This window comes from Micromonospora sp. ATLC16 (genome assembly GCF_057196645.1).
Window position 1 is genome coordinate 1 of record NZ_JBXUOW010000032.1, and the last position, 55,477, is coordinate 55,477.

Annotated in this window: 53 protein-coding genes, 2 tRNA genes and 2 pseudogenes (1 of these 57 cut by a window edge); 37 read left to right on the forward strand and 20 right to left on the reverse strand. The window is 71.9% G+C overall.

Features of this window, described 5'->3' with window-relative positions:
* The 7 genes from AC2CHE_RS15405 to nudC form a co-directional block, all read left to right on the forward strand.
* A partial coding sequence (locus tag AC2CHE_RS15405) for a RecB family exonuclease (RefSeq protein ID WP_484505577.1) occupies positions 1–900 on the forward strand: 900 nt, incomplete at its 5' end.
* The gene (locus AC2CHE_RS15410; protein WP_484505578.1) at positions 897–4,253 is read left to right on the forward strand and encodes an ATP-dependent helicase; all 3,357 of its coding nucleotides are present in this window, start codon (positions 897–899) and stop codon (positions 4,251–4,253) included. The genes AC2CHE_RS15405 and AC2CHE_RS15410, both read left to right, overlap by 4 nt.
* Before the next feature lie 231 nt (positions 4,254–4,484).
* Positions 4,485–4,688 (forward strand): cold-shock protein, encoded by a 204-nt coding sequence (locus AC2CHE_RS15415; RefSeq protein ID WP_013735772.1) that lies wholly within the window; start codon positions 4,485–4,487, stop codon positions 4,686–4,688.
* 260 nt (positions 4,689–4,948) lie between these two features.
* Positions 4,949–5,128 (forward strand): hypothetical protein, encoded by a 180-nt coding sequence (locus AC2CHE_RS15420; RefSeq protein WP_484505579.1) that lies wholly within the window; start codon positions 4,949–4,951, stop codon positions 5,126–5,128.
* A 102-nt stretch (positions 5,129–5,230) separates the two neighbouring features.
* The gene (locus AC2CHE_RS15425) at positions 5,231–6,544 is read left to right on the forward strand and encodes a M16 family metallopeptidase (RefSeq protein ID WP_484505580.1); all 1,314 of its coding nucleotides are present in this window, start codon (positions 5,231–5,233) and stop codon (positions 6,542–6,544) included.
* A 120-nt stretch (positions 6,545–6,664) separates the two neighbouring features.
* Positions 6,665–7,999 carry a M16 family metallopeptidase gene (locus AC2CHE_RS15430; protein WP_484505581.1) on the forward strand — a complete coding sequence of 445 codons (1,335 nt, stop codon included), beginning with the start codon at positions 6,665–6,667 and terminating at the stop codon, positions 7,997–7,999.
* Positions 8,000–8,060: 61 nt separating this feature from the next.
* Positions 8,061–9,011: an NAD(+) diphosphatase gene (nudC, locus tag AC2CHE_RS15435; protein ID WP_484505582.1), complete on the forward strand. Its 951-nt coding sequence runs from the start codon at positions 8,061–8,063 to the stop codon at positions 9,009–9,011.
* A 468-nt stretch (positions 9,012–9,479) separates the two neighbouring features.
* Here the strand turns inward: nudC and AC2CHE_RS15440 are convergent, their stop codons facing one another.
* Both AC2CHE_RS15440 and AC2CHE_RS15445 read right to left on the reverse strand, forming a co-directional pair.
* A complete protein-coding gene (locus tag AC2CHE_RS15440; RefSeq protein ID WP_484505583.1) occupies positions 9,480–9,716 on the reverse strand; it encodes a DUF397 domain-containing protein in 237 nt (78 codons plus the stop codon).
* A 68-nt stretch (positions 9,717–9,784) separates the two neighbouring features.
* The gene (locus AC2CHE_RS15445; RefSeq protein ID WP_484505584.1) at positions 9,785–10,765 is read right to left on the reverse strand and encodes a helix-turn-helix domain-containing protein; all 981 of its coding nucleotides are present in this window, start codon (positions 10,763–10,765) and stop codon (positions 9,785–9,787) included.
* 219 nt (positions 10,766–10,984) lie between these two features.
* Here AC2CHE_RS15445 and AC2CHE_RS15450 point away from each other — a divergent pair, with 219 nt between their 5' ends.
* Positions 10,985–12,346 (forward strand): MFS transporter, encoded by a 1,362-nt coding sequence (locus tag AC2CHE_RS15450; protein WP_484505585.1) that lies wholly within the window; start codon positions 10,985–10,987, stop codon positions 12,344–12,346.
* Positions 12,347–12,443: 97 nt separating this feature from the next.
* On the opposite strand, the gene AC2CHE_RS15455 is transcribed toward AC2CHE_RS15450, so the two are convergent.
* On the reverse strand, positions 12,444–12,686 hold the full coding sequence (locus AC2CHE_RS15455; protein ID WP_281564608.1) for a mycoredoxin: 243 nt from the start codon (positions 12,684–12,686) through the stop codon (positions 12,444–12,446).
* A gap of 92 nt (positions 12,687–12,778) precedes the next feature.
* Between AC2CHE_RS15455 and AC2CHE_RS15460 the strand changes: the two genes are divergently transcribed.
* From AC2CHE_RS15460 to AC2CHE_RS15470, 3 genes are all read left to right on the forward strand, one after another.
* Positions 12,779–14,932 carry an ATP-dependent DNA helicase UvrD2 gene (locus AC2CHE_RS15460; protein WP_484505586.1) on the forward strand — a complete coding sequence of 718 codons (2,154 nt, stop codon included), beginning with the start codon at positions 12,779–12,781 and terminating at the stop codon, positions 14,930–14,932.
* Between the two features lie 138 nt (positions 14,933–15,070).
* Entirely contained in the window at positions 15,071–15,355 is a 285-nt protein-coding gene (locus AC2CHE_RS15465; protein WP_484505587.1) for a hypothetical protein, read from the forward strand.
* A 132-nt stretch (positions 15,356–15,487) separates the two neighbouring features.
* The gene (locus AC2CHE_RS15470) at positions 15,488–15,853 is read left to right on the forward strand and encodes a WhiB family transcriptional regulator (RefSeq protein ID WP_099849908.1); all 366 of its coding nucleotides are present in this window, start codon (positions 15,488–15,490) and stop codon (positions 15,851–15,853) included.
* A 299-nt stretch (positions 15,854–16,152) separates the two neighbouring features.
* Here the strand turns inward: AC2CHE_RS15470 and AC2CHE_RS15475 are convergent, their stop codons facing one another.
* From AC2CHE_RS15475 to AC2CHE_RS15485, 3 genes are all read right to left on the reverse strand, one after another.
* Positions 16,153–17,481, reverse strand: coding sequence for an ABC1 kinase family protein (locus AC2CHE_RS15475; RefSeq protein ID WP_484505588.1), 1,329 nt, complete (start codon positions 17,479–17,481; stop codon positions 16,153–16,155).
* 68 nt (positions 17,482–17,549) lie between these two features.
* Positions 17,550–18,596, reverse strand: coding sequence for a hypothetical protein (locus AC2CHE_RS15480; protein ID WP_484505589.1), 1,047 nt, complete (start codon positions 18,594–18,596; stop codon positions 17,550–17,552).
* Positions 18,597–18,803: 207 nt separating this feature from the next.
* A complete protein-coding gene (locus AC2CHE_RS15485; RefSeq protein ID WP_012014940.1) occupies positions 18,804–18,971 on the reverse strand; it encodes a DUF5679 domain-containing protein in 168 nt (55 codons plus the stop codon).
* A gap of 532 nt (positions 18,972–19,503) precedes the next feature.
* Between AC2CHE_RS15485 and AC2CHE_RS15490 the strand changes: the two genes are divergently transcribed.
* The 3 genes and pseudogenes from AC2CHE_RS15490 to AC2CHE_RS15500 form a co-directional block, all read left to right on the forward strand.
* Positions 19,504–20,025, forward strand: coding sequence for a M48 metallopeptidase family protein (locus AC2CHE_RS15490; RefSeq protein ID WP_484505590.1), 522 nt, complete (start codon positions 19,504–19,506; stop codon positions 20,023–20,025).
* Between the two features lie 42 nt (positions 20,026–20,067).
* Positions 20,068–20,287 (forward strand): annotated as a pseudogene (locus AC2CHE_RS15495) (hypothetical protein); the annotation flags it as partial.
* 104 nt (positions 20,288–20,391) lie between these two features.
* Positions 20,392–20,751, forward strand: a pseudogene (locus AC2CHE_RS15500) (hypothetical protein); the annotation flags it as partial.
* A 43-nt stretch (positions 20,752–20,794) separates the two neighbouring features.
* Here AC2CHE_RS15500 and AC2CHE_RS15505 read toward each other — a convergent pair.
* Positions 20,795–22,093 (reverse strand): zinc-dependent metalloprotease, encoded by a 1,299-nt coding sequence (locus tag AC2CHE_RS15505; protein ID WP_484505591.1) that lies wholly within the window; start codon positions 22,091–22,093, stop codon positions 20,795–20,797.
* A gap of 115 nt (positions 22,094–22,208) precedes the next feature.
* Here AC2CHE_RS15505 and AC2CHE_RS15510 point away from each other — a divergent pair, with 115 nt between their 5' ends.
* The 6 genes from AC2CHE_RS15510 to AC2CHE_RS15535 all read left to right on the forward strand — a co-directional run bounded on the left by AC2CHE_RS15510 (position 22,209) and on the right by AC2CHE_RS15535 (position 28,142).
* The gene (locus tag AC2CHE_RS15510) at positions 22,209–23,222 is read left to right on the forward strand and encodes a YlbL family protein (protein ID WP_484505592.1); all 1,014 of its coding nucleotides are present in this window, start codon (positions 22,209–22,211) and stop codon (positions 23,220–23,222) included.
* 101 nt (positions 23,223–23,323) lie between these two features.
* A complete protein-coding gene (locus AC2CHE_RS15515) occupies positions 23,324–26,359 on the forward strand; it encodes a UPF0182 family membrane protein (RefSeq protein ID WP_484505593.1) in 3,036 nt (1,011 codons plus the stop codon).
* 183 nt (positions 26,360–26,542) lie between these two features.
* Positions 26,543–26,616: transfer RNA gene (locus tag AC2CHE_RS15520), tRNA-Met, on the forward strand.
* Positions 26,617–26,794: 178 nt separating this feature from the next.
* Positions 26,795–26,868: transfer RNA gene (locus AC2CHE_RS15525), tRNA-Met, on the forward strand.
* A 117-nt stretch (positions 26,869–26,985) separates the two neighbouring features.
* Entirely contained in the window at positions 26,986–27,225 is a 240-nt protein-coding gene (locus AC2CHE_RS15530; RefSeq protein WP_139233146.1) for a hypothetical protein, read from the forward strand.
* Positions 27,226–27,311: 86 nt separating this feature from the next.
* Complete coding sequence (locus AC2CHE_RS15535) at positions 27,312–28,142, forward strand: phosphoribosylaminoimidazolesuccinocarboxamide synthase (RefSeq protein WP_484505594.1); 831 nt, start codon at positions 27,312–27,314, stop codon at positions 28,140–28,142.
* Between the two features lie 32 nt (positions 28,143–28,174).
* Here AC2CHE_RS15535 and AC2CHE_RS15540 read toward each other — a convergent pair whose 3' ends face one another.
* Entirely contained in the window at positions 28,175–28,648 is a 474-nt protein-coding gene (locus tag AC2CHE_RS15540) for an ATP-binding protein (protein WP_484505595.1), read from the reverse strand.
* A 116-nt stretch (positions 28,649–28,764) separates the two neighbouring features.
* Between AC2CHE_RS15540 and macS the strand changes: the two genes are divergently transcribed.
* Positions 28,765–29,889, forward strand: coding sequence for a MacS family sensor histidine kinase (macS, locus tag AC2CHE_RS15545; protein ID WP_484505596.1), 1,125 nt, complete (start codon positions 28,765–28,767; stop codon positions 29,887–29,889).
* A complete protein-coding gene (locus AC2CHE_RS15550) occupies positions 29,886–30,548 on the forward strand; it encodes a response regulator (protein ID WP_484505597.1) in 663 nt (220 codons plus the stop codon). Before macS ends, AC2CHE_RS15550 begins: the two co-directional genes overlap by 4 nt.
* Positions 30,549–30,566: 18 nt before the next feature.
* Here AC2CHE_RS15550 and AC2CHE_RS15555 read toward each other — a convergent pair whose 3' ends face one another.
* Positions 30,567–31,139: a DUF5709 domain-containing protein gene (locus AC2CHE_RS15555; RefSeq protein ID WP_484505598.1), complete on the reverse strand. Its 573-nt coding sequence runs from the start codon at positions 31,137–31,139 to the stop codon at positions 30,567–30,569.
* Between the two features lie 81 nt (positions 31,140–31,220).
* On the reverse strand, positions 31,221–32,213 hold the full coding sequence (locus AC2CHE_RS15560) for an SDR family oxidoreductase (protein WP_484505599.1): 993 nt from the start codon (positions 32,211–32,213) through the stop codon (positions 31,221–31,223).
* Positions 32,214–32,348: 135 nt separating this feature from the next.
* Here AC2CHE_RS15560 and AC2CHE_RS15565 point away from each other — a divergent pair, with 135 nt between their 5' ends.
* On the forward strand, positions 32,349–33,551 hold the full coding sequence (locus AC2CHE_RS15565; protein WP_484505600.1) for a glycosyltransferase: 1,203 nt from the start codon (positions 32,349–32,351) through the stop codon (positions 33,549–33,551).
* Here AC2CHE_RS15565 and AC2CHE_RS15570 read toward each other — a convergent pair.
* The 4 genes from AC2CHE_RS15570 to aroA all read right to left on the reverse strand — a co-directional run bounded on the left by AC2CHE_RS15570 (position 33,506) and on the right by aroA (position 37,803).
* The gene (locus tag AC2CHE_RS15570) at positions 33,506–34,450 is read right to left on the reverse strand and encodes a hypothetical protein (RefSeq protein ID WP_484505629.1); all 945 of its coding nucleotides are present in this window, start codon (positions 34,448–34,450) and stop codon (positions 33,506–33,508) included. The two genes, AC2CHE_RS15565 and AC2CHE_RS15570, sit on opposite strands and share 46 nt — an antisense overlap.
* 49 nt (positions 34,451–34,499) lie before the next feature.
* Positions 34,500–35,312, reverse strand: a complete 813-nt coding sequence (gene hisN, locus AC2CHE_RS15575) for a histidinol-phosphatase (protein ID WP_484505601.1) — start codon at positions 35,310–35,312, stop codon at positions 34,500–34,502.
* 94 nt (positions 35,313–35,406) lie between these two features.
* Positions 35,407–36,480 carry a ribosome small subunit-dependent GTPase A gene (rsgA, locus tag AC2CHE_RS15580; protein WP_484505630.1) on the reverse strand — a complete coding sequence of 358 codons (1,074 nt, stop codon included), beginning with the start codon at positions 36,478–36,480 and terminating at the stop codon, positions 35,407–35,409.
* Between the two features lie 18 nt (positions 36,481–36,498).
* On the reverse strand, positions 36,499–37,803 hold the full coding sequence (gene aroA / locus AC2CHE_RS15585; protein WP_484505602.1) for a 3-phosphoshikimate 1-carboxyvinyltransferase: 1,305 nt from the start codon (positions 37,801–37,803) through the stop codon (positions 36,499–36,501).
* 102 nt (positions 37,804–37,905) lie between these two features.
* Between aroA and AC2CHE_RS15590 the strand changes: the two genes are divergently transcribed.
* From AC2CHE_RS15590 to rsrA, 5 genes are all read left to right on the forward strand, one after another.
* Positions 37,906–38,616, forward strand: coding sequence for an SOS response-associated peptidase (locus AC2CHE_RS15590; protein WP_484505603.1), 711 nt, complete (start codon positions 37,906–37,908; stop codon positions 38,614–38,616).
* A 195-nt stretch (positions 38,617–38,811) separates the two neighbouring features.
* Positions 38,812–39,204 (forward strand): WhiB family transcriptional regulator, encoded by a 393-nt coding sequence (locus AC2CHE_RS15595; protein WP_484505604.1) that lies wholly within the window; start codon positions 38,812–38,814, stop codon positions 39,202–39,204.
* 40 nt (positions 39,205–39,244) lie between these two features.
* Positions 39,245–39,856: an alpha/beta hydrolase family protein gene (locus tag AC2CHE_RS15600; protein ID WP_484505605.1), complete on the forward strand. Its 612-nt coding sequence runs from the start codon at positions 39,245–39,247 to the stop codon at positions 39,854–39,856.
* 247 nt (positions 39,857–40,103) lie between these two features.
* A complete protein-coding gene (locus tag AC2CHE_RS15605) occupies positions 40,104–40,916 on the forward strand; it encodes a sigma-70 family RNA polymerase sigma factor (protein ID WP_484505606.1) in 813 nt (270 codons plus the stop codon).
* A gap of 1 nt (position 40,917) precedes the next feature.
* The gene (rsrA, locus tag AC2CHE_RS15610) at positions 40,918–41,205 is read left to right on the forward strand and encodes a mycothiol system anti-sigma-R factor (protein ID WP_484505607.1); all 288 of its coding nucleotides are present in this window, start codon (positions 40,918–40,920) and stop codon (positions 41,203–41,205) included.
* Positions 41,206–41,286: 81 nt separating this feature from the next.
* Here the strand turns inward: rsrA and AC2CHE_RS15615 are convergent, their stop codons facing one another.
* On the reverse strand, positions 41,287–41,361 hold the full coding sequence (locus tag AC2CHE_RS15615; RefSeq protein ID WP_370461611.1) for a 50S ribosomal protein bL37: 75 nt from the start codon (positions 41,359–41,361) through the stop codon (positions 41,287–41,289).
* A 199-nt stretch (positions 41,362–41,560) separates the two neighbouring features.
* Here AC2CHE_RS15615 and AC2CHE_RS15620 point away from each other — a divergent pair, with 199 nt between their 5' ends.
* On the forward strand, positions 41,561–41,776 hold the full coding sequence (locus tag AC2CHE_RS15620; RefSeq protein ID WP_484505608.1) for a biotin/lipoyl-binding carrier protein: 216 nt from the start codon (positions 41,561–41,563) through the stop codon (positions 41,774–41,776).
* Positions 41,773–42,276, forward strand: a complete 504-nt coding sequence (locus AC2CHE_RS15625; RefSeq protein ID WP_484505609.1) for a GNAT family N-acetyltransferase — start codon at positions 41,773–41,775, stop codon at positions 42,274–42,276. Before AC2CHE_RS15620 ends, AC2CHE_RS15625 begins: the two co-directional genes overlap by 4 nt.
* Positions 42,277–42,289: 13 nt before the next feature.
* On the opposite strand, the gene AC2CHE_RS15630 is transcribed toward AC2CHE_RS15625, so the two are convergent.
* Positions 42,290–42,868, reverse strand: coding sequence for a TetR/AcrR family transcriptional regulator (locus AC2CHE_RS15630; RefSeq protein ID WP_484505610.1), 579 nt, complete (start codon positions 42,866–42,868; stop codon positions 42,290–42,292).
* A 114-nt stretch (positions 42,869–42,982) separates the two neighbouring features.
* Between AC2CHE_RS15630 and AC2CHE_RS15635 the strand changes: the two genes are divergently transcribed.
* Positions 42,983–44,569 (forward strand): MDR family MFS transporter, encoded by a 1,587-nt coding sequence (locus tag AC2CHE_RS15635; RefSeq protein ID WP_484505611.1) that lies wholly within the window; start codon positions 42,983–42,985, stop codon positions 44,567–44,569.
* Between the two features lie 14 nt (positions 44,570–44,583).
* Here the strand turns inward: AC2CHE_RS15635 and AC2CHE_RS15640 are convergent, their stop codons facing one another.
* Complete coding sequence (locus AC2CHE_RS15640) at positions 44,584–46,254, reverse strand: tetratricopeptide repeat protein (RefSeq protein ID WP_484505612.1); 1,671 nt, start codon at positions 46,252–46,254, stop codon at positions 44,584–44,586.
* A 193-nt stretch (positions 46,255–46,447) separates the two neighbouring features.
* On the opposite strand from AC2CHE_RS15640, the gene AC2CHE_RS15645 reads away from it, so the two are divergent.
* Together AC2CHE_RS15645 and AC2CHE_RS15650 are read left to right on the forward strand one after the other, a co-directional pair.
* Positions 46,448–47,479, forward strand: a complete 1,032-nt coding sequence (locus AC2CHE_RS15645; RefSeq protein ID WP_484505631.1) for an SIS domain-containing protein — start codon at positions 46,448–46,450, stop codon at positions 47,477–47,479.
* Between the two features lie 25 nt (positions 47,480–47,504).
* Positions 47,505–49,052, forward strand: a complete 1,548-nt coding sequence (locus tag AC2CHE_RS15650; protein ID WP_484505613.1) for a sensor histidine kinase — start codon at positions 47,505–47,507, stop codon at positions 49,050–49,052.
* 55 nt (positions 49,053–49,107) lie between these two features.
* On the opposite strand, the gene AC2CHE_RS15655 is transcribed toward AC2CHE_RS15650, so the two are convergent.
* Positions 49,108–50,613, reverse strand: coding sequence for a glycosyltransferase family 39 protein (locus AC2CHE_RS15655; protein ID WP_484505632.1), 1,506 nt, complete (start codon positions 50,611–50,613; stop codon positions 49,108–49,110).
* Between the two features lie 388 nt (positions 50,614–51,001).
* On the opposite strand from AC2CHE_RS15655, the gene AC2CHE_RS15660 reads away from it, so the two are divergent.
* From AC2CHE_RS15660 to AC2CHE_RS15675, 4 genes are read left to right on the forward strand one after another with little or no spacing between them, the layout of a single operon-like run.
* Entirely contained in the window at positions 51,002–52,693 is a 1,692-nt protein-coding gene (locus AC2CHE_RS15660; protein WP_484505614.1) for a nitrite/sulfite reductase, read from the forward strand.
* A complete protein-coding gene (locus AC2CHE_RS15665) occupies positions 52,690–52,851 on the forward strand; it encodes a hypothetical protein (protein WP_484505615.1) in 162 nt (53 codons plus the stop codon). The genes AC2CHE_RS15660 and AC2CHE_RS15665 overlap by 4 nt, the downstream gene beginning before the upstream one ends.
* Positions 52,848–53,612: a phosphoadenylyl-sulfate reductase gene (locus AC2CHE_RS15670; protein ID WP_484505616.1), complete on the forward strand. Its 765-nt coding sequence runs from the start codon at positions 52,848–52,850 to the stop codon at positions 53,610–53,612. The genes AC2CHE_RS15665 and AC2CHE_RS15670 overlap by 4 nt, the downstream gene beginning before the upstream one ends.
* Complete coding sequence (locus tag AC2CHE_RS15675) at positions 53,594–54,382, forward strand: sirohydrochlorin chelatase (RefSeq protein ID WP_484505617.1); 789 nt, start codon at positions 53,594–53,596, stop codon at positions 54,380–54,382. The genes AC2CHE_RS15670 and AC2CHE_RS15675 overlap by 19 nt, the downstream gene beginning before the upstream one ends.
* Positions 54,383–54,548: 166 nt before the next feature.
* Here AC2CHE_RS15675 and AC2CHE_RS15680 read toward each other — a convergent pair whose 3' ends face one another.
* Positions 54,549–54,806 carry a WhiB family transcriptional regulator gene (locus AC2CHE_RS15680; RefSeq protein ID WP_007072794.1) on the reverse strand — a complete coding sequence of 86 codons (258 nt, stop codon included), beginning with the start codon at positions 54,804–54,806 and terminating at the stop codon, positions 54,549–54,551.
* 444 nt (positions 54,807–55,250) lie between these two features.
* Positions 55,251–55,477 carry the 3' portion of a diacylglycerol/lipid kinase family protein gene (locus AC2CHE_RS15685; protein WP_484505618.1) on the reverse strand. It continues 718 nt past the right edge of the window, so only the last 227 of its 945 coding nucleotides appear in the window; its start codon lies beyond the right edge, outside the window — the gene reads right to left on this strand; it ends in the stop codon at positions 55,251–55,253.

Below are 55,477 nucleotides of genomic sequence, written 5' to 3' on the forward strand. Positions count from 1 at the left end.
GCCCGGCGGCACGCGGCAGCGGCCGAGCTGGCCCGCCTGGCCGCCGCCGGGGTGTCCGGCGCGCACCCCGACGACTGGTGGGGGCTGCGGGCGCTCTCCGACGACCGGCCGCTGGTCGACGACGGCGAGCCGGTCCGGGTGACCCCGTCCGGGATGGAGAGCGCGCTGCGGTGCAGCCTGCGCTGGCTGCTGGAACGGCATGGCGGCAGCGCACCGGCCAGCACCGCGCAGGGCGTCGGCAACCTGGTGCACGCGGCGGCGATGCTGGCCGAGGACGCCCGCGCCGACCGGGAGACACTGCTGGAGTACGTGGCCGCCCGCTTCGACGCCATCGAGCTGGCGGCGCGCTGGATGGTCGGTCCGGAGCAGGCCCGCGCCGAGGCGATGGTCGACAAGCTGCTGCGCTGGCTGGCCGCCAACCCGCGCCGGCTGCTCGCCATCGAACAGGAGTTCGCGGTACGCCTCGACGACCCGACCCGGCCGGTCGAGCTGACCGGCCGGGTCGACCGGTTGGAGATCGACGCGAACGGCCGGTTGGTGGTGGTCGACCTGAAGACCGGCAAGTCCACCGTGGTCACCGAGAGTGAGGTGGCCGAGCATCCCCAGCTGGGTGCATATCAGGCCGCGGTGGAGGCCGGTGCGTTCGCCGAGTTCGGCGACGAACCCGGTGGCGCGGCACTGGTGCAGCTCGGCACCGGCGCCAAGGATGCCCGCGAGCAGGCCCAGCCGCCGACCACCGACGGCCCGGAGGCCGGCTGGGCGACCGCGCTGGTGCGCCGTACCGCCGACACGATGGCCGCCGCCACCTTCGCGGCGGTCGCCAACTCGAAGTGCCGGGTCTGCCCGGTGCGCAGCAGCTGCCCGGTCTCCGGTCAGGGCCGGCAGGTGGTCGAGCCGTGACCCAGCCCACCCTGTTCGAGCCGGTCCCACCGGCACCCCGCGCGGCCGAAGCCGGCCCGCGGTACACACCTGTGGAACTGGCGAAGCTGCTCCGCCTGCCGGCGCCCACCCGGGAACAGGCGGCGATCATCGCCGCGCCGGTGGAGCCGCTGCTGGTGGTCGCCGGTGCGGGCTCGGGCAAGACCGAGACGATGGCCGCCCGGGTGGTGTGGTTGGTGGCCAACTCGTACGTCCGGCCGGAGCAGGTGCTCGGCCTCACCTTCACCCGCAAGGCTGCCGGTGAGCTGGCGCACCGGGTCCGCATCCGGCTCGATCAGCTGGTCCGCCGGCTGGGCCGCCGCGAACGCAACCCGCTCGACGATCCCCTCGCCGGTGAGCCGACCGTGGCCACCTACCACTCGTACGCCGGGCGGATCGTCACCGAGCACGGCCTGCGCGCCGGCTACGAGCCCTCCACCCGGCTGCTGACCGAGGCGTCCCGCTGGCAGCTGGTCGACCTGATCGTGCGCAACTACGACGGTGACATGTCCGAGGTGGACCGGATGCCGAGCACCGTCACCGACGCGGTGCTCGCGCTCGCCGGCGAGCTGGACGAGCACCTGGTCGAACCGGACGAGCTGGCCGCCTGGACCGGCCGGTTCTTCGCCGACGTGCAGTCACGCCCGGGTCGGGTCTACGCCGGGGTACGCAAGGCCCTCGCTCTCCAGCAGGCCCGGCTGAAGCTGTTGCCGCTGGTGCGCGGGTACGCCCGCCGGAAGGACGATTTCGAGGCGATGGACTTCGCCGACCAGCTCGCTCGGGCGGCCCGGGTCGCCCGGGACCATCCCGGCGTCGGTGAGATCGAGCGCAGTCGCTACCGGGTGGTGCTGCTCGACGAGTACCAGGACACCAGCCATGCCCAGGTGGTGCTGCTCAGAGCGTTGTTCGGCGGCGGTCATCCGGTGACCGCGGTGGGTGATCCCTGCCAGTCCATCTACGGCTGGCGGGGAGCCAGCGCCGGCACCCTCGACCGTTTTCCGACCGAGTTCGCCCGTACCGACGGCGGCCCGGCGCGGGTGCTCGGGCTGACCACCAGTTGGCGCAACCGGCCGGAGATCCTGGCGGTGGCGAACGCGCTGGCCGCGCCGCGGCGCGCGGCCGGGGCCCGGGTGCCCGAGCTGCACGCCGCGCTCGGTGTCGACGAGCCGATCCCGCATCGCAGCCCGCGCGGCGCCGCCGCCGGCACGGTGCACTGCGCGCTGCTGCCGACCTACGCCGACGAGGCCGACTGGATCGCCGACAGCCTGCTGGCCGCCTGGCGCGGGGCGGCCGGCACACCGGGTGTGTTGCCCGAGCACATCCCCGTGACGCGACGCCCGACCACGGCGGTGCTGGTCCGGCTGCGCAGCCAGATCCCGGCGATCGCCGCCGCGCTGCGCGAGCGCGGCCTGCCGGTCGAGGTGGTCGGACTCGGCGGCCTGCTGGACACCCCCGAGGTACGCGACGTGGTCTGCACCCTGCGGGTGCTGGCCGACCCGACCGACGGGGCGGCGTTGCTGCGCCTGCTGACCGGTGCGCGGTGGCGGATCGGGCCACGGGACCTGGTGGCGCTGCATCGCCGGGCCAGCGCCATCGCGTCGGCCCGCCGTCGACTCGCCGACGACGACGCTCCGGAGGTCAGCCCCGATCGCCTCGACGAGGCGACCCTGGTGGAAGCGCTTGCCGACCTGGGTCCGGCGCAGGCGTACTCGGCCGAGGGGTATGCGCGGCTGCGCGTGTACGCCCGGGAACTGGGCCTGCTCCGCTACCGGCTGGACCAGTCCCTGCCGGAACTGATCGCGGACGTGGAGCGGACCACCGGGCTGGACGTGGAGGTGGCGGTGCGGGCCGGCCGCGACGGTGCCGGTGACGCCGGCCTGGCCCGTGGCCACCTGGATGCGTTGGGTGACGTGGCCGCCCGGTTCAGCGGGGAGTCACCGGCCGCCACGCTCGCCGGCTTCCTGGCCTATCTCGCCGCCGCCGAGGACGAGGAGCGCGGTCTCGCGCCGGGCGAGGTCGAGGTGGTCGAGGGGGCGGTGCAGATCCTCACCGCACACGCCGCCAAGGGGCTGGAGTGGGACGTGGTGGCGGTGGCCGGGCTGAGCCGTGGCGGGTGGCCGGGGCCGGTCCGCAACTCGGACCACTGGCTGGGCGGTCTGGGCATGCTGCCGTTCCCGCTGCGTGGTGACGCCGACGGGCTGCCCGAGTTGGCCCTGGCCGAGGCGGACGACCAGCGCGGCGTGGCCCGGGCGGTGGAGGACTTCACCGATGCCTGGCGGGCCCACGACGAGCGGGAGGAACGACGGCTGGCGTACGTGGCGGTGACCCGGCCTCGGCGGCTGCTGCTCTGCTCCGGGCACTGGTGGGGTGAGGGCACCAAGCGACCGCGCGGCCCGTCGGCGCTGCTCCGCGAGGTGCACGATGCCTGCCTGGACGGCGGTGCCGGTCATCTGGTCGACGAGTGGGCTCCGGAGCCGGCGCCGGACGCGGTGAACCCGACCACCGAGGTGGTCCTGCGGGCCGAGTGGCCGGCCGATCCGCTCGGCCCTCGCCGTCCGGTGCTGGCCGAGGCGGCGGCGCTGGTGCGCCGTCTCCTGACCGACGGTGACGGCGGGGACGGGCCGGACGCCGCGATCGGTGAGGATCCGGAGGTGGCCCGGTGGCGACGGGAGGCTGAGCTGCTGCTGGCCGAGCGGGCGGAGGTGAGCCGCCTCTCCGGCCCGATCGAGGTGTCGCTGCCCGAGCACCTGTCGGTGACGCAACTTGTCGCGTTGCGCCGGGATCCGGCCGGGCTGGCCCGGGCACTGCGTCGCCCGATGCCGACCGAGCCCAACCCGTACGCTCGCCGGGGCACCGCGTTCCACGCCTGGCTGGAGCAGCGGTTCGGCGCGGACCGGTTGCTCGACACCGACGAGCTGCCGGGGGCGGCGGACGCGGACGCGGCCCCGGACGAGGAACTGGCCGAGCTTCAGCGGCGCTTCCTGACGAGCGAGTGGGCCGACCGCACCCCGATCGAGGTGGAGGTGCCGTTCGCCACGGTCATCGGCGGTGTGGTGGTTCGTGGCCGGATGGATGCCGTGTTCCGTCGTCCGGGCGACCGTTTCGACGTGGTCGACTGGAAGACCGGCGCGCGACCGGACGGCACCGCCGCCGAGGTGGCTGCGGTGCAACTGGCGGTCTACCGGCTGGCCTGGGCGGAGCTGGCCGGTGTGCCGGTCGACCGGGTCGGTGCGGCGTTCCACTACGTGCGGGACGGGGTGACCGTCCGTCCGACGGACCTGCTGGACGTCGACGGACTGACCGTCTTGATCAGCTCGGTTCCCGAGTCGACATGAAGCACTGGCGTGCTGCCGGATCCGTGGTAGGGTTCCCCCGTTGCAGTTTCGGTTACCAGCTCTGTTTGCGCCTGGCGGAATGTGGCCCCAGGCGCTCTTTGTTATGTCCGGACTTCTCCGGGCGGGGCGACCAGCAGCGACAGGCGTTCCGGGCAGGTTCGCTCGGGACATTCCTCTTTCAACTCCGCAACAGGTGCGGAGTTGACGTTCCGTCAAGGAGACGAAACAAGCATGGCTATTGGCACCGTCAAGTGGTTCAACGCTGACAAGGGCTTCGGCTTCATCACCCCGGACGGCGGCGGCGCGGACGTCTTCGCCCACTTCTCGGCGATCCAGTCCTCCGGCTACCGCAGCCTCGACGAGAACCAGCGGGTGGAGTTCGAGGTCGTGCAGGGCCAGAAGGGCCCGCAGGCGGAGAACATCCGTCCGCTCTGACCTTTCGGTCACCCGGTGTCGGCCGGGTCGCCGCCGTGCACTGCGCACGGCGGCGGCCCGGCCGTCCGTGTTCCTGCCCGGGTCGACATCCCCGGCCGGTTCCGGTTCGCGCCTTCCGGCTCGCACCGAGCAGGGCCGCTGAGTCGGCAATCAGCCGATCGACCGTCGGATGGGCGACTGTCTTCCTGATCCGGCTCGACAACCCTGACTGCGGGGAGGAGCCGGGGGCTCCTGATCGGGTACGGGGGAGGAGGACCGTGGTGGGCTCGGCGACGCGTGAGCTGCTCCTGGTGATCGCGGTGGCGGCCGTCGGGCTGCTGCTGGCCACGGCCGTGACGTTCGCACCCTGGCCGGTCACGCCGGGCGGGTTCGCTCCGTCCGGCCTGGTGGAGCTGCGCGGGCCGGCACCGACTGAGCACACCGGCAGCGCGTCCGGCTGACGGCACGCGGCGCTTCGGTCGGGTCTGGGCGTGGACCCGACGGCGGTGCGCTTCCTTGCACGCCGGCACCGGCGGGCGCGCCGAGACGTTAGGGTCGGATCCGTGTCGACCCGCAGAGCGAGAATCCCAGCGACGAGGTATCCGGTCGAACGGTTCACCCTCGACAACGGCCTACGGGTCGTCCTGACCCCCGATCGCAGCGCCCCGGTCATCGGGGTGGCGGTCGTCTACGACGTCGGCATCCGTTCCGAGCCAGAGGGGCGGACGGGCTTCGCCCACCTCTTCGAGCACCTGATGTTCCAGGGCTCGGAGAATCTGGAGAAGCTGGCCCACTTCCGGCATGTGCAGGGCGCCGGTGGCACCTTCAACGGCTCCACCCATCTGGACTACACCGACTACTTCGAGACCCTGCCGAGCAACGCTCTGGAACGGGCGCTGTTCCTGGAGGCCGACCGGATGCGCGGCCCTCGGTTGACCGAGGAGAACCTGCGCAACCAGGTCGACGTGGTCAAGGAGGAGATCCGGGTCAACGTGCTCAACCGGCCGTACGGTGGGTTTCCCTGGTTGACCCTGCCGCCGGTGCTGTTCGACACCTTCCCCAACGCCCATGACGGGTACGGCTCCTTCGATGATCTGGAGTCGGCCACCGTCGCCGACGCCGCGGACTTCTTCCGGCACTACTACGCCAGCGGCAACGCGGTGCTCGCGGTCAGCGGGGACATCGACACCGCCGAGGCCGTCACGCTGATCGAGCGGCACTTCGGTGACGTACCGGCCCGTCCGGCGCCCGACCGGCCGGACTTCGCCGAGCCGGACCTGACCGTCGAGCGGCGCACCGAGTACACCGACAAGTTGGCTCCGCTGCCGGCGGTGGCGTCGGCATGGCGGGTACCGGACCCGATCGGCGACTTCGCCGCCTACCTGCCGTACGTGGTGCTGGCCGAGGTGCTCACCGACGGTGACGCGTCGCGGTTGGTGGAGCGGTTGGTGCGCCGGGACCGCTCGGTGACCAGCGTCGGTGGCTACCTGGGTTTCATGGGCGACCCATTCGACGTACGCGATCCGACCGCGTTGCTGCTCCAGGTGCACCTGCCGCCCGGCGGTGACGTGGACAAGGTGCTGCGGACCCTGGACGAGGAACTGGACCGGCTCGCCCACGACGGGCTCGGCGGCGGCGAACTGGCCCGTACCCAGGCGCGGATGGCCACCCACCTGCTGCGGGAGACCGATGCGGTGCTCGGCCGGGCGCTGGGCATGGCGGTGCTGGAGCAGCAGCGCGGTGAGCCGGGGCTGCTCGGTGAGCTGCCCAGCCTGATCGGTGAGGTCACCGACGAGCAGGTCCGGGCTGCCGCGGCCACCCTGCGCCCGGAGCGCCGCGCCTCCATCGAGGTCCTCCCCGGAGGTGAATCCCGGTGAGTGCGAGGAGTGAGCCGGTGTTGCGAGCCCCGCAGTCACGAACGGAAGGTGGGTCCCGGTGAGTGCGAGGAGTGAGCCGGTGTTGCGAGCCCCGCAGTCACGAACGGAAGGTGAACCCCGGTGAGTGCGACCGTACCGCGACGACAGTTGCCGCCGCTGGGACCGACCCGCCGGCTCAAGCTGCCCCGGCAGGCCGAGCGCACGCTCGGCAACGGGCTCACCGTCATCGTGGTGCGCCGGCCGGCGGTGCCGTTGGTGGAACTGCGACTCTGGATGCCCTTCGGACGGGCCCACCTGGCCCGGGGCCACCTGCTCACGCAGACCCTGCTCGCCGGCACCGAGACGATGAACAGCGTGCAGATCGCTGCCGAGTTGCAGAAGATCGGCGGCGGGCTCTCGGCCGGGCTCGACCCGGACCGGCTGATGATCTTCGGCACCGGTCTGGCCACCGGGCTGGACCGGATGCTGGAGATTCTCGCCGAGGTCGTCACCGGTGCGAACTACCCGGCCGGGTGGGTGGGCGTCGAGCGGGGTCGGCTCGTCGACGGCATCAAGGTAGCTCGGAGCCAACCAGCGCACCTGGCCCGTACGGCACTGCTCCGGCGGATCTTCGACGGTCACCCGTACGCCCTGCAGACACCGAACCCGGAGCAGGTCGCCGCGGTCCGCCCGGCGGCGTTGCGGTCGCTGCACGCCCAGCGGGTGCATCCGGCTGGTGCGGTCCTCGTGCTGGTCGGCGATCTGCGCCCGGAGCGGGCGTTGGACGCGGCCGAGAAGGCCCTCGGTGGCTGGAACGGTGCCGGGCACCCGACCGACGTGCCGCCCGCCCCGCCGCTGGAACCGGGTCCGCTGCTGCTCGTCGACCGACCCGGGTCGGTGCAGTCGTCGATGCGGGTGGCGTTGCCGGCGGTGCCGCGTACCCATCCCGACCACGCCGCCTTGCAGTTGGCGAACTTGATCTTCGGCGGTTACTTCTCGTCGCGGTGGGTGGAGAACATCCGGGAGGACAAGGGCTACACCTATGGTCCGCACTCGTTGATCGAGCACGCGGTGGCCGGCTCGGTGCTGGTGGCCGCCGCCGAGGTGGCCACCGAGGTGACGGCGCCGGCGTTGCTGGAGACGAGCTACGAGCTGGGCCGGCTCGCCACCGTGCCGCCCGCCCCGGAGGAGCTGGAACAGGCCCGGCAGTACGCCCTCGGCACGCTCCAGCTCGGCATCTCCACTCAGGCCGGGCTGGCTTCGCTGGTCAGCGCGTACGCCGGCAACGGGCTGCGGTTGGACTTCCTGGCCGAACACGCGGCCCGGCTGACGAAGGTGGGCATCGACGACGTCATCGAGGCGGCGGCTCGCTATCTCGCGCCCTCCCGAGCTGTCACGGTCGTGCTCGGCGACGCCGAGCGGATCGCCGCGCCGCTGGCCACGCTGGCGCAGGTCGAGACCGTTCCTGTCCCGTGACGAGCGTGCGTCGTGGTGTCGCGGCGCCACACGCCGGCCGGCGTCCCGGTGGAGCGTCGCGGTGAGGGGCTGCGGGAACAGCAGCCCGCCGCTGGCCCGGTCCACGCTGAATCGTGCGGCGCACCGGCGTACCGATCCGCAGTGGCTGGCGCAGGCGTGGGCCGGGGCGCGGGTGCTGGTCCTGGACGTCGAGGCGGGTGGGCGGGCCCTGGTGCGTACCGACACCGCCGAGCCGGAACTGGTGTTGGTGGCCGCCGGCGACCTGCCGCCGGCCCTCGCCGCCGGCGCGATGTTCCTCGGCGTCGAGCCGGACGGGACGCCGGTCTTCTGTGTGCACGGCACCCTGCCGACGGTGCCGGAGACCCGACCGGCGCAGCTGCGGAACATGGGACACCTGCTCAGCGACCGAGATGCCGGACTGTTCACCACCGCGCTGGCGTTGACCAACTGGCACCTGCGGCATCTATACCACCCGGTGACCGGTGAGCCCACCCGGGCGGACGAGGCCGGCTGGATCCGGGTGGACCCGACCGGCGAGCGGGTGTGGCCGCGTACCGACCCGGCGATGATCGTGCTCGTGCACGACGATATCGACGGTGGCGAGGGCCGGTGCCTGCTCGGCAACAACGCCACCTGGCCCAGTACGAAGCACGGGCGACGGTTCTCCTGCCTGGCCGGCTACCTGGAGCCGGGGGAGTCGGCCGAGGCGGCGGTGCTGCGCGAGGTCCGCGAGGAGGTCGGCGTCGAGGTCTCCGACATCAGGTACGCGGGCAGCCAGGCTTGGCCGTTCCCCGGCTCGCTGATGCTCGGCTTCCTGGCCACCGCCGACCCGGGGCACCCGCTGCGGCTGGATCCGGCTGAGATCGCCGAGGCCCGCTGGTTCTCCCGGCAGGAGATCGAGGCGACGCTCGCCGGCCGGCCGGTCGAGGTGGGCGGTGTCCGTCTGCTGCTGCCACCCCCCTCGTCGATCGCGCTGTTTCTGGTGCACCGCTGGCTCGACGGGCACTGCTGAGGGGCGATCCGGAGTGCGGCCCCGGTCCGTGACCGTCGTTGCCGCGGCGGTCACGGACCGGAGACAGGGGCCGTCGTGGTCGGCTGGGTGAGGAACTCGGCGGGGGAGCCGGTCGACCACGACGGACGGGTGGTGGTTCAGGTGCCGGGCCAGGCGGGGGCGGCTCGTTGGTGGCCTACGTCGTTCAGCGGCAGTACCTTGACTCGCTGCTTGCCGGAGCGTACGGAGCCCACGGTGGCGATCGCGCGGGCCAGCAGCAGCGCGGCGTCGCGGTCGTCGGCGTGGACGACCGTGGAAGTTCCACGTCACTGTTCCGTCATCGTACGCCCGACGCCTGTCCCGGCAAGTGAAACGCGCCTGTCGGTCCGCAGACCCGACCGATCATCCGATCCCTGCTCAGCGTCGATGCGGGACAGACGACAACGGGGCCGCCGGCTGAGCAAGCCGGCGGCCCCGCGGGCGTCCGCGCTAGCGGTTGTCGAACTGACCGTCCCTGGCACCGGAGATGAAACCCTGCCATCCCGTCCGGCCGAACAGCAGCACCGGGCCACCCCGGTCCTTGCTGTCGCGCAGCGCCACCGCGGCCGGGCCGTTGGACAGCGGTGCGACCTCCACACAGTTGGAGGTCTGGCTGCGCGTACTGGTGCGCCAGGGTGCGTCCGCGAGCTGGGCGAGGACGGACGGCGTGTTGCGGAACTCGTTCATCGTTGCGCTCCTGAGGTGAACCGATGGACCGAGTGGCACCGCACCTCCCGACGGCGGGCCGGTGCTGGTCACCGTTCCTTCAGGCGCCCGGAGGGGCTGCGGCGTTGAGCCGGCGCCGTTGCCGGACCACCCGCCACAGTGGGCGGGATCACCGCGCCGGACAGCCGTCCCGACGAATCCATCAGCCAGGAGAGGGTGTCCGTTGCGGAGAGTGCCGCCGTGCATAGCCACTCGAACACCACTTTATAGCGATTTAGAGTGATTACCTCGGTCGACATGACGTCGGTGAAGCCACCTTCGATGGCGAGCGTCTCCGGATCGAGGGGGTCGGCGAACCGATAGACCGAGAACGCGGTCGGCGGGAGGTACCACTGACCGATCGGCGTGTCCCGGGGCAGCACGTGCAGCTTGACGTTCGGCAGCATGGCCAGCTCGCAGAGCTGCGCCAACTGCTCGCGGAGCACCTCCGGTGGTCCGGCCCGGCGACCGAGCGCGGACTCTTCCAGCACCGCGGTGTAGCGGGGTGGGTCGGTCTCCCGGGTGAGTGCCGACTGGCGCGCCAATCGGGCTCTGATCTCCGTCTCGATCTCGTCCTCGGCCTCCGGGGCGCCGGCCGCCTGGTCTACCTGCCAGGCCGAGGAGATCCGCATCCGCGCGTACCCGGTGGTCTGCAACAAACCCGGTACCAGCACCGGGTTGTACTCGGAGATCTCAGCGCAACCCGCCTCCAGCTCGGCGAAGCCGCGCTGCTGTTGCGTCATCGCCGGATATCGCTTCAACCAACCACGCATGTCGCCGGCTTCGTGGGTGAAGCTGAGCAGCTCCAGCCGGACGGTGTCGTCGACGTGGTAAAGGTCGAGCAGATCCTGGACATCGGCCGGATCGGGGCGGCTGCGACCGTTCTCCAGGCGGGACAGTTTGGAGGCGGAAGCCCAGCCGACGCGTTCGATGACCTGGTCGCCGGTGAGCCCGGCAGCCTCGCGCAAGCGGCGCAGTTCGCCGCCGAGCCGGCGGCGGCGCAGGATCGGGCTGGGTGCGGCAGGAGGCACAGTGTCCTCTTTTCCGTCGACCGCCGCAGACGCGACGGTAACTGTATGAAATTCGCCCCCCACGGCCAGTATGGACGTCGCGCCCTCCGTCGGAGGTGCCGGCGGAGGGCGTGTCACCAGAAATACGCAGACCCGACAGCGACTTTGGTCGGCGCGATCCGCGCGTCGCCGGCCCCGCCGAAGCCGCCCGCCGTCCCGAGTCGCGCCACCGGAGGATCAATGCGCACCGTCCTGAATCGCCCGGACTTCCGTCTGCTCTTCGGTGGGCTGTCGGCCAGCATGGCCGCCGAGTCGATCCTGCTGCTGGCGCTCGCTGTGTGGGTGAAGGACCTCACCGGATCGGACGGCCTCGCCGGCGCCACGATCTTCGTCATCCTCGCGCCACGCGTGCTGGCGCCGCTGGTCGGCTGGTTCGTCGACCGGTGTCCGCGGCGTTCCCTCTTCGTGGTCACCAACCTCGCGACGGCGCTGCTGCTCACCCCGCTCTTCGCGGTCCGTGACGCGGGCGACATGTGGATCATTTACGCGGTGGCCGCGCTGTACGGGCTGTCGAACCTGACCGTCGGCGCGGTGCTCAGCCGGCTGGTGCGGGAACTGCTGCCGCCGGACCTGCTCGGCGAGGCCAACGGGGCGTTGCAGACGGCACGGCAGGGACTGCGGTTGATCGGCCCGCTCGCCGGTGCCGGCCTCTACGTGGCGTTCGGCGGCTGGCTGCTGGCCCTGGTGGGAATGGTCGGATTCCTGATCGCCGCCGTGGTGGTCGGCGCGCCGCGGCCGGCCGCTGCGACCGGTACGTCGCTTGCGCCGCCCGTTCCGCCCACGTCAGGCAGCTCGCCGACGCCGCACGAGTCGTCCGGCGTGTCGGCCGGTGGCTCCGGGGACCGAACGCGCTGGCTGCGGGAGTTGGTCGCCGGGCTCCGCCACCTCGCGGCCGAGCCGGCATTGCGGCGGGCGCTGCTCGGCTACGGTCTCGGTTCGCTGGTGATGGGCTTCACCGAGTCGTTGATCTTCGCGTACGTCGACCGGGGGCTCGGGCGGGAACCGGCGTTCGTCGGCGTGCTCTTCACCGTGCAGGGCATCGGTGGCCTGGTGGGTGGGCTGCTCTCCGCCGCCGTGCTGCGGCGGGTCGGTGAGCTGGGTGCCCTGGCTCTCGGAGTGGCGCTCTTCGGACCTGCCGCGCTGATGTTGGCGTACCCAAATCTGTGGCTCGGCCTCGCCGCGGTGCTGGTGGCGGGCCTGTCGCTGCCGCTGACCCTGGTCGGGCTGCACACCCTGATCCAGCGACGGACCCCACCGGAGCTGCTCGGCCGGGTGGCCGCCGCCGCCGAGGCGGCGGTCAGGTGCCCGCAGGCGCTCTCGATCGGCATGGGTGCGCTGGTCGTCGCCCTGCTCGACTACCGGCTGGTCTTCGCGTCGGTCGGCCTGGCGACCCTGCTCGCCGGCAACTACCTCTGGCGTGGCCGCCGGCTGAGTCCACCACCCGGGCCGCCGGTGCGGCTCCCGGTTCCCGCCCAACGCCGGGCACCCGAGGCCGAGGTCGGTGCCCTCGCCCGAACCCCCGACCCCGTCCAACCCAGTTGACCGTGAAGTTTGTCGCCCAGGTAGGCGCCTACCTGGGCGACAACTTCATGATCGGCGCGGAAGAGGCGAGGGGAGCGCGGGAAGTGTGCCGGTGCGATCAGGCGGCGATGCTCGCCAGGTGCTGCTTGACCTGGTTGATCGACGGGTTGGTCAGCGCGCTGCCGTCGGCGAAGCGCAGCGTGGGCACCGTCTGGTTGCCGCCGTTGACCTGCATCACGAACGTCGCGGCCGCCGGATCCCGCTCGATGTCGACCACCTGGTAGGCGATCCCCTCCCGGTCCAGCTGCGACTTCAGCCGGTGACAGTAGCCGCACCAGGGAGTGGAATACATCGTCAGCATGGTGAGATCCTCCAACGTCGCGCCCGATGGCTTGCCGATCAAGCACAGGCTATCCGCTGCAACGTCCGGGGAAGCTGCGACAATTCCCCGCTGTGGTGGTTAACTCCGCGTCCGAACGCGTGCTCGCCGGGCTCGATCCGGAGCAACGCGCGGCGGTGACCGCCCCGGCCGGCCCGGTCTGCGTGCTCGCCGGTGCCGGTACCGGCAAGACCCGGGCCGTCACGTCCCGGATCGCGTACCGGGCGCTGACCGGTGAGATCTCGGCCCGGCATGTGCTCGCGGTCACCTTCACCGCCCGGGCCGCCGCGGAGTTGCGTCAGCGGCTCGTCGTGGCCGGCGTGGCCAGCGTGCAGGCACGCACCTTCCACGCGGCGGCGCTGCGGCAGGTGCGTTACTTCGCACCACGGCTGCTCGACGGTCGGGCGATGCCCGAGCTGCTGGACAGCAAGGTCCGGTTGGTCACTCTCGCCGCGGCGCGAGCCGGCCTACGGGCCGACCGGACCGCGGCCCGCGACCTCGCCGGTGAGATCGAATGGGCCAAGTCCTCCCTCGTCGAGCCGGGTGAGTACGTGGTGGCCGCCGCCAAGGCGCTGCGGGAGACCTCGCACGAGCCGGCGAAGGTGGCGGAGGTGTTCGCCGCGTACGAGCGGCTCAAGCGGACCGGCGGAGTGATCGACTTCGAGGACGTGCTGCGTGCCGCGGTCTGGGGGATCGAGGAGCATCCGGACGTCGCCGAGCAGGTCCGTAACCAGTACCGGCACTTCGTCGTCGACGAGTACCAGGACGTCAACCCGTTGCAGCAGCGGCTGCTGGACGCCTGGCTCGGCGGACGGGACGACCTGACCGTGGTCGGCGACGCCTCCCAGACCATCTACTCGTTCACCGGGGCCACCTCGGCGTACCTGGTCGACTTCCCGCGTCGGCATCGGGCGGCGACCGTGGTCCGACTGGTCCGCGACTACCGGTCGACGCCGCAGGTGGTCGGGCTCGCCAACGCGGTCATCTCGCAGGCGCGGGGCACCGAGGCGCGGCTGCGCCTGGAACTGGTCGGGCAGCAGCCGGCCGGCCCGGAGCCGGAGCGGCGGATCTTCACCGACGAGCCGGCCGAGGCCGCCGCGGTCGCCGCCCGCTGTCGGGCGCTGATCGACGCCGGTACCCCGGCCCGCGAGATCGCCGTGCTGTTCCGCACCAACGCGCAGTCCGAGGCGTACGAGAAGGCGCTCGCCGAGGCCGGCGTGCCCTACCAGGTCCAGGGGGCGGAGCGGTTCTTCGAACGCGCCGAGGTGCGCCAGGCGATGGTCGCGCTGCGCGCGGCGACCCGGTCGCTGCCGGGTGAGACCCCGCTGCGGGCAGCGGTGGTCGAGGCGCTGGCCGGCGTCGGATGGGCACCCGATGCTCCCCCGGCGGGGGGTGTCGCCCGGGAGCGGTGGGAGGCACTGGCCGCGCTGGTGCAGCTCGCCGAGGAGTACGCGGCCACCCCGGAGATCCTGCCGCTGGGTGTGGCCGCCACGGTGGAGCGTCCGGTCACCCTGACCGACTTCACCGAGGAACTGGCCCGGCGGGCGGCCCAGCAGCACGTACCGACCGTGGACGGCGTGACGCTGGCCTCCCTGCACTCCGCCAAGGGGCTGGAGTGGGACGCGGTCTTCCTGGTCGGCCTGGCGGAGGGCACCCTGCCCACCACGTACGCGCGTACCACCGAGCAGGTCGAGGAGGAACGCCGGCTGCTCTACGTCGGTATCACCCGGGCCCGCCAGTGGCTCTGGCTGTCGTACGCCTCGACGCGTTCACCGGGCGGCCGGCCCCGGCGACCGAGTCGATTTCTGCCGCAACTCGCGCCCGCCGGCGCGACGGAGCGGGTTGACGCGGGACGGCCGGGGCGGGCCCCGCAGCGGCGGCCCGCCACCCGGATCGTGTCCTGCCGGATCTGCGGCACGACCCTGCTCGCCGGGCCGGACCGCAAGCTGGGCCGGTGCGCCACCTGTCCGTCCGACATCGACGACGAGTTGCACGAGCGGCTGCGCGAGTGGCGGTCTCGGGTGGCCGGCACGCAGAAGGTGCCCGCGTACGTGGTGTTCACCGACGCGACGCTGGTGGCACTGGCCGAGCGGCGGCCGGGCCGGGCCGAGGAGCTGGTCGCGATCGCCGGGATCGGACCGCGCAAACTGGGCCTGTACGGGGAGGCGGTGCTGGCGTTGGTGGGGGGCGCGACCGTCGATGAAATCTGCCCGCAGAAAACTTTCTGAATCCGACCGTTAATTCGTTTGCCCTCGCCCCACCAGCCGGCATAGCCTCAGGGCACACCTCGGAAGGGGCCCTGTTCGGGCTGCTCACGGGGTCTGTTTCCGGGTCGACCACGAGTGAACGTCAAGGAGGTGGCACCGATGGAGAGCTACATCTACCAGCGTCCGACGGCGCTGCCCGTTGCCGTCGCTCCGCTGTCGGCTGCCCTGACGGCCGCCGCTCCGCTGGCGGAAGTCCGGGCCACCGCCGTCGCTGCGCGACCGTGGGCTCCGCAGGTGCACCGGGCCGAGATTCAGGCCGAGCTGATCAACGCACCGGTCACGAACGGGCTCCAGGGGAGCAGTGGCTTCACGGGCAAGGGCGTCGATGGCGTCAACAAGCGGATGGACCTCCGCGGTGTTCCACCTCGAGGTAGACCGGTCTGACCACAGACCACCGGCTCACCTCGAGGCCGCGGAACCCGCACACCGGGATCCGCGGCCTCAGTTTTTTTGCACCGCCGAAGTACGTCGCAACAGCGATCTACGAGATCGCAGTGAGAGAGAGGTGACCGGGCGATGAGTCTGGCGTTGGCCCCACTCGACGTGAGCGTCGAGGTGGAGGCGAACCTGCCCTGCCGGAAGTTCGACCCCGACCTGTGGTTCTCCGACTCGCCTACCGAGCTGGAACTGGCCAAGTCGCTCTGCGGGGACTGCCCGCTGCGCGTCGAGTGCCTGGCCGGCGCGGTCGAGCGGGCCGAGCCGTGGGGCGTCTGGGGTGGCGAGATCTTCGAGCGTGGCGCGGTCGTTCCGCGCAAGCGGCCCCGTGGTCGCCCGCGCAAGGAGGACCTTGCCCGTGACGCCGAGTTGCGGGTCGAGGCCGAGGCGCGGCTGGCGGCCAATGGTCTCGCCGCGTCGCGCAGCGCTGTCCGGCTGGCGGCCTGACATGTTCCCGATTCAGACCGACCCCGCCGGTGTCGCGCCGGCCGAGAGAAAGCTGACCACCGTGTTGCACCTTCCGAACGGAGCCGAGATGCACCTACTCCACGAAGCGTTGTCGAGGGCTCGAATGCTCCGGCCTCAGGCCGGTCGCACCACCACGAGCACTGAGGCAACCCGATCCGCCCGTACGATCGCCATGATCGGCCGCGCCCGGTCAGCTCGCGAACTGGGCGTTCTCTAGGACGAACACGCAGACGGCGGGCGGGGACCTTTCGGCCCCGCCCGCCGCGTCGCGTCCGGGCTCAACCGATCGGGGCGAATCCCGGTAGCCAGCGCTCCAGGATGCCCCGGTAGGGGGCCTTGGCCTCCAGCTGGCAGAGCACCCCGATCGACCCGAGCGTCACCCGGTGGATGAGCAGGTAGGACGGCGGCAGGTTGAGCTGTCGGCTGAACTGGTACGCCGGGGAGCGGGGGCTGGCCAGCTGGGCCGCTTCGGCACGCAGCCAGGCCCGGGTGAATCGGAACTCGTCGGCGGCGATCGGCTCCAGCATCGGACGCAGGAACTCCAACAGGGCGTGCGCGTCGATCGGCTCCGCGCCACTCACGAAGCCCTCGGCCCGCAGCCCGGCCTCCACCCCGTCGGCATCGCCGCGCAGGGCCAGCCCGGCGATGCGGCCGATCGGTTCCGGCGTACCCTCCGGCATCCGGGCCACCGCCCCGAAGTCGATCACGCCGAGCCGACCGTCGGGCAGCAGCCGGAAGTTTCCCGGATGTGGATCGGCATGCAACAGCCCGGCCCGAGCCGGCGCGGAGAGATGAAGGGTGGCCATCAGGCGGCCCGCCTCGTCGCGCTGCTCCTCGCTGCCGGACCGGATGATGTCGGCCAGCGGCCTGCCTTCGACCCACTCGGTCACCAGGACGCGGGACGAGGCGAAGCAGACCTCCGGTACGTAGATCTCCGGGTCGTCGGCGTACCCGGCGGCGAAGGCCCGCTGCGACTCCGCCTCCAACTCGTAGTCCAGTTCCTCGGTGATCCTCTCCCGCAGCTCGGCCAGGAGAGGCTTGATGTCCAGCCCCGGCTGGATGGCCCGGAACATGCCCCCGAGCCGGGAGAGCTGCTTCAGGTCGGCGAGCAGGGCATCTCCGGCGCCGGGATACTGGATCTTCACGGCGACGTCGCGGCCGGAACCGTCCGGTAGCCGCCAGACGGCCCGGTGCACCTGCCCGATGCTTGCCGCGGCGGCCGGGGAATCGTCGAAACTCACGAACCGGTCCCGCCAGGCTGGCCCCAGCTGCTCGGCCAGCACCTTGTGCACGCTGGCGGCGGGCAGCGGCGGCGCGGCCTCCTGGAGTTTCGTCAGCGCCTGCCGGTAGGGCGCGGCGACCTCCTCCGGGAGGGCGGCCTCGAACACCGACAGCGCTTGACCGAACTTCATCGCCCCGCCCTTGAGCTGGCCGAGGACGCTGAACAACTGCTCGGCCGTGCGTTGCTGGATCTCTGCGGAGATCACGTCGGAGGCGAGCCCGGTGACGCGCTTTCCCATGCCGAGGACGGTCCGTCCGGCGAAGCCGAGCGGCAGAGCGGCGAGCTTGGCGGTCCGGGACACGGCCCGGCGCGGGATGTCGGTCACTTGGTCATTGTTACCGACTCGGCAGGCCCGCTGCTGCCGTGCAGGCGCACCCGCTGCCGGCGCATCGGTCAGCCGCCGCATCGGCAGCGCGGGTGCGGCGGCCAGTAGCGCCGCCGGAGGCTGCCGGACGCCAACACCTCGACCGATCCGCCGAGGGTCTCGGGGGCGCCGCCGTCGAGGTGGCTCAACGCCTCACCGACGGCGAATCCGGTCGCCGCCAGCAGCAGACTCACGGCGCAGGCCGGGGTGGGCGGGGCGCTGGCGAGCTGGGCCGCGAGCGTCGGCCAGCCGGGGTCCCGGTCGGCCCGGTGCAGGTCAAGACAGCGCAGGCAGGGGCCGACCGGCGGGCGGACCATTGGTCCGACCGTCGGCATTCCCTCCCGGATGTCCACCAGCAGGTGCGGTTGTCGCCGTTGGGCGTGACCGGCGGCCAGCAGCGCTGCCGGCCGGTCACAGCCGAGTTGCACGACCAGGTCGGGGCGGGGCCGACGCAGCGGGCCGGTGCCGGTGCCCGGGGCGGCCCGCTGTACCGCGGCCCGGGCTGCGGCATCGAGCGGCCTGCCGATCTCCGCGGCGGCGATACCGGTGCCGACGAGATCTAGCGGACGAACCACCCCGGGCAATTCGGGGTGGACGTGGCCGACGCCCGCCTGGGCCAGTGCGACCGCGATGGCGGGGCCGAGTGGACCGCTGCCGGTGACCGTCACCCGGGCGGTCTGGCGGCGTCGGAGCACCTGGGCGGGGGTGCCCGGCAACCGGGCGGCGGCCAGCGCCAGCGCGCCGGCCTCGGCGGCGAGGCGGGTCCGTCGCGTTCCGGTGAGGTCCCGGGGTAGGAGGGTGTGCGCCGGCACCACCAGACCGGCGGTGCGCAGGGCATCGAGCAGAGCGCGGGCGTGTTCCGGGCGGACTTCCGTCCCGGCCAGCACCTGCCGTTCGCTGCGGGTACCGTCGAGCAGGTCGAGCAGCCGGGCCGCTCGGGGGTCGGCCACCTCGACCAGGACCGCCCGCTCCCGGCCGAGGCCGAGCTGAAGGGTGTGCCGGTCGCGCCAGAGACGGGTGAGCCCCGGTAGCAGGCGGGGACGGGGAGAAGGCGGCTGATCGGCGGTTCGCGTCATGAGCACGAATAGTGACCGCGTCCACGCTTTCCGTCGATCGTTGTCCACAGGTGGCCGGCTCCAGATCCAGGGCTGTCCACAGGCTTTGGCGAGTTATCCACAGCTCGCGGGTACTACTGTCGGTGGTCCGACAGTGACCCTGCACATGGGCGGGGGGGGGGGGGGGGGGGGGCCCCCCCCCCCCCCCCCGAATCCGGTACGCGTAGGTCAGACCTTCGCCTTGCCCAGGATGCGGTTCACTGTTGTGCCACATACCGGACACTTGCCCTTGGCCATGTTCATGCCGGTCTTCGAGACCTCGACACGGCCCTCGAAGTCCCGCTTCTCCTTGCACTTGACGCAGTAACCGTTGTAGGTCTGGGCCTGGTCGGCCACGGTGTGCCCTCCTCGTGTCGTCCACCGGTCGATAGCGACCCGGTGGGTCTCCCGGTGGCGGTCGCTCAGGGCGTCCGGCGCCGGTCCTGTCCGGCGGCCACCTACGTGACCGCCGGTTGGCGGACCCTACCCAGGTGTGGGCGGTTCCATGTCAGCTGCGCATTGCCCCTGTGAGCAAGGCGACGTCGAGAGTGTGCACGCCGAATTGCGTCAGATCGGTCAGTTTGCCGGGGACACGCCGACCAGCATCCCGCAATTGCGCTGGTGAGGGGGTCGAGCGGGGGCGTGGAACCCGGTTTGAACTGCGCAGCGATGATCACTTAGCGTGTTGCTGGCCAAGTGTGACACCTCGGCGGCCACCACGAAGGGTGACCGTGACGGCTGTCCCTGGTCTGGCAAGAAATTTTTCGGGACTCCTGGCGACCAATCCCCATTTTCCGGACGCGTGTCGGGGGGTTGACTCTTGCGGACCCCTGGTCACAACGCATTAGCTTGCCAACGTGACAGCAAACCGAGGCTGCGCGGTCCACTGATGGCTGGGCCGCGGAAGCCGGTCGTCGAGGTACGGCGCAGCCAGCGTCGGCGACGTACGGTGTCCGCCTACCGCGACGGGGAGCGGGTCGTGGTCCTCATTCCCGACCAGTTCTCCCGGGCCGAGGAGAGCGAGTGGGTCGACCGGATGCTCGCCCGGCTGGCGGCCCGTGAGGGGCGCCTGGTCCGCTCCGACGCCGAACTGCTCGCCCGCGCCAGCCGGCTGATCAAGCTCTACCTCACCGAGTACGGCAACCAGGCCCTGCCGGCCAGCGTCCGGTGGGTGAGCAACCAGAACGGGCGGTGGGGCTCCTGCACCCCGGCGGACCGTTCGGTCCGGCTGTCCCACCGGATCCAGGAGATGCCGGACTGGGTGATCGACTACGTGCTGCTGCACGAGCTGGTCCACCTCATCGTGTCCAGTCACAACGCGCAGTTCTGGGCTCTCGTCGGCAGGTACCCGAGGACCGAACGGGCGCGCGGCTACCTGGAGGGCGTGGCGGCCGTCGCCGGTGCCCCTTGACAGACCGTCGGGGCTTCGGCGCCGCAGCGGTAGGGTCGGTGAATGGCCCGACGAGTGGTGGTGGCGCTGCTCGCGCCGATCGCCTGGACGCCACCCGGTGTCGACCCGGTGGACTGGCGCAGCGCGCTCGCTGAGGACGTGGTGGACTTGCTCGCCATGCTCAACGAGGTGGACACCGCGGTGGCGGTCACCCGAGCCGACCGCTGGTTGGCCGACGCGGTGATCTGGCCCGGCACGACCGTGTACGAGGTGCCCGAGCCGAGCCCGAACGCGGTGTTCGCGGCCCTGACCGATGCGCACGGCTCGGCCGGGCCGGACCCGCAGTCCGATGCCGGGCCGGTGGACGGGACGCCGTCGACGGTCGACCGCTACGAGCAGGTGGCGGTCGTCGCGGGCGACGCGCCCGACCTGCCCGGACTCACCGTCGGCAAGCTGCTGCGTCCGCTGACCAGTCGACCGGTCGCGGTCGCACCGGCCGAGGGCGGCCTGCCCGGGTTGCTCGGGGTGGCGGCCAGCCTCCCCGTACCGTCCTGGTTGCCGCCGCTGGACCTGGACGCCACGGTGCCCGCGGCCGTGCGGGCGGCGGCACCCCGTCCCGGCGACCTGGCAGTTACCCCCTCCTGGCACCGGCTGCGCGGCCCGGCGGATCTGGCCCGGCTCGATCCGGCGCTCGACGGGTGGGAGCACACCCGGACCCTGCTGTCCGGTGCCGGCCGGAGCCGCTGACACCGCCGTCTCGGTGCGACCGCCACCGGCCGGGTCCAGCAGGTCAGGTACGGCCCTCGCCGCCCTCGGTGTCGTCGCGGCGTTCCGCCTCGCCCGGGGCCTTCTCCTCCGGGCCACCCGGTGCAGAGAAGTCGAAGTTCTCCAACTCGGTCATCAGGTCGACGTCGGCCATGGCGAAGGCCACCGGGTCGGCGAAGTCGTCGTCGGAGGGAAGCAGGTCGGGGTGCCCCCACAGCGCGTCCCGGCCGGCGATCCCCCGGTGCTCGGTGAGCGCCGCCCAGAGCGCCGCGGCCTCGCGCAGCCGACGGGGCCGCAACTCCAACCCGACCAGGGCCGCGAAGGTCTGCTCGGCCGGCCCGCCGGCCGCCCGGCGGCGACGGAACGCCTCGCCCAGCGCCACCAGGTTCGGCAGCCGGCCGTCGGCCGCGCCGTCGACGACGTGGCAGACCCAGCCCTCCACCAGGGCGAGGGCGGTTTCCAGCCGAGCCAGCGACGCCTTCTGCGTCGGGCTGTCCTCCGGCGTGAAGATTCCCTCCAGGGCGATCGCCTGCATCGACTCCGGGTCGGTCGGGTCGACCCGTCCCATCGCCTCCTCGATCGCCTCCCGATTCACCCGGATGCCGGCGGCGTACGTCTCGACGGCGTTGAGGACGTGCCCCCGCAGCCACGGAACGTGCTCGAAGAGCCGCTGATGCGCCGCCTCGCGCAGGGCCACGTAGAGGCGGACCTCGTCCTCGGGCAGCTCCAGCCCCTCGCCGTACGCCTTGATGTTGGCGGGGACGAGCGCGGCCGTGCCGGCCGGCCCGAGCGGTAGGCCGATGTCGCCGGCGGAGAGCACCTCCGCGGCGAGCGACCCGAGGGCCTGACCGAGCTGGCCGCCGAAGAGCGCGCCACCGAGGGTGGCGACCATCGACTGCATGGGGCCGAGCTGGGCCCGGGCCTCCGGCGGGACCAGGTCGCCCATCGCGCCGACCATTCGGCTGGCCACCGGGTCACACAGCTTGCGCCAGACGTCGAGGGTTTTGAAGATCCACTCGTTGCGGTTCCAGGACACCGTGGTACGGATGCCCGAGGGCAGCGCGGAGGCCGGCTCCAGCCAGAGGTCGGCGATGCGCAGCGCCTCCTCCACCGTGTGACGCTCGTAGGGCGAGACCGCCGGGTCGCCCGCCGCGGCGAGCTGACTGGCCGCCACCTGACGGGCCAGGTCCCAGTTGACCGGCCCGCTGCCCGACGCGGAGAGCAGGTGCTGCAACTGCGACATGAACTGCTGCATCTGCGCAGGGTCGTTGGGGTCGGGCGGCTGCCCACCCGGTAGCGCGAAACCGAACGGAATATCAGGCACGACGTCTACGGTACGCGCGCTCCGCCCCGAGCCGCCGCTACCACGGTTGCGCTCAGGGCGAAGTCGTTGGTCGTGCCGGCCGGGCGCCGCGACCGGGATCGGTACGCTCTGCCGCATGAGACGTCGCGGCCTGACCGTCCTGCTCGGTGCCCTGCTCACCGCACTGCTCAGCATCGGGGTGCTCGGCGCGCCCATCCCGTACGTGGTGCTCGGTCCCGGCCCGACCGTCGACACGCTGGGCCAGGCGGACGGCAAGGAGGTCATCCAGGTCACCGGCCGGGACGCCTCCAGTTCCGCCGGCCAACTGCGGCTGACCACGGTGGGGGTGCAGCCCGGCGTCAAGCTCCGCTCGGCCATCCAGGGCTGGCTCTCCGACGAGCAGGCCGTGGTGCCGCGGGAACTGGTCTACCCGCCGGGGGAGACCCAGGAGGAGGTGGAACAGCGCAACGCCGAGGACTTCCAGGTCTCGCAGACCAGCGCGGAGACCGCCGCGCTGCGGGAACTCGGCTACGAGGTGCAGGTCGTGGTCAAGACGGTCGCCGCCGACGGGCCGTCGGCCACGGTGCTGCGCCCCGGCGACGTGGTGACGTCGGTCGACGGTGAACCGGTACCGTTCGCCTCCCGGCTGACCGAACTCATCCGGGCCCGGCCGGCGGGCAGCGCGCTGCGGATCGGGTACACCCGGGACGGCGCCGCGCGGACCGACACCATCACCAGCCAGGAGCACGACGGTCGGCCCCGGATCGGGATCGAGATCGAGCAGCAGCAGCCGCACCCGTTCACCCTCTCCTTCGACCTGAAGGACATCGGTGGCCCGAGCGCGGGGCTGATGTTCGCCCTGGGCATCATCGACAAGCTGACCCCGGACGACCTGACCGGCGGCCGGATCATCGCCGGCACCGGCACCATCGACGACGCCGGGCAGGTCGGCCCGATCGGTGGGATCCCGCAGAAGTTGGTCGGCGCGAAGGAGGCCGGCGCGACCACGTTCCTGGTACCGGCGGCCAACTGCGCCGAGGCAGTCAGTAACCGGCAGCCGGACCTACCGTTGGTCAAGGTGGGCTCGCTCGACGAGGCGTTGGACGCGCTGGAGAAGCTGCGTTCCGGGAGCGAGCCGACGTACTGCTGAGCCGCGCGGCATGACCTTGCGCTCACGCTTTCAGGAACACCCCGTACTCTGGGTGCCTGGTCGGAGCCGATCATAACGAGCGTGCGGAGCCAACAGTGGTCATGCGTAGCAGCAGCCCTCTGCCGAGGATGAGCCGACGAGGACGCGTCACGATCGGGGTCCTGATCGGGGTGTTCGTGCTGTTCACCCTGCTTGGCTGGGGAGTGCAGGCCTGGACGGACTGGCTCTGGTTCTCCGAGGTCGACTACACCGAGGTCTTCCGGGGCGTGCTGGTCACCCGGCTGCTGCTCTTCCTGGCCGCGGGTCTGGCGATGGCGGCGATCGTCGGCGGCAACCTCTGGCTCGCGCAACGGCTGCGCCCACGGATGCGACCCCACTCACCGGAACAGGCCACCCTGGAGCGGTACCGGATGCTGCTCGGCCCCCGTCTGGGCCTGTGGATCACGGCGGTCGCCGCCATCGTCGGCCTGTTCGCCGGCCTGTCGGCGCAGAGCCGCTGGAACCAGTGGCTGCTCTTCCTGCATGGCGGCAACTTCGGCGTGGACGATCCGGAGTTCGGCGTCGATGTCGGCTTCTACGTCTTCCAGTTGCCGTTCTGGCGGTTCCTGCTGGGGCTCGGCTTCACCGCGGTGGTCCTGGCGCTGCTCGGCGCGCTGGCCGTGCACTACCTGTTCGGCGGGCTCCGCCTGCAGGGCGTCGGCGACCGGATGAGCAACGCCGCCCGGGCCCACCTGAGCACGCTGGTCGCGGTCTTCGTCCTGCTCAAGGCCGTCGCGTACGTGCTGGACCGGCGGGCGATGCTGTTGGAGTACAACGACGGCGTGAACGTCTACGGCGCCGGCTACGCCGACATCAACGCCCTGCTGCCGGCCAAGGAGATCCTCGCCTACATCTCCGTGGTGGTGGCGATCGCGATCATCGTCTTCTCCAACGCCTGGATGCGTAACCTGGTCTGGCCGGGCATCTCGTTGGCCCTGCTCGGCGTCTCCGCGGTGGCGATCGGCGGCATCTACCCGTGGGCGGTGCAGACCTTCGAGGTCAAGCCCAGCGCCCGGGACAAGGAAGCGCCATACATCCAGCGCAGCATCGACGCCACCCGCGCGTCGTTCGGGCTGGACATCACCCAGAGTTCGGCGTACTCGGCCAACAACCTGAACCCGCCGGAGAGCCTGGCCACCGACACGTCGGTGGTGCCGAACGTCCGACTGCTCGATCCGCAGCTGGTCAGCGAGACCTACACCCAGCTCCAGCAGGTCCGTGGCTTCTACGACTTCGGTCCCAAGCTCGACATCGACCGGTACACGCTCAACGGCGCGACCCAGGACTACGTGGTCGGCGTACGTGAGATCAACTACGGCGAGCTGACCGCGCAGCAGAGCAACTGGATCAACCGGCACACCGTCTACACCCACGGGTACGGGGTGGTGGCCGCGCCCGCGAACCGGGTGGTCTGCGGTGGGCAGCCGTTCTTCGTCTCTGGTTCGCTCGGCGAGCGGTCGCAGGAGTCGTGTGCGTCGCCGACCGACCTGATCCCGGCGAGCCAGCCGCGGATCTACTTCGGCGAGCGGATGGCCACCGGTGACTACGCCATCGTCGGCAAGCCGAGCGCGGACGCCAACCCGGCCGAGTTCGACCGCCCGGCGGGTGAGAGCAGTGACGACGGTGAGGGACCGGAGTCGTACTACACCTACACCGGTTCCGGCGGCGTCGAGATCGGCTCGTTCACCCGTCGCCTGCTCTACGCGATCAAGGAGCAGGAGGCGAACTTCCTGCTCTCCGAGGCGGTCAACGACAACTCCAAGCTGCTCTACGTGCGTAACCCTCGGGACCGGGTGGAAAAGGTCGCGCCGTTCCTCACCCTGGACGGTGACCCGTACCCCGCCCTGGTCGACGGCCGGGTGCAGTGGATCGTCGACGGTTACACCACCGCCGCGACCTACCCGTACGCGGAGCGGGTCAACCTCCAGCAGGAAACCACCGACGAGCTGACCGGCCGGGGCACCATCCAGCTGGCCCGGGAGAACGTCAACTACATCCGCAACTCGGTGAAGGCGACCGTCGACGCGTACGACGGCACCGTCGTTCTCTACGAGTTCGACGAGAACGACCCGGTGCTCAAGGCGTGGAACAAGGCGTTCGGCGGTGACCTGATCAAACCACGCGCCGAGATCCCACCGGCGCTGGCCGACCACTTCCGGTACCCCGCCGACCTGTTCAAGGTGCAGCGCAACCTGCTGACCCGGTTTCACGTCACCAACCCCGGCGACTTCTACTCCGGGCAGGACTTCTGGCAGGTGCCGAACGTGCCGGACGCGCCGGACAGCGGGCAGAAGCAGCCGCCGTACTACCTCTACACGCAGTTCCCCGGCCAGGAGGCGCCGCGCTTCCAGCTGACCAGCGCGGTCACCCCCAACGGTCGGCAGAACCTGGCCGCGCTGATCTCCGGGTCGTACCAGGATGGCAGGCCCACGTTGCAGGTGCTGGAGCTGCCGGACCAGACGGCGATCTCCGGGCCGGTGCAGGTGCACCAGCGGATGACAAACACCAACGCCACCATCCTACAGGACCTGAACCTGCTCTCCTCGAACCAGGCCCAGGTGCAGTACGGCAACCTGCTCTCGCTGCCCTTCGGCAACGGGATGCTCTACGTCGAGCCGGTCTACGTCAAGAGCAACCAGCAGGACGCGTATCCGCTGCTGCAGAAGGTGCTGATGTCGTACGGCGACGGGGGCTCCTACGTCGTGCTGGCGGACAACGTCGCCGACGGCATCAAGCAGCTGGTCGAGCAGGGCAAGCAGGCAGCGGCCGGTAACCCGCCGCCGGCCGGGGGCGAGGAGCCACCGCCGGAGGGTGAGGAGCCGCCGCCGTCGCCGACGGCCACTCCCTCGCCCACGGCCACTCCGTCGCCGGGCGACGCCCCGCCGCTCACCGGCGACCTCGGCGCGGCCGCCGAGCGGGTACGGACCGCGATCACCGAGGTGCGCGCCGCCCAGGCATCCGGCGACTTCGAGCGGTACGGCCGGGCGCTGGCCGCGCTGGACGAGGCGCTCACCGCGTTCCAGCAGGCGCAGCAGGCGGCGGGCAGCAACGACGCGAGTCCTCCGGCACCTTCCGGCAGTCCCTCACCGACCGGCTGACCGAACCAACGCGTGAAGCCCGCGGCCCGGCGTTCCTCGTCACTGCCGCGGGCTTCACCGTGTCTGAGCGGCGACTGAGCCGAGCGCTCACCGGAAATCGGCGGTGCGGGCGGAGGTCGAACCGGGCGTTGCGTGGGTCGTTTTGCGGGCAGCGGGGGTGGTGCGCTACGGTGGATCTACCGACGCGGGGTGGAGCAGCTCGGTAGCTCGCTGGGCTCATAACCCAGAGGTCGCAGGTTCAAATCCTGTCCCCGCTACTGCGAGAAGAGGTCCCGGATTCGTCCGGGGCCTCTTCTTCATCCGGAGATGATCCCCGTCCGGGCGGCCGTGCCGCGCTGGTCCGGGCCAGCCAGCGGGGCGAATTGCCGGCCCTCGGCGTTACGGGTGGGGCTGGTGTCGGGTCGGGTTACGGATGAGGTAGGCTGATCCTACCGACGCGGGGTGGAGCAGCTCGGTAGCTCGCTGGGCTCATAACCCAGAGGTCGCAGGTTCAAATCCTGTCCCCGCTACTGCGAGAAGTGGCCCCGGATTCGTCCGGGGCCACTGTCGTTGTCCGGTGCCGTCCCGGCGTCGACACGAGCTTCGTTCGGCCGACCGAGGTTGCGCGTCTCGGCGAGGATGGGCGCATGTCTTCCTTCGGTAGGTGGTGGGGGCGGCTCGGCACGCTCCTGGGTACGGTCGTGCTGACGGTTTTCGTCCCGGTCGCGGCGTGGGCGTCGACCGGCACCGGCGAACTGGTGGTGGAGGCGGCTCGACGGCGCGGGCGCGGTTTCGGCGTCTTCGGTTTCCTGAGCCTGCTCTGCTGCCTGGCGGTGGTGGCAGTAATCGTCCTGCTGGTGATCCGGATGACCCGTCGTCGGCGCTGACCAGGCGCACCGGTGCCGTGTGCGTCTGGCGGCCGGGTCGTGGACCGCCAGCGGCGGTACGCCCGGCGCGTGGTCTACTTGTCCGCGTGGAACTTCTGCACTCGGGCAAGGTGAGGGACGTCTACGCCGAGGGCGATGACCTGATCCTGGTGGCCTCCGACCGCATCTCCGTCTACGACGTGGTGCTGCCGACCCCGATTCCGGACAAGGGCAAGCTGCTCACCGCGTTGTCGCTGTGGTGGTTCGAGCAGCTGGCCGGCCTGGTCCCCAACCACGTCATCTCGGCCACCGACGTGCCAGCGGAGTTCGCCGGTCGGGCGATTCGCTGCCGCCGGCTCGAGATGGTTCCGGTCGAGTGCGTCGCTCGTGGCTTCCTCACCGGCGGCGGCCTGAAGGAGTACGAGAACACCGGGAAGGTCTCCGGCGTCGAACTGCCGCGCGGGTTGGTCGAGGCGTCCATCCTGCCGGAGCCGATCTTCACCCCGTCCACCAAGGCGCCGGTGGGTGAGCACGACGAGCCGATGACCTTCGCCGAGGTGGTCGACAAGGTCGGCGCGGAGACCGCCGACCGGCTGCGGCAGCTGACCATCGACGTGTACTGCCGGGGCGCCGAACTGGCGGCCGACCGGGGCATCCTGGTCGCCGACACCAAGATCGAGCTTGGTTGGGCAGCGGACGGCACCCTGGTGCTCGGCGACGAGCTGCTCACCCCGGACTCGTCCCGATTCTGGCCGGCGGAGTCGTACCAGCCGGGGCGCGCCCAGTTCTCCTACGACAAGCAGTACGCACGGGACTGGGCGGCGCGCAGCGGCTGGGACAAGCGGGGCCCGGCACCGGAGTTGCCCGCCGACGTGGTCGACGCCACCCGGGCCCGTTACGTGGACGTCTACGAGAAGCTGACCGGCGAGCGCTGGTAACTCCTGCCGAAGACCGGCGGGCGCGGCAGTCGCTACTCGCCGCTGCGGTGGCGGCCGAGATGCTGGTCGGCGGGGACGGTCGTGGTGATGATGCGTACCGTGGTGCCGGCCGGCCCGGTCTCGACATCCATCGCGTCGGTCAGCTCGCGGGCCAGCCAGAGGCCCCACCCGCCGGCCGTCTCCGGCGCGGGTCGGCTGCGGTTGTCGAGGCTCTGTGTGCTGATGCCGGGACCATGGTCGGCGACCTCGCACAACACCAGGCCGGACTCTTTCCACAGCCGCAGCCAACCCTGCCCGCCGCCGTGCCGCACCGCGTTGGTGATCAGTTCGTTGACGGCGAGCACGAAGTCGTCCAGCCGGTCGTCGCGTAGCCCTGCGGTGTGTGCGCACGAGGCGACCGAGTGTCGGAGTTCGGTCACCTGGGCCTGGTCGAAGGCGTCGGCGATCAAAAGGGCGTGTTCGATGGGCACCACCGTACGCGGTGGGGAAGATCCTGAGTTCGTCATGGCCCCGTCCCGACAGAGATCGCAGAGTTTTTCGCGGCTTTTACCACCGTACGTCAGTGTTGTTCGAGGTGCATCGTTCGCAGACGGCCCCGAGGACCTGTGACATCGTGGCGCACGTGCCTGCTGCCGGTGGTTTCGAGGTGCCGCTCTGGCGGGCCGTCGCGGTATTCCGGGTGGCCTCCCTGGCGTACGTCTGCGTGGTGTTGATCCGCGACTCTGACCGCTACGCCCACCCCCTCGCCGCGACGGCGCTGGTGCTGTTCATGGTGCTCTGGACCGCCGTCACCGCGATCGGGTACGCGGACCCGGCGCGGCGTGGCTGGCCACTGCTCCTGGCCGATCTGGCGGTGGTGGTGGCGATCCTGCTGGCCACCCCGTGGGCGATGGGCCGGCCGGCGCTCGACGCGGGGCTGCCGACCCTCCCCGTGGCCTGGCTGAGCGGCCCGGTGCTGGCCTGGGCCGTCTCCGGCGGGCGGCGGCGCGGCGCGGTCGCGGCACTCGTGCTCGGCGCGGCCGATCTGGCGACCCGGGGCATCGTCACCCCGAGCGCGTTCAACGGAGCGATCCTGATGCTGCTCGCCGGCGTGGTGGTGGGGCACGTCGCGCGGCTGACGGTGACCGCCGGGGAGCGGCTGCACCGGGCGGTCGAGTTGGAGGCCGCCACCCGGGAGCGGGAACGGCTGGCCCGGGACATCCACGACTCGGTGCTCCAGGTGCTCGCCCTGGTGCAGCGGCGGGGCGCCAGCCTCGACGGGGAGGCGGGCGAGTTGGCCCGGCTGGCCGGCGAGCAGGAGGTGGCGTTGCGGTCGCTGATCTCCGGTGCCGGACCGGTGCCGGCCGGTGCCGCCGACGCACCGGTGGACCTGCGTACCCTGCTCGGCCGGCACGCCTCGGCCACCGTGTCGTTGTCCGCACCGGCGGGCCCGGTGCCGCTGCCCCCGGCGGTGGCCCGCGAACTGACGGCGGCCGTCGCCGCGGCGCTGGACAACGCGGCCCGGCACGGCGGCGGTCGAGCCTGGGTGCTGGTCGAGGACGAGGAGTCGGTGGTGACCGTGTCGATTCGGGACGAGGGGCCGGGTTTTCCGCCCGAGCGGCTGAACGATGCGGCGGCCCAGGGACGGCTGGGTATCGCCCAGGCCATCCGGGGCCGGCTGGCCGACCTGGGCGGCACCGCCCGGATCAGCTCGACACCGGGTGCCGGCACCGAGGTGGAACTGACCGTGCCGAGGAGGCAGCCATGAGCGGCGCACGCGTGATGGTCGTCGACGATCACCCGATGTGGCGGGAAGGGGTGGCCCGCGACCTGGCCGAGGCGGGACACCAGGTGGTGGCCAGCTGCGGCGAGGGTCGCCAGGCGATCCGGGTGGTCGCCGCGGCCCGTCCCGACGTGGTGGTGCTCGACCTGCAACTACCGGACATCTCCGGCGTCGAGGTGATCCAGGGACTGCGGACGGCACACCCGGGAGTGCGGGTACTCATGCTCTCGGCCAGCGGCGAGCAGCAGGGCGTGCTCGACGCGGTGAAGGCCGGCGCCACCGGCTACCTGCTCAAATCCGCCGGGCTGGCGGAGTTTCTGGAGGCGGTGCGGCGCACCGCGGCGGGCGATCCGGTGTTCACACCCGGGCTGGCCGGACTGGTCCTCGGCGAGTACCGCCGACTGGCCACGAGCGGAGATCACGCGGCGGCCGGTGCCCGGGACGCGGCACCCCGGCTCACCGACCGGGAGACCGAGGTGCTGCGTCTGGTGGCCAAGGGGATGTCGTACCGGCAGATCGCCGAGCGGCTCGGGCTGTCGCACCGTACGGTGCAGAACCACGTGCAGAACACGCTCGGCAAGCTCCAGTTGCACAATCGGGTGGAGCTGACCCGGTACGCGATCGAGCGCGGCCTGGACGACTGAGCGGCGGCGCCGTTCGGATCAGACCGAGTGCGGCGGCCGGGTCTCGTGCACGGCCAGTTCCTCGGCGCTCGCACCGCCGCCGGCGGCCCCCGCGTCGTACGCGATCGAATCGGTCTCCTGGTCGGTGTGCGCCCCTTCGTCCGGCTCGACCAGCCGGCCGACGGTGGCGTCCGCGCTGGTCCCCAACCGGTCGTGGTCATAGAGCGAGACCGGGGACTTCGGGTCGGAGGTGGGGCCGGGATCGATCACGTCGGCGTCGAGCTGAGCCTGCGCCGCCTGCTCCCGGCTGTCCGCCTCGGCCGCGATGTCCGGGTCGACCGGTCCGGCCAGCGGATCGTTGACCGGCAGCTCGAACCGTTCCCGGCTCAGCTTGTAGTCCAACGACTCGCCGTCGAGCTGCTCCTCGGCGGTGGTGCCGAACTCGTCGACCGCCACCGGCGTCCGGTCACCGGGCAGCTGAGCGGGTGCCGGGCCGTCCGCTTCCCGTCCGGTCAGCACGTCGTCCCCGGCCGTCGAATCGTCGTCGGCGGTGTCGGGCAGACCGTCGGCTTCGGGATCGGACACGGGGGTCGGGTACTCGTCGTCGCGCATGACCCACCACTACCCGCTGCCCTCCCGCCGTAACCGGTCCCGGCGGGGCGGTTGGTCGGCCGGCGCGTGTCCCGGCGGCGTTCAGCGGTTGCTCCGGCGGGCCAACGCGGCGACCGTGCCGACGGCGGTACCGGCGGCGGCCAGCCCGAACGCGGCGGAGATCCGGACCAGTTGGCGACGTCGGCCGTGCCAGCCGCCGTCCGTGGCCGCCGCGGCATCGGCCTGGAAGACGTTCCCGCTGGTGTCGGCCGTTGGCGGCGGCCCGAACTGGGTGTACCGGCCGTACCAGCCGAGGACCCGTTCGGCCAGAGCCGGCACCAGCCGCCACTGCATGCCGACCAGGCGAGCGGCTCCGCCGGCGTACGCCTCCCGGCGGGGCCGCTTCAGCAGCCGGACGATCGTCTTCGCGACCACCTCCGGCGGATAGACCGGCGGCGGCGGAAGAACCTGCCGGCCGCTGTGATTGGCGGCGTGCCGGAAGAACGGCGTGTCGATGGTGGCCGGCAGCACGGTGCAGATCGAGACGGACCCCCGGCCGGTGACCCGTAGCTCCTGGCGAACCGTGTCGGACAGTCCCCGGACTGCGTGTTTGGCGGTGTTGTACGGCGACTGGTACGGCATCGCCACCTCGGCCAGCAGCGAGGCGTTGTTGATCACGACACCGCCGCCGGCCGCACTGAGGTGTGGCAGCGCGGCCCGGATCCCGTTCGCCGTGCCGAGCAGGTTGACGTCCAGCACCCGGCGGAACTCGGCCACCGGGATCTCGTCGAACAACCCGATGGTGCCGACCGCGGCGTTGTTGACCCAGGCGTCGATCCGGCCGAACTCCGCCACCGCGGTCGCGGCGAGCCGTCGCATCGCGTCCGCGTCCGTCACGTCGGTGGGCACCACGAGGGTGCGACCGCCCAGCCCACGGCAGTGCCGGGCCACCTCGCGCAGGGCCGGCTCCGAGCGCGCGGCGAGCACCACGGTGCTGCCGTGCCGGGCCAGGGCGTACGCGGTCGCGGTGCCGATGCCGCTGGACGCACCGGTGATGACAATGATGGCGTCGGCCAGGTTTCGGGCGAGGGACATTCCTCGTCGGTACCCCGTGGTGTCCGGCTCATGCCGCCGAGCGTGCCCCGGATCTGCGAGGTTTCGGCTCTTCGGAGGCCGGTTAATGGGACGCTCTGACCGGAGACCACCGCCTCATCCGCACGGAGGTGACCCATGCGCGTTGGCCTTGTCTGTGCCCACGCGGCTGCGCCGCCGTCCGGCGACGGAACCGTCGTCGGCACCTACCAGCACATCGCACGGGTCGCGGCCGAACTGGCCGGGCGGGGTCACGACGTGCGGGTCTACACCCGTCGGGACGACCCCGAGGCGACGGAGACCGACGTCGTGGACGGCTACCGTGTGGAGCGGGCGCCGGTGGGCCCGGTCGCGCCGATCCCCACGGCCGAACTGGTGCCCTACGTGGCGGCGTTCGGCCAGTGGCTGGCCGACCGGTGGTCCGCCGACTGGGCTCCCGAGGTGGTGCACGGCCACTACTGGATCGGGGGCCTGGCCGCCGCGCACGCGGTGCGTAAGACCGACATTCCGATGGTGCAGACGTTCCACTCGATCGGCATGGAACAGCTGCGTCATCTCGGCACCCAGTACGACGGCCCGGTCACCCGCATCCCGCTGGAGCGGGCGCTGACCCGGGCGGTGGACATCGCAATCGCCCAGTGCAACGACGAGGTCGACGAGTTGACCCGGTTGGGCCTGCAACGCACGTCTGTCGCGATGGTTCCGACCGGGGTCGACACCGAGCGCTTCCATCCCGATGGTGAGGCCGCCCCGCGCGAGCAGCGTCCCCGGATACTTTCGGTGGGCGGGCTCGGGCGGGGCCACGGCCAGGAGGATCTGATCCGGGCGATGCGCCTGGTCGGTGACGCGGAGCTGGTGATCGCCGGTGGGCCGTCGACGGACCGACTGGCGAACCACGCCGAGGCCCGGCGGCTGCGGGAACTGGCCGACCGGGTCGGGGTTGGTGAGCAGGTGCACCTGGTCGGCGCGGTGCCGCACGAGCAGATGGCCACCTGGTACCGCTCGGCCGACGTGGTGGCCTGCACCCCGCACTACTCCTCGGCGGGGCGGGTGTCGCTGGAGGCGATGGCCTGCGGCGTCCCGGTGGTGGGCTACGCCATGGGTGGCATCGCCGACGCCGTGGTCGACGAGGTGACCGGCAAGCTGGTGCCGCCGGGTGACGTACGCACCCTCGGGATGACACTACGTCGGCTGCTCGCCGACAACGCCGGCCGCTTCGCGTACGGGCACGCCGCGGTCGACCGGGTGCGGTGCAGCTACACCTGGGAACGCACGGCCAGTGCGCTGGAACGGCTCTACGAGCGGGTGGTGGGCCGGCGCAAGCCGGTCGAGGCGGCCTGAGGAAGCGGATCAGCGATGACGCCGGCCGGGCCGGCGACGCGCGCCGTGGACGGCGTCACGAGCGGCGGTGGAACACCCACCACCGCCCGGGTGACAGCGTGCTGATGCTGCGGCTCCGCGTACCGGGTGAGCCCGACGACGGAGGCGAGGGTGACCAGGAACCCGATCCCGGCGAGCCACTCCCGGCCCGGCCAGATCTTGTCGTCGAGCAGCAGCAACCCGACGGTGGCGGCGGGCACCGCGCCGGCCGCGTCCATGGCGGCCACCGCGGCCGTGGTGGAACCGCGTTGCATCGCCAGCCCGAGCAGCAACTGGCCGACCACGGAATGGCCGACGAGCAGGTAGAGCAGCGGGTCACCGAGAAACGCGTCCCAACTCGACGCGGAGGCCAGCGGGCGGGCCGCCACCGCGGCGGCGGAGAAGGCCAGCCCGGCCAGTGAGCCGAGCGCCACCGATCCCGGCGCGCCGTGCAACCGGACCGCGAAGAAGCCCAGCACCGCGATCACCGCCAGGGCCACCAGCAGGGCGACCATGCCTGCGGTGCCGAGGGCCTTCGACGGCGCCGGCCGGGCGGCGAGCACCAGCGCGGTGATCCCGGCGAAGAGCAGCACCAGCAGCGCGACCTCGGCCACCGGCAGCCGCCACTTCAGCAGGACCACGCCGAGCAGGGCGGTGACGCCAAGCCCGGCGGCCACGCTCGCCTGCACCAGGAACAGCGGCAGGTCCCGCCGGGACAGGAAGGCCAGGACGAAACCGGCGACCTGGCAGGCCAGCCCGACCAGGTAGGTGCGGTGTCCGGCCAGGCGCAGCAGCAACCCGGGATCGAAGGTGTGATGCACAGTGGTGCGGGCGGCGGCCACCGACTGCAACAGGTTGGCGACGCCGTACGCGACGATCATCGCCGCCAGGAAACACCAACCGGAGGTAGCCACCTGGCGAGGATAGAGGTTACCGGGCGTCAATGCGCGGCGGGCCACCGAGCCGGCGAAGGACGTCGGCGTGCAGCGCCCCGTTGCTGGCCAGGGTGCTGTTGTCGCCGCCAGCCGGAGCCGGACGGCCGGCCAGATCGGTGATCGTGCCGCCCGCTTCGGTCACGATGGGTACCAGTGCGGCCACGTCCCAGAGGGACAACTCGGGCTCGATCATCACGTCCAGCGCGCCCTCGGCCAACAGCATGTAACCGTAGAAGTCGCCGTAGGCCCGGCTGCGCCAGGTGTCCCGCATCAGTTGCAGCACCGCGTCGAGGCGGCCGGTCTCCTCCCAGCCCTCCAGGGAGGAGTAGCAGAGGCTGGCGTCGGCCAACCGGTTCACTGCGGAAGCCCGGATGCGCGTTCCGTGGGCGGCGTCCGGGCCCGCGTACGCCCCGGTGCCCTGCGCCGCCCACCAGCGGCGCCCCAGGGCCGGCGCGGAGACCAGCCCGGCGACTGGGCGGCCGTCCTCCAGCAGGGCGATCAGCGTGGCCCAGATCGGTACGCCCCGGACGAAGTTCTTGGTGCCGTCGATCGGGTCCACCACCCACTGGCGGCTGCCGGCGGCGGGTGTCGCGCCGTATTCCTCGCCGAGCAGCCCGTCGTCGGGCCGGTGCTCGGCAAGCAGGGCGCGGATCTCCCGTTCCACGGCGGTGTCCGCGTCGGAGACCGGGGTCAGGTCGGGCTTCGACTCGACCCTCAGATCCAGGGCACGGAACCGGGCCGTCGACAGGGCGTCGGCGGCGTCGGCGAGCCGGTGGGCGAGGGTCAGGTCAGCGGCGTACCCGGTCATGCCGGACACGGTAGCGACGCCGGCACCGGGCCATCGCCAGGGGCCGGGCGGCGATCCGTCGGCGCGCCGCGACGGCGGCACGTCGACCGCCGGGTCACTTCGGCCGCCCGGGCGGGTCGGGCTCGGTCCGTGAGTCGGTCTCCCCGGCCCGGGAGGCCAGCAGCCGGCGGTACGAGGCCAGCCGGCGTGGGTCGGCCCGCCCTGCCGCCACCCAGCCGTCGAGTGCGCAGTCGGCCTCGTCGGCCGTGTGTGGGCAGTTCGCCGGGCAGTCGGCGGTGGCTTCCACCAGATCCGGAAAGCCGTGCAGCAGGCTCTCTGCCGAGACGTGGGCAAGCCCGAAACTGCGTACCCCCGGGGTGTCCACGATCCAGCCCGGATCAGGTTGCGCGTCGGGTGGCGCGGGCAGCCGCAACGCCACCGCGCTGGTCGAGGTGTGCCGTCCCCGGCCGATCGCACTGACCGTGCCGACCGCCCGTTCGGCCTCCGGCACCAGGCGGTTGACAAGCGTCGACTTGCCCACCCCGGAGTGACCGACGAGCACCGAGACCCGGCCGGTCAACAGGCTGCGCAGCACGTCCAGCGGGGAGTCCGGCCGGATGAGCAGGTACGGCAGTTCGAGTTCGGTGTAGTAGTCGAGCACCTTCTCCGGCCCAGCCAGGTCGGCCTTGGTCAGGCAGAGCAGCGGTTCGATGTCCGCGTCGTACGCGGCGACCAGGCACCGGTCGATGAAGCCGGTACGCGGCGGCGGGTCGGCCAGCGCGCTGACGATCACGAGCTGGTCGGCGTTGGCGACGACGACCCGTTCCAGCCGCCCCTCGGCGGTGCTGGCGTCGTCCTCGGCGGTGCGCCGCAGCACGGACCGGCGTGCTTCGATCCGCACGATGCGGGCCAGCGCGCCGGACGAACCGGAGGTGTCGCCGACCAGCCCGACCCGGTCGCCGACCACGACCGACTTACGGCCCAACTCGCGGGCGCGCATCGCGGTGACGGTGGGATCGTCCGGGCCGGCACCGGGCAGGACGCAGGTGTACCGCCCACGGTCCACCGCGATGACGAAACCGTCCTTGGCGTCGGCGTGTCGGGGTCGGGTCCGGGTACGCGGGCGGGAGGGCCTGCCGGGCCGGACCCGGACGTCGTCCTCGTCGTACTCCCGCCGCCTGGTCGCCAGGGCCGCCCCTTCTTCCGCTCAGCTCTTACCGGTCACCAGTGCCGACCATAGCGCCGGGAACTCGGGCATGGTCTTCGAGGTGCACGACACGTCGTCCAGCTCGATGCCCGGCACCACCAGCCCGGCCACCGCCGCCGCGTGCGCCATCCGATGATCGTGGTAGGTGCGGAACACTCCGCCGTGCAGCGGCCGGGGCCGGATCTCCAGGCCGTCGGCCGACTCGGTGATGTCCGCGCCGAGCCCGGTGAACTCCCGGTTCAGCGCGGCCAGCCGGTCCGTCTCGTGGCCCCGGATGTGGCTGACCCCGGTGAACACCGAGGGCGAGTCGGCGAGCATGGCCAGCGCGGTCAGCGCCGGGGTCAGTTCGCTGACGTCGGACAGGTCGGCGTGCAAACCCTGCACCGCGCCGGTGCCGCGCACCGTCAACCCCTCGGTGGTGAGCGCGACCTCCGCCCCCGTCTGCTGCAACAGCGAGCGCAGCCGCTCCACCGGCTGGGCGCTGCCCCGCGCCGGCCAGCCGCGCAGGGTCACCTCGCCGCCGGTGACCAGGGCGGCGGCGAAGAACGGCACCGCGCCGGAGAGATCCGGCTCGATCTCCCAGCTGCGACCGGTCAGTGGCCCGGGCTCGACCGCCCAGACGTCGGGGGTGCTGTCGTCGACCGCGGCGCCGGCGGCGCGCAGCATCTGCACGGTCATCCGTAGGTGCGGTGCGGAGGGCACCGGCGGCCCGACGTGCCGGACCACCAGCCCTCGATCGAAGCGTGGGGCGGCGAGCAGCAGGCCGGAGACCAGTTGGCTGGAGGCCGAGGCGTCGATCACGACCTCGCCGCCGGTCACCCGGCCGGTGCCCAGCACCACCAGTGGCAGGCTGCCTGTGGCGGGGGTGTCGACGCGTACGCCGAGCGAACGCAGCGCCTCGATCAGCGGGCCGAGCGGGCGGGTGCGGGCGTGCGGGTCACCGTCGAGGGTGACCTGCCCGTCGGCCAGCCCCGCCACCGGTGGCACGAAGCGCATGATCGTGCCGGCGAGCCCCACGTCGACCTGGGCCGGGCCGAACAACCGGTGCGGCCGAACCAGCCAGCGGTCGTCGTCGGCGATCGAGACGTGGGCACCCATCGCCCGCAGCGCGGCGGCCATCAGCTCGGTGTCCCGGGCACGTAACGGCAGGGCCAGGGTCGAGGGCCCGGCGGCCAACGCGCTCAGCACCAGAGCCCGGTTGGTCATCGACTTGGAGCCGGGCAGGCGCAGTGACGCCGACACCGGGTCACTGGCCGTCGGTGCGGTCCACGGCTGTAGCGGCCGGGTCGCGGTCACATTCCCCACGGATACATTCTGCCGTGCCGTGGCCCGGTGGCCGCTACGGTGACCGGCCACTCCCGGGGATCGGGACAGCCGCTCGGCGTACCGCGCGCTAGCGTGAGCGACATGTGCGGTAGGTACGCCACGACCAGGAGCGCCGGTGACCTGAGCGGCCTTTTCGGGGCCGTCGACGAGACCGGTGACGGGCTGGTCGCCGACCACAACGTGGCGCCGACCGATCCGGTGCCGCTGGTCCGGGTCAGCGCCGAGGGGCACCGGACGCTCTCGTTGGGTCGCTGGGGTCTGGTGCCACCGTGGTCCCGTTCGCCCGCCGGTGCGGCCCGCATGATCAACGCGCGGGTCGAGACGGTCGCCACCAGCCGGGCGTACGCTCCGGCCTTCGCCCGCCGTCGGTGCCTGGTTCCGGCCGACGGCTGGTACGAGTGGGTGCGGTTGGCCGGCGGCACGAAACAGCCGTACTACATGACCCCACGCGACGGCTCGGTGCTCGCCTTCGCCGGCATCTGGTCGCGCTGGGACGGCCCGGACGCGACGCTGCTGACCTTCAGCGTGCTGACCACCGCGGCGCTCGGCGAACTGGCCGAGGTGCACGACCGGATGCCCCTGCTGCTGCCGCCCGAGCGCTGGGCGACCTGGCTGGGCGGCGACGAGGACCGGGCCGAGCTGCTCGTACCGCCGCCGATGGACTGGCTGGCCCGGTTGGAGGTGCGGCCGGTGGGCCAGGCCGTGGGTGATGTGCGTAACGACGGTCCGGGGCTGACCGCCCGGGTGCCGCTGACCCCTCCCGCCGAGCCGACGGAGATGACGCTCTTCTGATCCGCCCGGCGCATTGTCGGGAGTGATTTGCTGCGGTTGCGGGTGAAAGGTGACGCGTACGTTCTGCCAACTTCCCGGCGAAGTCTTGTCCCGGTGTGCGCAAATGCGATAGAACACAGCGCCGGTGGTGGGTGTCGTTCGCGTTGGGTGAACGATGCCCACCGATATTGCTGGTCCCACGGGGGAGGTGGGTGGATGACACGGGCGCGTATGCCCCGTCCGCACGAGGTGGCCGCCGCGCGACGTGATCCGCGACTGTTGCGGGCGTTGCGTGAGCGGCGACAGGACGAAGCCTGGCGTACCAGAGGCACCTGTCAGAACGTCGACCCGGAAACGTTCTTTCCGGCGCCGAACGAGCCGGCCGACGCGGCGGTGGCCCTGTGCCGCAGCTGCGACGTGCAGGGCTCCTGCCTGGCGTGGGCGCTGGAGGTCGGCGACTGTCACGGGGTCTGGGGTGGCACCATCCCGCGGGAGCGGCGGGCGATGCTGGTCGCCTGGCGCGGCGAGGTGCAACCCGATCCCGAGGCCGCCGGTGAACCGGGTCCGCCGGTACGCGACCGGCTGCTCACCCTGGTGCCGTTGAGCTGATCGACGGTGCCCGGTCCGTCGCGGCGGGTTCAATGGGGCGGTGCCACACGACGTCCTCGACACCCCACGCGGCGCCGCTCGGGTCGACACCGATCAACCGTCCGGCCCGGCCCGAGCCCTGCTGGTGCTGGGGCACGGGGCCGGCGGCGACGTCGACGCCCCGGATCTGGTCGCCCTGCGCGACGCGGCGCTCACCGCCGGGCTGGTGGTGGTGCGGGTGACCCAGCCGTACCGGGTCGCCGGCCGCCGCGCGCCCGCCCCGGCCGGGCAGCTCGACGAGGCGTGGTCCGCCGTGCTGACGGTGCTGCGGCGGCGGCATCCGGGCGTACCGCTGGTGGTCGGTGGCCGCTCCAGCGGCGCGCGGGTGGCCTGCCGGACGGCGACCGCGGTGGGCGCTGCCGGGGTGGTGGCACTCGCCTTCCCGCTGCACCCGCCCGGTCGACCGGAGCGGAGTCGGGCCGGTGAGCTGGTGACCGACGTGCCGACCCTGGTGGTGAACGGGGACCGGGATCCGTTCGGTGTGCCGGAACCGGGCCCGGGGATACGGGTGGTGGTCCGGCCGGGGGAACGGCACGACCTGCGGGGCGACCCGGTCGGCACGGCCGCCCTGGCGCTGGGCTGGCTGCGCGAGCACGGCTGGGCCACACCCTGACGGCGGTCGGGCGGTGGCCGGACCACCGTGCCCCGGGTGCCGTGTCCGTCGGCCGCGCCGCTTCGTTGCACCCGATGGTGTCCCTGTGCCCGTCCGGGCGGCGACACCGGGCTCCCAGGCCCTTCCTGGTCCCAACCACGGTCGCACCGCCGGGGCGGGGACCAGGAACGCCCGGGCCGGGCCGGAATGTCCCGCCCCATGGCGCGTGTTGAACACCTCGGACAACCACTGTGCGAGGGGGTGACCGGTGCCGACCGAGATCCGGAGCCGGAAACACGACGAGCGGGAGGCACGGCAGCTCAGGCAACTGCTGGCCGGCCCGAAGTGGCCGGCGGTGGTGCCACCGGTCGAGGTGGCGACGGGCACACCCGTCGGAACCGAATCTTCCGGAAGGCTGGTGCGCGTATCCTCGGCGGGAAAGCATCCAACCCGAGGGGATGTGCGGTTGACCACGGAGAAGACGGACGAGCGCAGGACCCGGTTCGAACGGGACGCGATGCCATTCGTCGATCAGCTGTACGCGGCCGGCCTGCGGATGACGCGTAACCCGGCGGATGCCGAGGATCTGGTTCAGGAGACCTACCTGAAGGCGTACGCCGCCTTCCACCAGTTCGAGCAGGGCACGAACCTGAAGGCCTGGCTCTACCGGATCCTGACCAACACCTACATCAACTCGTACCGCAAGCGGCAGCGCCAACCGGTGCAGGCGCCCACCGACGAGATCACCGACTGGCAGCTGGCCGAGGCGGAGTCGCACACCTCCAGCGGGCTGCGGTCCGCCGAGACCGAGGCGCTGGACCGGCTGCCGGACAGCGACGTCAAGGAGGCCCTCCAGCAGTTGCCGGAGGAGTTCCGGCTGGCGGTCTACCTCACCGATGTCGAGGGCTTCTCCTACAAGGAGGTCGCCGACATCATGGGCACGCCGATCGGCACGGTGATGTCGCGGTTGCACCGTGGGCGTCGTAATCTGCGCAAGCTGCTTGAGGGGTACGCCGCGGAGCGGGGTTTCTCCGCGGCCCAGCCGGCCCGGAGTTCGACCGCCACCGGCCGGGAGGTGTGACGTGAGCTGTGGAGATCCGCACGAGACGGACTGCCGTGAGGTGCTCGCCGAGGTCCACCTCTACCTCGACCTGGAGTGCGCGGAGGAACGGCGGACGCTGATCCGGCACCATCTCGACGAGTGTGGTCCCTGCCTGCGCGAGTACGGCATCGAGCAGGAGGTCAAGGCGCTGGTGGCCCGCTGCTGCGGCAACGAGGCCGCGCCGGACGAGCTGCGCGAACGGCTGCGGGTGCGGATCACCGAGCTCGTCGTCTTCGAGACCAGCGAGTCGCGCGAACTGGCCGACTGACAAGCGCCGGTGCCCGGGTCGATTCCGACCCGGGCACCGTGATGTCCGTCGTCCGATCGCGGCGGGCAGCCGCCCGCCCGCTCAGGAGTTGGGGCGCTTGCCGTGGTTCGCGGCGCTCTTCTTACGGGCCTTCTTCTTACGGGCCTTCTTCGCCATGGTGACCTCCTCGTGATGGCCGGATCGGGCTGGGTACGACCCCGTCAGCGGGCGCTGGCGCCCTTGCCGGCGTCGGATCCCGACCCGTTGATGCTAGTGCCGGCGGTGCGGGCGGGCTGCTCCCGGGGCCGCACCGTGCCCACCGGCCGCCCGCTCATGATTGGATGCGTCACAGGAGCCGCGAGGAAGGGGCCGGGAGATGGCCGAGGAGATCCGCGCCGAGATGGTGGCGAACGTCTGGAAGGTCGTCGCGTCGGCCGGGGACACCGTGTCCGAGGGGGACACCCTGGTGATCCTGGAGTCGATGAAGATGGAGATCCCGGTGATCGCCGAGTCCGGCGGTGTCGTGCAGCGGCTCGCGGTGAACGAGGGCGACCTGGTGCAGGACGGTGACCTGATTGCGGTGATCGATTGAGTGACCTGCTGATCCGCCTGATCGAGACCGCCGATGTCGCCGCGGTCGCCCGACTCACCGTCGCCGCGTACGAGGCGGACGGGCAGCTGAAGGGCGAGAGCGGCTATGCGGACGTGCTGGCCGACGTACCTTCCCGGGCGGAGCACGGTGACGTGCTGGTGGCCGTGGAGCCGGCGACCGGTCAACTGCTCGGCTCGGTCACCTTCGTGTTGCCCGGCACCCGGTACGCCGAGATGTGCGGCCCGGGGGAGGCGGAGTTCCGGATGCTGGCGGTGGACCCGAGCGCGCAGGGGCGGGGCGCCGGCGCCGCACTGGTCGAGGCGTGTGTCGCACGGGCGATCGAGCTGGGCTGCACCGCGTTGACCATCTGCGTGCGCGAGGGCCTCGCCGAGCCGGCGCATCGGCTCTACCGCAGGCGTGGCTTCGTCCGCCGGCCCGAGCGGGACTGGAGCCCGTTTCCCGGCGTGAACCTGCTCGCCCTGCGGCTACCGCTCGGCTAGCCGGGGACGCGGCTCACGGGCGGCTGGGCGGTGCGGCGATCGCGGCGAGCAGTTCGTCGGCGACCTCCAGGGCCACCCGCTTACGCTCGGCGTCGGTGATGTCCGGCAGGCGTACGGCGAACCAGCTGCCGTGCACGGCGAACAGGGCCAGCACGGCACGGAGCTGGGCGCCGGGGGAGTCGTCGCCCTGGCAGAGCGCGGTGGCCAACCGGAACATCCGGCAGCGCAGCTCCCGGCCGGCGGAGAGACTCTTCAGCGCGGTCTGGTTCTGCTCGAAGAACCGCATCACCGACGGCTGCTCGCCACTGAACATGGCGTCGGCGTACCGCTCGATGACGGCTCTGCGGGTGGCCAGCGTGGCCGGCTGGCTCTCGGCCCACGAGATCAGGGCATCCATCCGCTCCAGTCGATCCTTCACCACGCTGGAGACGATCTCGTCCTTGCTCTTGAAGTGGTAGTAGAGCGCGGCCTTGGTCACCCCGAGTCGCTCGGCCACCTCGCGCAGGGACGTCGCCTCGTAGCCCTGCTCGGTGAAGAGCTCCAGCGCCACGGCCTTGATCCGCTCGCGGGTGCCGCCGGTGCTCTGACTCACCCGTACCTGCCAATCCGGTTGACCGTCTTTGCCTGTCCAACTTACCGTCCGGCTAGTAAGGTAACTAGCCGGACGGCAAGTAAGTGTGCCGCATCTCGGGGGGAGAGCTTACCGATGGCCCAGCAGAACCAGGCTGCCGTGCGACCCAATGTCCGGGTCGTGCTCTTTGGTCTGATGATCGCCATCATGCTGGCGATGCTCGACAACATGATCGTCAGCACCGCGCTGCCGCGCATCGTGGGCGAGTTCGGCGGGCTCAACCACTTCACCTGGGTGGTGACCGCGTACGTGCTGGGTACCACCGTCTCCACCCCGATCTGGGGCAAGCTCGGCGACCTGTACGGCCGTAAGACGGTCTTCCTCACCGCTGTGGTGATCTTCCTCGTCGGCTCCGCGCTGTGCGGCATGGCCGGCTCGGGATTCCTCGGCGGCGCCGACGACGGCATGGTCCAGTTGATTGCCTTCCGGGCCGTCCAGGGTCTGGGCGCCGGTGGCCTGATGGTGGGCGTCATGGCGATCATCGGTGATCTGGTGCCGCCCCGCGAGCGCGGCCGCTACCAGGGCATGATCGCCGGGATCATGGCGATCGCGATGGTCGCCGGCCCGCTGGTCGGCGGCTTCATCACCGATCACCTCTCCTGGCGCTGGGCGTTCTACGTCAACCTGCCACTGGGCGGTGTGGCGCTGGTGCTGCTGATCGCCACCATGCACCTGCCCAAATACCGCACCGAGCACCGCATCGACTGGCTCGGCGCCGCCCTGCTGTCGGTCGGCATCACCGGGATCGTGTTGATCACCACCTGGGGCGGCAACGAGTATGCCTGGGCCTCCCCGCAGATCTTCGGCCTCGCCGTACTGGCCGCGGCGGCGCTGGTGGTGTTCGGGTTCGTCGAGCGTCGGGTCTCCGAGCCGATCCTGCCGCTGCGGCTCTTCGCCAACCGGAACTTCGCCCTCATCTCGATGATCGGCTTCCTGCTCGGCTTCGCGATGTTCGGCGCGATCAACTTCCTGCCGCTCTACCAGCAGACCGTGCAGGGCGCGTCGGCCACCAACTCCGGCCTGCTGCTGCTGCCGTTGATGTTCGGCATGCTGCTGGTATCGCTGGTCGCCGGCCGGGCGATCACCCGGACCGGCCGGTACCGGATCTTCCCGATCATCGGCGGCGGGGTGATGACGGTCGGGCTCGCCCTGCTGAGCCTGCTCGACGTGGACACCAGCAGGTTCTTCTCGTCGCTCTACATGCTCGTGCTCGGTGCCGGCATGGGCTTCCTCATGCAGACCTCCATGCTGATCGCGCAGAACAGCGTCGGCCAGAAGGACCTGGGGGCGGCCAGCGGAGCGGCCACCTTCTTCCGGTCCATCGGTGGGTCGTTCGGCATCTCGTTGTTCGGCGCCATCTTCGCCAACCGGCTGGCCGGCTCGGCCGCCGGCGACGCGTTCAGCGGTGGCGGTGAGGCTGGCGCGGCGGTGAACATCGAACAGCTGCGGGAACTGCCGGCGCAGGCCCGCGAGGTGGTGCTCGGTGGGCTCGCCGACGCGATCTCGCACGTGTTCCTCTGGGCGGTGCTCTTCGCCGTCGTGGTACCGGTCCTGGCCTGGTTCATCCGCGAGATCCCGTTGCGTACGAGCAACGAGCCGGAGCCGGACAGCAGCGGGCAGGAGCAGGCCGAGACCGAGCTGGCTCGGTCACCGGCCGTCTGAGGCCCCAGGCACGCTCAAGGCGTGCCGCGCGGGCGAGTCCGCCACGGGGGCAGGAGACGACGCAGCAAGGCACGCAGCGCACCGCGACGCTGGCCGGCGGTCACCCCGGCCAGCGTCCGGGCGGTGGCGGTGGTCTCCGGGTCGAGGTCCGGCGTGGCCAACGCCAGGTGTGCCAGGGAGGCCGCATTGGGCAGCTGATGGTGCCGGGCCGCCGCCAGTCGCTCCGCGACCAGTTCGGCCACGTCCCGGCGGACCAACGGATCGACCCAGGCGGCGGTCACCAGGGCGAACAGGGCCGCCTCGGCGACCTCTGGCACCTCGCGCGCCAACTCCACCAACACCCGCCGCCGGGTGGAACCAGCCCACGGCTCGTCGGTGCGGTGATGCAGCAGCCCGAGGCAGGTCCAGACCTGCACGCAGCGCAACCACAGTGCCGGGTCCTGACCGGAGAGCACCCGCCCCAGCGCGGTCTGCGGGGTCTCCGGCGGATGGGCCAGCAGGCCGAGCAGGTCGGCCAGATCGAGCGTGGCCAGGCCGACAGCCGCGTCGTAGGCCGCCGGTGGATGCGGCCAGGCCGGGTGGGCGAGTTCCCGTAGCCGGCGGGCGGCCTCCGCCGACGGCGGCGGTGGCGTGGGGCGCGGCGGCGGCTGCGATCTGTCGTGCCCGGTGCCGGTTTGCCCGCTCGTCCCGCTGGCCGGGGCCACCGGGGTCAGCTGACCCAGCCAGGGGCGGCCGCGACAGCATTCGGCCAGGTCGCCGTGCTCGTGCGAGTCGTCCGGATGATCGCGGATGAAGTCCGCCAGCGCCACCAGGTGACGCACCGTACCGTCGCGTAGGAACCGCAGGCGGTGCGCGGTGTGCACCGCGCAGTCGAAGGACGGGTTGCGGGCCAGGGCACGCTCGATCCAGACCAGCGCCGCCTCCAGCCGGCCGTGGTCGGCCAGGGTGCCGGCGATGTCGGCGTATACCGCCAGGTCGTCCGGGTCGTGCTCGACGGCGCGGCGTAGCGCGGCAAGCGCCTCCCGGGTCCGGCCGGCGCTGCGCAGCGCGTACCCGAGCCACACCTCGCCGATCTTCGACGGCGCCGCGCGTACTCCCCGGCTGGCCCAGCGGACCGCGAGCGGAATCTCCTCCACCCGCCGGGCTAGCGCGGACGCCGTGCCCAGCAGCAGCGCGTGCTCCGGGTGAACGGTGATCGCGTTGCGGGCCAGCGTGAGGTACGGCGCCAGGGCGCTGCGGTTCGGCGGCGGAACGGGGTCGGGAACGGCGGCGCAGACCTGCATCAGTACCCGGGCCGCCTGCTCGGGTCCGAGACGCTCGGCCAACTCGGGCGAGGTCACCCAGGGGACGCCCGCCCAGTCCGCGTCGGGTGCGTGCGCGGTGGCGGCGACCAGCAGATCAAGGCCGTCGGCCGGGCGGCCGGCCGCGGCGAGCAGGTGTGCCCGGGCAACCACGGCGCCGACGAAGGTGTGGTGCTGCAGCGGGAACAGGTCGACCCCGCCGTCGCCGCTGGCGGCGGCCAGCCGGGCGAGGATCTCGTGGACCTCGGGCAGTGTCGGTGCCCGGGCCAGCGCCGCCGCGACGTGGTCGGCGGCGTGCGACAGCTCGCCGGAATCCAGGGCCCGTCGGGCCAGGATCAGCTCCTCCGTCGCCGGCAGCGCCCGATCGTCCGTTCCCTCGGCCACGTGGTCCTCTCGCTCGTTGGTACCGACTGCGCGGTGAGGTCGGGTCAGCGTAGGGGACGAGATCCAGTTTTGGTGATCCAATGCGTACTCCTGCTCGTTTTATTGCTTGTAATGGCACAAAGGTGCAAGACTGAGCAGCAATCGCGCGGATAATGCGCAGGGGAGGAGTTCCGTGACGCGCCCAGGTAGCGGCATGGCCGCCGACATCGACGAGCAGCCGGCCGGTTACGAGCGGTTGCTCTCCACCGAGCACGCCACCGCCATCGCCCGGGTGGCCGCAGCCGTCGCCGAGCGCCGCCCCCGGCACGTGGTTTTCACCGCACGGGGCACCTCGGACCACGCCGCGCTCTACGGCGCCTACCTCAGCGAGATCCGCCTCGGCCTGCCGGCTGGTCTGGCCTCGCCGAGCGTGGTCACCCTCTTCGGCGCCCGGCCGGACCTCTCCGACGCCCTGGTCGTCGGGGTCAGTCAGAGCGGCGGATCTCCCGACCTGACGGAGGTGCTCCGGGCCGCCCGCGACTCCGGTGCCCTCACCCTCGCTGTCACCAACGCCCCGGACTCCCCGCTGGCGACGACCGCGGAACTCTCCGTGGACATCGCGGCGGGACATGAACGGGCGGTGGCCGCCACCAAGACCTACACGGCCGAGTTGCTCGCCCTGCTGGTGCTGGTGGAGGGGATCCGGGCCGGTGACGGCGTGCTGCCCGCCGAGGAGCGCCGGGCGTTGGCCGACCTGCCCGAGCTGGCCGCCCGCACCCTCACCGACCCCGTTGCGGCTCAGCTCGCGCCGCGTTACCGCTTCGCCGCCCAGATCGTCACCACCGGCCGGGGATACGCGTACCCGACCGCCCGGGAGGCGGCGCTGAAGCTGATGGAGACGTCCTACCTGCCGGCGTTGGCGTTCTCCGGCGCCGACCTGCTGCACGGGCCGCTGGCCATGACCGATCCGGACGTGCCGGTGCTGGCGGTGGTCGGCTCGGGGCCGGGCGGGCGGTCGATGGGCGAGGTGCTGCCCCGGCTCGGTGAGCGCCGCGCCGACGTGGTGGTGGTCGGCTCCGCGGAGATCGACGGCGCCACCCGCCTCGCCGTGCCCGAGGTCGACGAGCGGTACGCCCCGCTGCTGGACATCCTGCCGTTGCAGCGGCTGGCGCTGGCGCTCGCCCTGACCCGGGGCGAGGACCCGGACGCGCCGCGCGGCTTGAAGAAGGTCACCGCGACGATGTGACGGTCGGCGTGGCACGCTGGTCGGCGTGTCAACGCTGCGCGATCTCGCCGAGGAGCACACCCGCCTGCGCCGGGTCGACATCGACCACCTGCACCGCATCGCCGGTGACTGGCAGTTGCTGTCCGACCTCTCCTTCGCCGACCTGCTGCTCTGGGTTCCGGTGGACGGCGAGGGCAGCTTCCTCTGCGTGGCCCAGGTCCGCCCGACCACCGCGCCCACCGCGTACCAGGACGACCAGGTGGGACGGATCGTCGGCGGCCCGGAGGTGGCGCACCTGGAGGTCGCCTACGGGCAGGGGCGTATCTGGCGGGAGGGCGACCCGGTCTGGTACGGCGACGTGCCCGCCCGGCACGAGGCGATCCCGGTCCGACTACGCACGGCCGACGGCGAATCCGGCGAGGTGATCGCCGTGGTGGGCCGGGACACCAACCTCTCCACCGCGCGTACCCCCAGCCAGTTGGAGTTGAACTACCTGACCACCGCCGACGACCTGGCGCAGATGATCGCCGACGGTACCTTTCCGCCGCCCCGGCATCCGGGCGAGACCACCTCGGCGCCGCGGGTCGGTGACGGGCTGGTGCGGTTGGACGCCGGTGGCAAGGTCACCTACGCCAGCCCCAACGCCCAGTCGGCGTACCGTCGCCTCGGTCACGCCTCGCTCCTGGTCGGTGAGGACCTCGCGGCGCTGCACCGGCGGCTGGCCGGTGATCCTTTGGAGGGTACGGACGCCGCGAACGGCATCCTCGCCGCGTTGCGCGGCGAGGGGCTGCCGCGGCGGGAGATCGACGCGCGGGGGGCGACCATGCTCACCCGGGCCCTGCCACTGATGCCCGCCGGTGTGCCGATCGGCGCGCTGGTGCTGGTCCGCGACATCACCGAGGTACGCCGACGTGACCGCGCGCTGATCACCAAGGACGCCACCATCCGGGAGATCCACCATCGGGTGAAGAACAACCTGCAGACGGTCGCGGCGCTGCTGCGCCTCCAGGCCCGCCGGGTGTCCATGCCGGAGGCGCGGGTCGCCCTGGAGGAGTCCGTACGCCGGGTGGCGTCGATCGCCCTGGTGCACGAGACCCTCGCCATGTCCAGCGACGAGGCGGTGGAGTTCGACGGGATCGTCGACCGGGTGGCCAACGCGGCCACCGAGGTGGCGGCGACCGAGGTGAGCGTCGCGATGCGCCGTACGGGCACCTTCGGCGTGCTGCCGGCCGAGATCGCCACCTCACTGGTGATGGTGCTCAACGAGCTGCTGCTCAACGCCGTCGAACACGGCTTCCCGCCGGCCGGTGACGATGCTCCGGTGACCGTCGGGCCGGCGAAGCCCGAGGTGGTGGTCTCGGCGCACCGGCTCCGCCGGATGCTGCATGTCACCGTCGCGGACAACGGCCGGGGCCTGCCGGCGGGGTTCGAAGCCGAGGGCGCCGCCAAGCTCGGGTTGCAGATCGTCCGGGCGCTGGTCACCGGGGAACTGCGTGGCACCATCGAGTTGCGCCCCGGCGCGGCCGGCGGCACCGAGGCGTTTCTGGCCCTTCCGCTGGCGCGCAGCGCCCCCGAGGGCCGGTCCGGAGGGTGACCTCTTGCCCGCTCCGATCATTCCGGGCGACCGGACCAGTGGGCCGCGCCGACGGTCAGCCGTGTCGGGTCAGCAGGGCGAGGGTGAGGCCGGAACGCGGCCAGACCTCGGCCACCGTGAAGCGGTCGCGTAGCGCGTTCCCCTTGGCGCCCGGCACGGCGGCGAGGGGATCGGATGACCGCCCGGCCAACACCAGCCAGACCCGGTCGGCTCCGGCCAGGCACTCCGCCGGGCGGTCGCATTCGGCGGCCCACAGGTCACCCCGGCGTTCCTGCCCCTCGGCCAGCAGCGCGTCCCGTGGGACTCGATCGCCCAGGTGATAGCGCAGGCCGAGGTCGAGGAAGAGCCAGCTGTCCCGGGGCGAGTAGACCACCGCGTCGCCGGGACGCCGGCTTGCCGCGATGATCCCGGCCGTGGCCCGGTAGTCCACCGTCGCGGTGCGTGGCCACTCGTGGGTACGGCGCAGGGCCGCCTGCTCGGGTAGGCCGAGCAGGCCGGCCAGAACCACCACCGCCAGCGCGGCGGGTAACCGGGCGGAGGCGAGTGCCGCGCCCGCCAGCAGGCAACCGAAGGGCACCACGAAGACGAGGTAGCGGGGCACCCAGAGAGGGACGACCAGCCCGGCCAGGAACAGCAGCAGCACCGGTGTCAGGACGCAACTCAGCGGCAGCAGCGCCCGACGGCCGGCCCGGGCCGCGCCGAGCGCGGCCAGTCCGACCAGCACACCGCCGACCACGCCGCTCTGCGCCACCCCACCTGCCACGGCCGCCAGGTCTCCGGGACGGGCGGCGTCCACCCAGTCGAGCTGCCGGCCCCGCTGTCCGCCGGCCATCAGGGCCAGCGGCACCACCGCCACCGCCACCGGCACCAGGGCGGCCAACCAGTACCCGACCACCCGGCCGGGTGCTGGCGACTGCCGTTTCCCGCTGTCGCTCGGCCGGTCACTCCGGCCCTCGGCGTCGGCGTCAGCGGCGGGATCGGCGCGGACGGTCCTGGTGAGCACGGCGACCGCGTGGGCGGCGAGCAGGGTGAGGGCCACCAGGTGGGTGAGCCCGAGGGCGGTGGTCGCCGCCGCGTAGCCGATCCAGCGCCGCCGGGTGCGCCGTCGCAGCGCGTCGACCAGCAGCAGCGTGCTCAGCACGGCGAGCGCGCTGACCAGGGCGTACGGCCGCGCCTCCTGCCCGTATCGGGAGGTGCCGGGCAGCACCGCGAACAGCAGGCCGGCGAGGGTGCCGACGCGGGTGTCCCACAGCCGGTGCCCGAGTACGGCGGTCAGACCGGCGGTCGCGGCCATGGCCAGGGCGGAGGGCAGGCGCAGTGCGGCCACCGAGTCGCCGGCCGAGGCCAACCAGGCGTGCATGAACAGGTAGTAGGGGCCGGTGGCGGCGTCGATCGTGCCGGCCAGCCGGAACAGTCCGTCCAGTCCCCTGGTGGCGGCGCTCCAGGTTGCCAACTCGTCACGCCAGGGCTGGGCGGCGTCCAGCCCCACCAGCGTGACCAGCAGGGTGACCGTCGCAGGTGCCAGCCATACCGGTACGGAGCGCAGCCGTGCGCCGCTCAGCCGGACGCCGATCCCGACCACCGGGATCGACCTATCGGACAAATGACCCACGTTGCCGAGCCTGCCACACGGTGACGCTCGGGGGAGCCGGCAGCGACCGCCCGTGATGTGGGATCCCGCAACTGACCATTGGCCGCCCCGCCCGCGGTGTGGCAGCATGACGTCCATGACTGCCGCTGTCGTGCGCCGCTTCGTGGCTCGACGCCACGTCGATTACGGTCGCGTGCGCAGCGCCATCTGTCCGGCTCACTGACGACGCCCGACCATCCCTGCCTCGGGCACGCAGCGCGCCGGCCGTGCAGAGACATCGCTGTCCACGGTCCCTCCGGGAACCGGTCGTCGCGCGCTCAGCCCCACCGAGGCGCAGCAGACAACGGAGGACGCCGCGATGGCAGTCAGCGAGATTCCGGCCCGCCCGCCGCGGGCGCCCCGGCGCCCCCGTGGTGAGGGCCAGTGGGCGCTCGGGCACCGGGAGCCGCTCAACCCCAACGAGCGGATCAAGAAGGACGACGATCCGCTGAACGTCCGGGCCCGCATCGAGAACATCTACGCCCACCGGGGATTTGCCTCCATCGACCCGCAGGATCTGCGTGGCCGATTCCGGTGGTGGGGCCTGTACACCCAGCGGAAGGCGGGCATCGACGGCGGCCGTACCGCCGTGCTGGAGCCGCACGAGCTGGAAGACGAGTTCTTCATGCTGCGGGTACGCGTCGACGGCGGCCAGCTCGACCTGACCCAGCTGCGGACGATCGCCGAGATCTCCCGGGAGTTCGCCCGGGACACCGCGGACATCACCGACCGGCAGAACATCCAGTACCACTGGATCCGGGTGGAGGACATGCCGGAGATCTGGCGGCGGCTGGAGTCGGTCGGCTTGCAGACCACCGAGGCGTGCGGCGACTGTCCCCGGATCGTGCTGGGCAGCCCGGTGGCCGGGGTGTCCGAGGCCGAGCGGATCGATCCCACCCCCGCCATCGACGAGATCGTCAAGCGGTACGTCGGCGACAAGCAGTTCTCCAACCTGCCGCGCAAGTTCAAGTCGTCGATCTCCTGGCTGGTGGACACCCCGTACGAGGCGAACGACATCGCCTTCCTCGGTGTCGATCACCCGGAACACGGCCCGGGCTTCGACCTGTGGGTCGGCGGGGGCCTGTCCACCAACCCGATGCTGGCCCAGCGGCTCGGCGTCTGGGTGCCACTGTCCGAGGTACCCGACGTCTGGGCCGGCGTGGTGGGGATCTTCCGCGACTACGGCTACCGACGACTGCGCCACCGGGCCCGACTGAAGTTCCTGGTAGCCGACTGGGGCGTGGCCAGGTTCCGGGAGGTGCTGGAGAAGGAGTACCTCGGTCGGACGTTGCTCGACGGCCCGGCCCCGGCGCTGCCGGAGCGGCCGATCGACCACATCGGCGTGCACCGGCAGCGGGACGGCCGCGACTACGTCGGTGCCGCGCCGGTGGTCGGGCGGGTTTCCGGGACCCAGCTCGCCCAACTCGCGGACGTCGTCGAGGCGCACGGCAGCGAGCGGGTGCGCCTGACTCCGTACCAGAAGCTGCTGGTGCTCGACGTGCCGCCGGAGCGGACGGAGTCGCTGGTCGTGGGCCTGCGTGAGATCGGCCTGGAGGCCCAGCCGTCGGCCTGGCGGCGCGGCACCATGGCCTGCACCGGCATCGAGTACTGCAAGCTCGCCATCGTCGAGACCAAGGCACGCGGCGAGGAACTGGTGGCCCGGCTGGAGCAACGACTGCGCGACTTCGACGCGGACATCTCCATCCACATCAACGGCTGCCCCAACGCCTGCGCCCGCACCCAGGTCGCCGACATCGGCCTCAAGGGCCAGTTGGTGACCGGGCCGGACGGCCATCAGGTGGAGGGCTTCCAGGTGCATCTCGGCGGTGGGCTGGGCATGGCCGAGGGCCGCACGGCCGGCTTCGGGCGCAAGCTACGTGGCCTGAAAACGACCGCCGAGGAGCTGCCCGGGTACGTCGAGCGGCTCGCCGTTCGCTACCTGGCCAGCCGGACCGAGGGCGAGACGTTCGCCAACTGGGTGATTCGGGTCGACGAGGAGGAACTGCGATGAGTGGTGAGACTCGTTCCGTGCCGCTGTACTGCCCGTACTGCGGCGAGGAGGATCTGCGGCCGAGTGAGACCGGGCCCGGCGCGTGGGAGTGCCACGCCTGCGCGCGGGTCTTCACGGTCAGGTTCAGTGGCCTGCTCTCCCGGGTGGTGAACCGGTGAGCGCCCTGGTCTCCGCCGCCGGTCTGGGCCTGGTCGGCACCGCCGCCGTGGCCACCGTCGATCCGTCCCGACGCGATCCGGACGAACTGCGGGCGCTGGCCGAACGGGCTGGCCGGGAGCTGGAGGGCGCTCCCGCGACGGAGATCGCTCGGTGGGCGGCGGAGACCTTCGGGGACAGGTTCTGCGTGACCAGTTCGATGGCCGACGCCGTCCTCGCCCACCTGGTGTCCCGGGTGGCGCCCGGGGTGGACGTGGTCTTCCTTGACACCGGGCTGCACTTCCCGGAGACCCTCGCCGTCCGTGACGAGGTGGCCCGTACGCTCCCGGTGCGCGTCCGGTCCATCCGGCCGCGGCTCACCGTGGGTCAGCAGGACGGTGAGTACGGACCGCGGCTGTTCAACAGGTCTCCGGACGAGTGCTGCCAGCTGCGCAAGGTGGAGCCGCTGGAGCGGGCGCTGACCGACTATGACGCGTGGGCCGCCGGCCTGCGCCGGGACGAGTCGCCGACCCGCGCCAACACGCCGGTGGTCACCTTCGACGCGCGTCGGGGCAAGGTGAAGGTCAACCCGATCGCGGCCTGGACGCAGGCGGACGTGGACGCGTACATCGCCCGGTGGAACGTGCCCGTCAACGAGCTGTTCCGGCGCGGCTACGGCTCGATCGGCTGCTGGCCGTGCACCCGGCGGACCGGTGCCGGTGAGGACTCACGCGCGGGCCGCTGGGCGATGTTCGAGAAGACCGAGTGCGGGCTGCACGTCTGACCGGAGTCGTCGGCCCGACCGGCGAGCCCCGGTCGGGTGACGATCCGCTGCTGCTGGTCGCGCACGGCAGTCGGGATCCCCGGGCGGCCGAGGCGACCAGGGCTCTGGCCCGGGCGGTCGCCGCCGCCCGCCCCGGTACGCCGGTGCTGACGAGCTGGCTCGACCACACCGAGCCCGGTCCCACCGAGGCGCTGCGGGGGCTGGTTGCGGCCGGGTACTCCCGGGCGGTGCTGGTGCCACTGCTGCTGACCGCCGCCTATCACCGTCGGGTGGACATCCCGGCGGCGGTGGCGGCGGCCCAGCGCTCCGGCCCACCGATCCAGGTGCGGGTCACCGACGTGCTCGGGCCGGTGCGGGGCGAGGTGGACCCGGCGCTGCTGGCCGGGTTGCGGCGGCGGCTCGGCGAGGCGCGACCGGGCGAGTGCGACGCCGTGGTGCTGGCCGCTGCGGGCACCCGTGACGCCGCGGCGCGGGGATCCGTCGGGCGGGTGGCCGCCGCGCTGGGCGCGGCCCTGGACATCCCGACCCGGGTGTCGTACGCCTCGGCCGCACCGCCGGGTGCCGGTGCGGCGGTGACCCGGCTTCGGGCGGCTGGCGCGCGACGGGTGGCCGTGGCGGCTTACTTCCTGGCCCCCGGGCTGTTCCACGACGCGGTGACGGCGGCTGCCCGGGATGCCGGCGCGGTCGCGGTGGCATCCCCGCTGACCGACGTACCGGATTTGGTGAACCTGATACTCCGCCGGGTGACCACCGCGTCGACTCACTCCTGACTCTGCGTATTGACGAAGGAGCGGGACGTCAGTCGGGTCACGACCCAATTGCTGCGCTTATCAGTGACGATTCGGCGGCCATGAACGGTGGTTCAGGAGAGGACGGCATAACGCCCCGGCGGGCTGAGCCGGCCGGGGCGTTATGCTTCGTACGTGTGTGTGGTGGTCAGGCGGAGTGAGCGCGCAGCACCCGGAGGCCGCCGCGACGCTTGACGGCGCGCCGCTCCTCCTCGCTCATTCCGCCCCAGACGCCAGCGTCCTGACCGGATTCCAGCGCCCACTGCAGGCACTGGTCGGTCACGGAGCAGCGCCGGCAGACGGCCTTGGCCTGCTCGACCTGCAGGAGAGCCGGACCGGACGTCCCGATCGGGAAGAACAGCTCCGGGTCCTCGTCGCGGCAGACAGCATGGTGACGCCAGTCCATGGCGGCAACACTCCTCATTCTGGATGGGTGGCAGATGTTGCTTGTTGGTGCTTTTCCTATATGCATCCGCATTGCCGAAGGTGACGGTTCGCGTCCGCCATTTCGGCAGTGCGTGAGCAGGCTGTTGGCCCCCGGGGGCTGCTGGAAAAGCTCCACTCGCCGAGCATGTCCAGGCAATGTCCCGGTAACTCAAGTTTGCTTGTGAATACTTTCACGAACTCACGCGATGTCAAGGGTGGCGCTCGGAAAAACTCCGGACGGTGAGCAAGCCCACAACCCATTTGTCCGGGTTCCGGATCTCTCCGGGTACCCGTCGTGTCACAGTCGAGGATCAATATAGTACAGTCCGCCGGAAATTGCTGACATTTCCGGCATCCGTCCCGGGTGTCGCAGCCGTCGCGCAGGGGATGTCGCCGACTGCCTCACCCCGGCGGGACCGGAGGCCTAACAGATTACTCTGAGTGCGGCGGGAGCGCTGGTGAATCTGACTTTTTCCCGCTCGCCAAGATAGTCGCCGTCGAGCTGAAAAGCCTGCGGACGGCTCGCGACCAGCGAGAACTCGGCAACGTCGTGCAGCTGCAGCACCTGGCGACCGTGAGGATCGGGTGCCGGAGAGAAGAATTGCGTCACGGTGCGTGTCGTGCTGGCGACGCCGAGCTGGCGCAGGGCCA

What these genes read in the sequence shown, in the direction of transcription:
- AC2CHE_RS15415 (WP_013735772.1), top strand. Translation starts at nt 4,485, where the DNA reads ATGGCTATTGGCACCGTCAAGTGGTTCAACGCTGACAAGGGCTTCGGC.
- AC2CHE_RS15440 (WP_484505583.1), bottom strand. Translation starts at nt 9,716, where the DNA reads ATGAACGAGTTCCGCAACACGCCGTCCGTCCTCGCCCAGCTCGCGGAC.
- AC2CHE_RS15450 (WP_484505585.1), top strand. Translation starts at nt 10,985, where the DNA reads ATGCGCACCGTCCTGAATCGCCCGGACTTCCGTCTGCTCTTCGGTGGG.
- AC2CHE_RS15455 (WP_281564608.1), bottom strand. Translation starts at nt 12,686, where the DNA reads ATGCTGACGATGTATTCCACTCCCTGGTGCGGCTACTGTCACCGGCTG.
- AC2CHE_RS15465 (WP_484505587.1), top strand. Translation starts at nt 15,071, where the DNA reads ATGGAGAGCTACATCTACCAGCGTCCGACGGCGCTGCCCGTTGCCGTC.
- AC2CHE_RS15470 (WP_099849908.1), top strand. Translation starts at nt 15,488, where the DNA reads ATGAGTCTGGCGTTGGCCCCACTCGACGTGAGCGTCGAGGTGGAGGCG.
- AC2CHE_RS15480 (WP_484505589.1), bottom strand. Translation starts at nt 18,596, where the DNA reads ATGACGCGAACCGCCGATCAGCCGCCTTCTCCCCGTCCCCGCCTGCTA.
- AC2CHE_RS15490 (WP_484505590.1), top strand. Translation starts at nt 19,504, where the DNA reads ATGGCTGGGCCGCGGAAGCCGGTCGTCGAGGTACGGCGCAGCCAGCGT.
- AC2CHE_RS15510 (WP_484505592.1), top strand. Translation starts at nt 22,209, where the DNA reads ATGAGACGTCGCGGCCTGACCGTCCTGCTCGGTGCCCTGCTCACCGCA.
- AC2CHE_RS15515 (WP_484505593.1), top strand. Translation starts at nt 23,324, where the DNA reads ATGCGTAGCAGCAGCCCTCTGCCGAGGATGAGCCGACGAGGACGCGTC.
- AC2CHE_RS15530 (WP_139233146.1), top strand. Translation starts at nt 26,986, where the DNA reads ATGTCTTCCTTCGGTAGGTGGTGGGGGCGGCTCGGCACGCTCCTGGGT.
- AC2CHE_RS15540 (WP_484505595.1), bottom strand. Translation starts at nt 28,648, where the DNA reads ATGACGAACTCAGGATCTTCCCCACCGCGTACGGTGGTGCCCATCGAA.
- AC2CHE_RS15550 (WP_484505597.1), top strand. Translation starts at nt 29,886, where the DNA reads ATGAGCGGCGCACGCGTGATGGTCGTCGACGATCACCCGATGTGGCGG.
- AC2CHE_RS15555 (WP_484505598.1), bottom strand. Translation starts at nt 31,139, where the DNA reads ATGCGCGACGACGAGTACCCGACCCCCGTGTCCGATCCCGAAGCCGAC.
- AC2CHE_RS15560 (WP_484505599.1), bottom strand. Translation starts at nt 32,213, where the DNA reads ATGTCCCTCGCCCGAAACCTGGCCGACGCCATCATTGTCATCACCGGT.
- AC2CHE_RS15565 (WP_484505600.1), top strand. Translation starts at nt 32,349, where the DNA reads ATGCGCGTTGGCCTTGTCTGTGCCCACGCGGCTGCGCCGCCGTCCGGC.
- AC2CHE_RS15570 (WP_484505629.1), bottom strand. Translation starts at nt 34,450, where the DNA reads ATGATCGTCGCGTACGGCGTCGCCAACCTGTTGCAGTCGGTGGCCGCC.
- hisN (WP_484505601.1), bottom strand. Translation starts at nt 35,312, where the DNA reads ATGACCGGGTACGCCGCTGACCTGACCCTCGCCCACCGGCTCGCCGAC.
- AC2CHE_RS15590 (WP_484505603.1), top strand. Translation starts at nt 37,906, where the DNA reads ATGTGCGGTAGGTACGCCACGACCAGGAGCGCCGGTGACCTGAGCGGC.
- AC2CHE_RS15595 (WP_484505604.1), top strand. Translation starts at nt 38,812, where the DNA reads ATGACACGGGCGCGTATGCCCCGTCCGCACGAGGTGGCCGCCGCGCGA.
- AC2CHE_RS15620 (WP_484505608.1), top strand. Translation starts at nt 41,561, where the DNA reads ATGGCCGAGGAGATCCGCGCCGAGATGGTGGCGAACGTCTGGAAGGTC.
- AC2CHE_RS15635 (WP_484505611.1), top strand. Translation starts at nt 42,983, where the DNA reads ATGGCCCAGCAGAACCAGGCTGCCGTGCGACCCAATGTCCGGGTCGTG.
- AC2CHE_RS15645 (WP_484505631.1), top strand. Translation starts at nt 46,448, where the DNA reads ATGGCCGCCGACATCGACGAGCAGCCGGCCGGTTACGAGCGGTTGCTC.
- AC2CHE_RS15660 (WP_484505614.1), top strand. Translation starts at nt 51,002, where the DNA reads ATGGCAGTCAGCGAGATTCCGGCCCGCCCGCCGCGGGCGCCCCGGCGC.
- AC2CHE_RS15665 (WP_484505615.1), top strand. Translation starts at nt 52,690, where the DNA reads ATGAGTGGTGAGACTCGTTCCGTGCCGCTGTACTGCCCGTACTGCGGC.
- AC2CHE_RS15680 (WP_007072794.1), bottom strand. Translation starts at nt 54,806, where the DNA reads ATGGACTGGCGTCACCATGCTGTCTGCCGCGACGAGGACCCGGAGCTG.